60 protein-coding genes and 3 pseudogenes (2 of these 63 cut by a window edge) are annotated in these 54,148 nt (G+C 71.6%); 27 read left to right on the plus strand and 36 right to left on the minus strand.

All coding sequences use genetic code 11. From position 1 onward, the window contains the following. The 3 genes from ACFY6U_RS01500 to ACFY6U_RS01510 all read right to left on the minus strand — a co-directional run. On the minus strand, positions 1-118 hold the start of the coding sequence (locus ACFY6U_RS01500; protein ID WP_390034514.1) for a cytochrome P450. The gene continues 1,151 nt to the left of window position 1, outside the view; 118 of the gene's 1,269 nt are visible here — the first part of the coding sequence; it begins with the start codon at positions 116-118; its stop codon lies beyond the left edge, outside the window. Between the two features lie 62 nt (positions 119-180). Then, on the minus strand, positions 181-1,584 hold the full coding sequence (locus ACFY6U_RS01505; protein WP_390034515.1) for an NAD(P)/FAD-dependent oxidoreductase: 1,404 nt from the start codon (positions 1,582-1,584) through the stop codon (positions 181-183). Further along, positions 1,581-1,799: a ferredoxin gene (locus ACFY6U_RS01510; protein ID WP_390034516.1), complete on the minus strand. Its 219-nt coding sequence runs from the start codon at positions 1,797-1,799 to the stop codon at positions 1,581-1,583. Before ACFY6U_RS01510 ends, ACFY6U_RS01505 begins: the two co-directional genes overlap by 4 nt. 754 nt (positions 1,800-2,553) lie before the next feature. Between ACFY6U_RS01510 and ACFY6U_RS01515 the strand changes: the two genes are divergently transcribed. The 3 genes from ACFY6U_RS01515 to ACFY6U_RS01525 all read left to right on the plus strand — a co-directional run bounded on the left by ACFY6U_RS01515 (position 2,554) and on the right by ACFY6U_RS01525 (position 4,005). After that, entirely contained in the window at positions 2,554-2,964 is a 411-nt protein-coding gene (locus ACFY6U_RS01515) for a hypothetical protein (RefSeq protein ID WP_390034517.1), read from the plus strand. A 250-nt stretch (positions 2,965-3,214) separates the two neighbouring features. Then, complete coding sequence (locus ACFY6U_RS01520) at positions 3,215-3,637, plus strand: SsgA family sporulation/cell division regulator (RefSeq protein WP_390034518.1); 423 nt, start codon at positions 3,215-3,217, stop codon at positions 3,635-3,637. Positions 3,638-3,675: 38 nt separating this feature from the next. Further along, positions 3,676-4,005: an NIPSNAP family protein gene (locus tag ACFY6U_RS01525; protein ID WP_390034519.1), complete on the plus strand. Its 330-nt coding sequence runs from the start codon at positions 3,676-3,678 to the stop codon at positions 4,003-4,005. A gap of 170 nt (positions 4,006-4,175) precedes the next feature. On the opposite strand, the gene ACFY6U_RS01530 is transcribed toward ACFY6U_RS01525, so the two are convergent. Next, positions 4,176-4,382, minus strand: a complete 207-nt coding sequence (locus tag ACFY6U_RS01530; RefSeq protein WP_390034520.1) for a hypothetical protein — start codon at positions 4,380-4,382, stop codon at positions 4,176-4,178. Between the two features lie 336 nt (positions 4,383-4,718). Next, positions 4,719-5,354, minus strand: a complete 636-nt coding sequence (locus tag ACFY6U_RS01535) for a TetR/AcrR family transcriptional regulator (RefSeq protein ID WP_390034521.1) — start codon at positions 5,352-5,354, stop codon at positions 4,719-4,721. Between the two features lie 252 nt (positions 5,355-5,606). Between ACFY6U_RS01535 and ACFY6U_RS01540 the strand changes: the two genes are divergently transcribed. From ACFY6U_RS01540 to ACFY6U_RS01550, 3 genes are all read left to right on the plus strand, one after another. Next, positions 5,607-8,828 carry a bifunctional cytochrome P450/NADPH--P450 reductase gene (locus ACFY6U_RS01540; RefSeq protein WP_390034522.1) on the plus strand — a complete coding sequence of 1,074 codons (3,222 nt, stop codon included), beginning with the start codon at positions 5,607-5,609 and terminating at the stop codon, positions 8,826-8,828. Between the two features lie 161 nt (positions 8,829-8,989). Then, a complete protein-coding gene (locus tag ACFY6U_RS01545) occupies positions 8,990-10,036 on the plus strand; it encodes a zinc-binding dehydrogenase (protein WP_390034523.1) in 1,047 nt (348 codons plus the stop codon). Positions 10,037-10,152: 116 nt separating this feature from the next. Further along, entirely contained in the window at positions 10,153-10,818 is a 666-nt protein-coding gene (locus ACFY6U_RS01550) for a TetR/AcrR family transcriptional regulator (RefSeq protein WP_390034524.1), read from the plus strand. Here ACFY6U_RS01550 and ACFY6U_RS01555 read toward each other — a convergent pair. After that, the gene (locus tag ACFY6U_RS01555) at positions 10,787-11,422 is read right to left on the minus strand and encodes a TetR/AcrR family transcriptional regulator (protein ID WP_390034525.1); all 636 of its coding nucleotides are present in this window, start codon (positions 11,420-11,422) and stop codon (positions 10,787-10,789) included. The genes ACFY6U_RS01550 and ACFY6U_RS01555 overlap by 32 nt on opposite strands. A gap of 138 nt (positions 11,423-11,560) precedes the next feature. Between ACFY6U_RS01555 and ACFY6U_RS01560 the strand changes: the two genes are divergently transcribed. The 6 genes from ACFY6U_RS01560 (at position 11,561) to ACFY6U_RS01585 (ending at position 18,474) form a co-directional block, all read left to right on the plus strand. Next, entirely contained in the window at positions 11,561-12,706 is a 1,146-nt protein-coding gene (locus tag ACFY6U_RS01560; RefSeq protein WP_390034526.1) for a VOC family protein, read from the plus strand. Next, complete coding sequence (locus tag ACFY6U_RS01565; protein ID WP_390034527.1) at positions 12,703-13,641, plus strand: fumarylacetoacetate hydrolase family protein; 939 nt, start codon at positions 12,703-12,705, stop codon at positions 13,639-13,641. Before ACFY6U_RS01560 ends, ACFY6U_RS01565 begins: the two co-directional genes overlap by 4 nt. Beyond that, entirely contained in the window at positions 13,638-15,260 is a 1,623-nt protein-coding gene (locus tag ACFY6U_RS01570; protein ID WP_390034528.1) for a bifunctional 3-(3-hydroxy-phenyl)propionate/3-hydroxycinnamic acid hydroxylase, read from the plus strand. The genes ACFY6U_RS01565 and ACFY6U_RS01570 overlap by 4 nt, the downstream gene beginning before the upstream one ends. Further along, positions 15,257-17,290: an acetoacetate--CoA ligase gene (locus tag ACFY6U_RS01575; protein ID WP_390034529.1), complete on the plus strand. Its 2,034-nt coding sequence runs from the start codon at positions 15,257-15,259 to the stop codon at positions 17,288-17,290. Before ACFY6U_RS01570 ends, ACFY6U_RS01575 begins: the two co-directional genes overlap by 4 nt. Continuing rightward, positions 17,287-17,640 (plus strand): DoxX family protein, encoded by a 354-nt coding sequence (locus tag ACFY6U_RS01580; protein WP_390034530.1) that lies wholly within the window; start codon positions 17,287-17,289, stop codon positions 17,638-17,640. The genes ACFY6U_RS01575 and ACFY6U_RS01580 overlap by 4 nt, the downstream gene beginning before the upstream one ends. Positions 17,641-17,769: 129 nt before the next feature. Next, positions 17,770-18,474, plus strand: coding sequence for a hypothetical protein (locus ACFY6U_RS01585; protein ID WP_390034531.1), 705 nt, complete (start codon positions 17,770-17,772; stop codon positions 18,472-18,474). Between the two features lie 91 nt (positions 18,475-18,565). On the opposite strand, the gene ACFY6U_RS01590 is transcribed toward ACFY6U_RS01585, so the two are convergent. The 4 genes from ACFY6U_RS01590 to ACFY6U_RS01605 form a co-directional block, all read right to left on the minus strand. Beyond that, positions 18,566-19,078: a DUF5994 family protein gene (locus ACFY6U_RS01590; protein ID WP_390034532.1), complete on the minus strand. Its 513-nt coding sequence runs from the start codon at positions 19,076-19,078 to the stop codon at positions 18,566-18,568. Between the two features lie 205 nt (positions 19,079-19,283). Further along, complete coding sequence (locus ACFY6U_RS01595; RefSeq protein ID WP_390034533.1) at positions 19,284-19,649, minus strand: hypothetical protein; 366 nt, start codon at positions 19,647-19,649, stop codon at positions 19,284-19,286. Then, on the minus strand, positions 19,649-20,320 hold the full coding sequence (locus tag ACFY6U_RS01600; protein WP_390034534.1) for a hypothetical protein: 672 nt from the start codon (positions 20,318-20,320) through the stop codon (positions 19,649-19,651). Before ACFY6U_RS01600 ends, ACFY6U_RS01595 begins: the two co-directional genes overlap by 1 nt. Next, a complete protein-coding gene (locus ACFY6U_RS01605; RefSeq protein ID WP_390034535.1) occupies positions 20,311-20,901 on the minus strand; it encodes an RNA polymerase sigma factor in 591 nt (196 codons plus the stop codon). The genes ACFY6U_RS01600 and ACFY6U_RS01605 overlap by 10 nt, the downstream gene beginning before the upstream one ends. A 157-nt stretch (positions 20,902-21,058) precedes the next feature. Here ACFY6U_RS01605 and ACFY6U_RS01610 point away from each other — a divergent pair, with 157 nt between their 5' ends. The 7 genes from ACFY6U_RS01610 to ACFY6U_RS01640 all read left to right on the plus strand — a co-directional run bounded on the left by ACFY6U_RS01610 (position 21,059) and on the right by ACFY6U_RS01640 (position 25,368). Continuing rightward, the gene (locus tag ACFY6U_RS01610; protein ID WP_390035175.1) at positions 21,059-21,550 is read left to right on the plus strand and encodes an Asp23/Gls24 family envelope stress response protein; all 492 of its coding nucleotides are present in this window, start codon (positions 21,059-21,061) and stop codon (positions 21,548-21,550) included. An 84-nt stretch (positions 21,551-21,634) separates the two neighbouring features. Beyond that, positions 21,635-21,802 (plus strand): hypothetical protein, encoded by a 168-nt coding sequence (locus ACFY6U_RS01615; RefSeq protein ID WP_390034536.1) that lies wholly within the window; start codon positions 21,635-21,637, stop codon positions 21,800-21,802. Then, complete coding sequence (locus tag ACFY6U_RS01620; protein WP_390034537.1) at positions 21,799-22,206, plus strand: Asp23/Gls24 family envelope stress response protein; 408 nt, start codon at positions 21,799-21,801, stop codon at positions 22,204-22,206. The genes ACFY6U_RS01615 and ACFY6U_RS01620 overlap by 4 nt, the downstream gene beginning before the upstream one ends. A gap of 112 nt (positions 22,207-22,318) precedes the next feature. Then, on the plus strand, positions 22,319-22,945 hold the full coding sequence (locus ACFY6U_RS01625; protein ID WP_390034538.1) for a DUF6286 domain-containing protein: 627 nt from the start codon (positions 22,319-22,321) through the stop codon (positions 22,943-22,945). Between the two features lie 28 nt (positions 22,946-22,973). Continuing rightward, a complete protein-coding gene (locus ACFY6U_RS01630; protein ID WP_390034539.1) occupies positions 22,974-23,582 on the plus strand; it encodes an alkaline shock response membrane anchor protein AmaP in 609 nt (202 codons plus the stop codon). Between the two features lie 86 nt (positions 23,583-23,668). After that, the gene (locus ACFY6U_RS01635; protein ID WP_390034540.1) at positions 23,669-23,824 is read left to right on the plus strand and encodes a DUF6131 family protein; all 156 of its coding nucleotides are present in this window, start codon (positions 23,669-23,671) and stop codon (positions 23,822-23,824) included. Between the two features lie 260 nt (positions 23,825-24,084). Then, complete coding sequence (locus ACFY6U_RS01640; RefSeq protein WP_390034541.1) at positions 24,085-25,368, plus strand: PP2C family protein-serine/threonine phosphatase; 1,284 nt, start codon at positions 24,085-24,087, stop codon at positions 25,366-25,368. A gap of 73 nt (positions 25,369-25,441) precedes the next feature. Here ACFY6U_RS01640 and ACFY6U_RS01645 read toward each other — a convergent pair whose 3' ends face one another. Beyond that, positions 25,442-25,603, minus strand: coding sequence for a hypothetical protein (locus ACFY6U_RS01645; protein WP_366892773.1), 162 nt, complete (start codon positions 25,601-25,603; stop codon positions 25,442-25,444). A gap of 5 nt (positions 25,604-25,608) precedes the next feature. Next, positions 25,609-26,211 (minus strand): DUF5994 family protein, encoded by a 603-nt coding sequence (locus ACFY6U_RS01650; protein ID WP_390034542.1) that lies wholly within the window; start codon positions 26,209-26,211, stop codon positions 25,609-25,611. A 291-nt stretch (positions 26,212-26,502) separates the two neighbouring features. Here ACFY6U_RS01650 and ACFY6U_RS01655 point away from each other — a divergent pair, with 291 nt between their 5' ends. Next, on the plus strand, positions 26,503-27,771 hold the full coding sequence (locus ACFY6U_RS01655) for an ATP-binding protein (RefSeq protein WP_390034543.1): 1,269 nt from the start codon (positions 26,503-26,505) through the stop codon (positions 27,769-27,771). A gap of 38 nt (positions 27,772-27,809) precedes the next feature. Here ACFY6U_RS01655 and ACFY6U_RS01660 read toward each other — a convergent pair whose 3' ends face one another. The 13 genes from ACFY6U_RS01660 to ACFY6U_RS01720 form a co-directional block, all read right to left on the minus strand. Beyond that, positions 27,810-28,295 carry a DUF5994 family protein gene (locus ACFY6U_RS01660; protein ID WP_390034544.1) on the minus strand — a complete coding sequence of 162 codons (486 nt, stop codon included), beginning with the start codon at positions 28,293-28,295 and terminating at the stop codon, positions 27,810-27,812. 282 nt (positions 28,296-28,577) lie between these two features. After that, a complete protein-coding gene (locus tag ACFY6U_RS01665) occupies positions 28,578-28,850 on the minus strand; it encodes a hypothetical protein (RefSeq protein ID WP_031029805.1) in 273 nt (90 codons plus the stop codon). 262 nt (positions 28,851-29,112) lie between these two features. After that, entirely contained in the window at positions 29,113-29,541 is a 429-nt protein-coding gene (locus ACFY6U_RS01670) for a DUF5994 family protein (protein WP_390034545.1), read from the minus strand. 335 nt (positions 29,542-29,876) lie between these two features. Next, a complete protein-coding gene (locus ACFY6U_RS01675; protein WP_390034546.1) occupies positions 29,877-31,121 on the minus strand; it encodes an exo-alpha-sialidase in 1,245 nt (414 codons plus the stop codon). Positions 31,122-31,289: 168 nt separating this feature from the next. Next, positions 31,290-32,231: a lysylphosphatidylglycerol synthase domain-containing protein gene (locus ACFY6U_RS01680; protein WP_390035176.1), complete on the minus strand. Its 942-nt coding sequence runs from the start codon at positions 32,229-32,231 to the stop codon at positions 31,290-31,292. A 5-nt stretch (positions 32,232-32,236) separates the two neighbouring features. After that, positions 32,237-33,733 carry a hypothetical protein gene (locus tag ACFY6U_RS01685; RefSeq protein ID WP_390034547.1) on the minus strand — a complete coding sequence of 499 codons (1,497 nt, stop codon included), beginning with the start codon at positions 33,731-33,733 and terminating at the stop codon, positions 32,237-32,239. 161 nt (positions 33,734-33,894) lie between these two features. Then, the gene (locus ACFY6U_RS01690) at positions 33,895-34,563 is read right to left on the minus strand and encodes a response regulator transcription factor (RefSeq protein WP_351495660.1); all 669 of its coding nucleotides are present in this window, start codon (positions 34,561-34,563) and stop codon (positions 33,895-33,897) included. Then, positions 34,560-35,873: a histidine kinase gene (locus ACFY6U_RS01695; protein ID WP_390035177.1), complete on the minus strand. Its 1,314-nt coding sequence runs from the start codon at positions 35,871-35,873 to the stop codon at positions 34,560-34,562. Before ACFY6U_RS01695 ends, ACFY6U_RS01690 begins: the two co-directional genes overlap by 4 nt. Before the next feature lie 28 nt (positions 35,874-35,901). Then, on the minus strand, positions 35,902-36,741 hold the full coding sequence (locus ACFY6U_RS01700; RefSeq protein WP_390034548.1) for an ABC transporter permease: 840 nt from the start codon (positions 36,739-36,741) through the stop codon (positions 35,902-35,904). Continuing rightward, positions 36,738-37,685, minus strand: a complete 948-nt coding sequence (locus ACFY6U_RS01705) for an ABC transporter ATP-binding protein (RefSeq protein WP_390034549.1) — start codon at positions 37,683-37,685, stop codon at positions 36,738-36,740. The genes ACFY6U_RS01700 and ACFY6U_RS01705 overlap by 4 nt, the downstream gene beginning before the upstream one ends. Positions 37,686-37,946: 261 nt before the next feature. Further along, a complete protein-coding gene (locus ACFY6U_RS01710) occupies positions 37,947-38,972 on the minus strand; it encodes an iron-containing redox enzyme family protein (RefSeq protein WP_390034550.1) in 1,026 nt (341 codons plus the stop codon). Continuing rightward, on the minus strand, positions 38,972-39,184 hold the full coding sequence (locus ACFY6U_RS01715) for a CDGSH iron-sulfur domain-containing protein (RefSeq protein ID WP_390034551.1): 213 nt from the start codon (positions 39,182-39,184) through the stop codon (positions 38,972-38,974). Before ACFY6U_RS01715 ends, ACFY6U_RS01710 begins: the two co-directional genes overlap by 1 nt. Further along, the gene (locus ACFY6U_RS01720; protein ID WP_390035178.1) at positions 39,168-39,857 is read right to left on the minus strand and encodes a HemK2/MTQ2 family protein methyltransferase; all 690 of its coding nucleotides are present in this window, start codon (positions 39,855-39,857) and stop codon (positions 39,168-39,170) included. The genes ACFY6U_RS01715 and ACFY6U_RS01720 overlap by 17 nt, the downstream gene beginning before the upstream one ends. Positions 39,858-40,312: 455 nt before the next feature. Between ACFY6U_RS01720 and ACFY6U_RS01725 the strand changes: the two are divergent. After that, positions 40,313-40,846: pseudogene (locus ACFY6U_RS01725) on the plus strand (zinc-binding dehydrogenase); the annotation flags it as partial. Between the two features lie 66 nt (positions 40,847-40,912). After that, complete coding sequence (locus tag ACFY6U_RS01730) at positions 40,913-41,440, plus strand: hypothetical protein (protein ID WP_390034552.1); 528 nt, start codon at positions 40,913-40,915, stop codon at positions 41,438-41,440. A gap of 48 nt (positions 41,441-41,488) precedes the next feature. On the opposite strand, the gene ACFY6U_RS01735 is transcribed toward ACFY6U_RS01730, so the two are convergent. Next, positions 41,489-42,277, minus strand: a complete 789-nt coding sequence (locus ACFY6U_RS01735; RefSeq protein WP_390034553.1) for an ANTAR domain-containing protein — start codon at positions 42,275-42,277, stop codon at positions 41,489-41,491. 153 nt (positions 42,278-42,430) lie between these two features. Next, on the minus strand, positions 42,431-43,129 hold the full coding sequence (locus ACFY6U_RS01740; protein WP_390034554.1) for a TetR/AcrR family transcriptional regulator: 699 nt from the start codon (positions 43,127-43,129) through the stop codon (positions 42,431-42,433). Positions 43,130-43,274: 145 nt separating this feature from the next. Between ACFY6U_RS01740 and ACFY6U_RS01745 the strand changes: the two genes are divergently transcribed. Next, on the plus strand, positions 43,275-43,952 hold the full coding sequence (locus ACFY6U_RS01745) for an SDR family NAD(P)-dependent oxidoreductase (protein ID WP_390034555.1): 678 nt from the start codon (positions 43,275-43,277) through the stop codon (positions 43,950-43,952). 93 nt (positions 43,953-44,045) lie between these two features. Here ACFY6U_RS01745 and ACFY6U_RS01750 read toward each other — a convergent pair whose 3' ends face one another. The 3 genes from ACFY6U_RS01750 to ACFY6U_RS01760 all read right to left on the minus strand — a co-directional run bounded on the left by ACFY6U_RS01750 (position 44,046) and on the right by ACFY6U_RS01760 (position 45,749). Further along, on the minus strand, positions 44,046-44,567 hold the full coding sequence (locus ACFY6U_RS01750) for a hypothetical protein (RefSeq protein ID WP_390034556.1): 522 nt from the start codon (positions 44,565-44,567) through the stop codon (positions 44,046-44,048). A 215-nt stretch (positions 44,568-44,782) separates the two neighbouring features. Further along, a complete protein-coding gene (locus ACFY6U_RS01755; RefSeq protein ID WP_390034557.1) occupies positions 44,783-45,343 on the minus strand; it encodes a hemerythrin domain-containing protein in 561 nt (186 codons plus the stop codon). A gap of 208 nt (positions 45,344-45,551) precedes the next feature. After that, complete coding sequence (locus ACFY6U_RS01760) at positions 45,552-45,749, minus strand: DUF2945 domain-containing protein (RefSeq protein ID WP_390035179.1); 198 nt, start codon at positions 45,747-45,749, stop codon at positions 45,552-45,554. A 313-nt stretch (positions 45,750-46,062) separates the two neighbouring features. On the opposite strand from ACFY6U_RS01760, the gene ACFY6U_RS01765 reads away from it, so the two are divergent. Continuing rightward, the gene (locus tag ACFY6U_RS01765; RefSeq protein WP_390034558.1) at positions 46,063-47,079 is read left to right on the plus strand and encodes an SDR family NAD(P)-dependent oxidoreductase; all 1,017 of its coding nucleotides are present in this window, start codon (positions 46,063-46,065) and stop codon (positions 47,077-47,079) included. Between the two features lie 6 nt (positions 47,080-47,085). Here the strand turns inward: ACFY6U_RS01765 and ACFY6U_RS01770 are convergent, their stop codons facing one another. From ACFY6U_RS01770 to ACFY6U_RS01785, 4 genes and pseudogenes are all read right to left on the minus strand, one after another. Beyond that, complete coding sequence (locus ACFY6U_RS01770; protein WP_390034559.1) at positions 47,086-47,379, minus strand: CYTH domain-containing protein; 294 nt, start codon at positions 47,377-47,379, stop codon at positions 47,086-47,088. Positions 47,380-47,476: 97 nt separating this feature from the next. Continuing rightward, the gene (locus ACFY6U_RS01775; RefSeq protein ID WP_390034560.1) at positions 47,477-48,661 is read right to left on the minus strand and encodes a zinc-dependent alcohol dehydrogenase; all 1,185 of its coding nucleotides are present in this window, start codon (positions 48,659-48,661) and stop codon (positions 47,477-47,479) included. 133 nt (positions 48,662-48,794) lie between these two features. Beyond that, a pseudogene (locus ACFY6U_RS01780) lies at positions 48,795-49,012 on the minus strand (hypothetical protein); the annotation flags it as partial. Between the two features lie 67 nt (positions 49,013-49,079). Next, on the minus strand, positions 49,080-50,915 hold the full coding sequence (locus ACFY6U_RS01785; protein WP_390034561.1) for an FAD-dependent oxidoreductase: 1,836 nt from the start codon (positions 50,913-50,915) through the stop codon (positions 49,080-49,082). A gap of 253 nt (positions 50,916-51,168) precedes the next feature. Between ACFY6U_RS01785 and ACFY6U_RS01790 the strand changes: the two genes are divergently transcribed. Both ACFY6U_RS01790 and ACFY6U_RS01795 read left to right on the plus strand, forming a co-directional pair. Then, entirely contained in the window at positions 51,169-51,903 is a 735-nt protein-coding gene (locus ACFY6U_RS01790) for a hypothetical protein (RefSeq protein ID WP_390034562.1), read from the plus strand. Between the two features lie 45 nt (positions 51,904-51,948). Then, entirely contained in the window at positions 51,949-52,377 is a 429-nt protein-coding gene (locus ACFY6U_RS01795) for an OsmC family protein (RefSeq protein ID WP_390034563.1), read from the plus strand. 54 nt (positions 52,378-52,431) lie between these two features. Here the strand turns inward: ACFY6U_RS01795 and ACFY6U_RS01800 are convergent. Then, positions 52,432-53,257 (minus strand): annotated as a pseudogene (locus tag ACFY6U_RS01800) (carboxyl transferase domain-containing protein); the annotation flags it as partial. Between the two features lie 308 nt (positions 53,258-53,565). On the opposite strand from ACFY6U_RS01800, the gene ACFY6U_RS01805 reads away from it, so the two are divergent. Beyond that, positions 53,566-53,730 (plus strand): hypothetical protein, encoded by a 165-nt coding sequence (locus ACFY6U_RS01805; RefSeq protein ID WP_390034564.1) that lies wholly within the window; start codon positions 53,566-53,568, stop codon positions 53,728-53,730. A gap of 21 nt (positions 53,731-53,751) precedes the next feature. Here ACFY6U_RS01805 and ACFY6U_RS01810 read toward each other — a convergent pair whose 3' ends face one another. Beyond that, on the minus strand, positions 53,752-54,148 hold the 3' end of the coding sequence (locus ACFY6U_RS01810) for an SWIM zinc finger family protein (protein ID WP_390034565.1). 1,592 nt of this gene lie beyond the right edge of the window; the window shows 397 of its 1,989 coding nt (coding positions 1,593-1,989); its start codon lies beyond the right edge, outside the window; it ends in the stop codon at positions 53,752-53,754.

The following is a 54,148-nucleotide window of genomic DNA, read 5'->3' on the forward strand; positions in this document are numbered from 1 at the left end:
CATAGGTGCCGTCCGGCTGCCGCGCGACCGGTTCCTTGCGCAGTTCCTCGTAGAAGGGGTACGGATTGGCGCGGTTGGCATAACGGAGGGCCTGCTGCCAGGGGGTTTCCTCGACCACGAGGCTCCCCTCCTTCTTCCTGTCGGTGCTGTCCGCCGGCGCACGTGACCCGGCGGCCCGGGTCAGTGGTGCCGCGGCCGGAACTCGGCCGTGCGCTCGCTCGGGGCATGGCCGGTCAGGACGACGTCGGGTATCGCCGTCGGGACCCTCGGGTCCGGGAACTCCGCCGGCATCGGCTTGCTGTCGGGCGGCTGGTCCCAGCCGGGCGGCGGAGGCGGGAACGGGCCGGACCGCTCGATCAGCTTCCCGTAGTACTCCAGCCACTTGCCGTGATCGAAGGTCACGGCCGCGACGATGCGGCCCCGGTGACCGTAGGCCGCGGCGAAGCGGCGGTCGGCGACGGATCCCTGCGTGATGACGATCTCGTCACCGAAAGGCGGCACACCGACGGACTTGATGTTGACGCCGAACTGGCCGGACCAGAAGCCGGGCAGCAGCAGATGCGGGTGGTAGTGGGGCTCCAGGTTGACCATGTTGTGGGCCGCGACCTCGGCGCCCAGCACCGCGTTGTCCCAGTGCTCCATCGCCAGGAACTGGTACTCGTACAGCACATGCGGCGCGCGTGCCACGTCCCCGGCCACGTAGACGCTGTCGGTGACCACGCCGTTGATGTCGAAGGCACGGCCACCCGCGTCGCACCCGACGCCCCAGAAACCGGCCGCCAGCCCCGAACCCTCCAGCCATTCCACGTTGCGGATCGACCCGAGCGAGGCCACCACCACGTCGGCGTCGACGGCGGCGCCGTCCGACAGCCGCGCACGCCGCACATGCCCTGCGGCGTCGCCCTCCAGCGACGACACGCCCAGCCCGCAGCGCAGGTCCACGCCGTGATCGCGCTGCATCTGCGCGGCGATCTCCCCGATCACCCCGCCGAGCGCACCGACCAGCGGCGCCGCACCCCGCTCGACGACGGTCACCGGGATGCCCAGCTCGCGGCAGACGGAGGCCACTTCCGACCCGATGAACCCGGCGCCGATGACCAGGACCCGCGACGGCGACTCGGCCAGCGCCTTCTGCAGCCGGGCGGCATCATCACGGGAGCGAATCGTGCAGACGCCCTCCAGCGCGGCCTCGTCCGGGTCCGGCCACTGTCGCGCGCGGGTGCCCGTGGCGATCAACAACCGGTCGTACGGCACCTGCTCGCCGTCGGCCAGGCGCACCTGCTTGGTGACCCGGTCCAGCCCGACGGCGGCCACCCCGAGCCGCCAGTCGGCATCCACTTCCCGCATGCGGGGCAGCTTGGTGTGGTCGGCCGGCACCCAGCCTTTGAGCACCTGCTTGGACAGCGGGGGACGGTCGTAGGGCTCGTACGGCTCGTCCCCGATGATGGTCAGAGAACCGGTGAAGCCCTCCTCGCGCAGGGTCTCCGCGGCCCGCAGCCCGGCCAGGGAAGCACCCACGATGACGATCCGGCCGCTGGCCCGGAACTCGCGCACCAGTTCCGCGACCGTTGCCCGCAGCGTCATGACGTCTCGCCACCCTCTGCGCCGTCCACGCGGTCGATCACGATCGCCTGCACCGGGCACGCCGCAGCCGCCCGTTCGACCTGCAGGCGCCGCTCGTCGTCGGGGTTCGGCTCATAGGTCAGCGCCTCCTGACCGGTCAGCCTGAAGACCTCGTGCGCCAGATACACGCACTGCGCGTATCCCTGGCAGCGATTCAGGTCCACGACGATCCGCATGGGCAGACTCCTTCCGTTCTGCCTCCCGCCCCACGGCGACCATCGACCCGGTCATGAAGCCTCGGTCATGAAGCTGGGGGGTGGTTTCTCAAGCCTCCGTCAGGCGACCGGGCTGGATGTCCCACCCGTCGCCCCGGGCAGGCCGTTCGGTCCTGCTCGCTGCGCCGCAGACTTCCGGTGGCGCTTGCTCGGCCGTGCGCGGCACAGCTGGCAGAGGGCGTTACGGCGACGACGTCGGCATCCGGGTGTGCCCCGGTCGATACGGCCCTAAAAGAATGGTCGTCCCGCCTTCCGACGATCGCAAACCCGCCACTGCGGCAATCGAGCTGCCTCAGGGCAGATGCAGTGCGAGCAGCGGACGGAGCACAGAAGGCCTTCTGTCAGCTGCTGACGAAGAAGCCGGTCGCGACCGTCGCCCGGTGCAGGGCAATGCACGCATCGGCAGCCCCTGGTTGCTGCGGTCGTGCACGTGAGGGTCGCCCGCACCCGCAATCGCCCGAGCGGGCTCGGCACGGCAGTGGTGCCGTCGGCGGTCACCGCGCCCTGCTCCTGTCGCACGTGGTGCCGTTCGGCCAACCCGCTGGTCACCCTGGGTTGCCTTCACCACATCGACATTTCCATACAACGTATGGTACCAATGAGGCAGATGCTTCCATACAACGTATGGAACTGCTCGTTCGGATCATCTCAGGCGCCGCACGTCGCCTGACGACACAGCCGTCGTGGCGTCTCACGCCAGCGGGAAGGAAAGATCATGAAGAAGCTCACGAAGCGCATGGCCCTCACTGTGTCCTCCGTCGCGGTGGCCGGTGTCGCCGTTCTCGGTGCCGGTGGCACCGCTTCGGCCGCACCCCTCGCCTCCACGCACACCCAGCGCCCGACCGCAGGAGGCGTGGCCGCTGATGACAGCTGGGACCGCGGTGTCGGCTACCTGCTGGAGCAGGGCTACTCCTGCGACGAGGTTCACGGCTGGTACCAGGACCACAACACCGACTCGCCCCGGCACGACTGCGACGGTCTCTTCTACCGTCATGGGCACTTCTACCGCTGGGACGGCGAGGGACACGGCTGGAAGTCCGACAGGTCGTACCGCCACGACGGGAACCGCCTCGAGCAGGACGGCCGGGGCAGGGATCACCACGACCTGAGCCGCGACAACCGGTGAGACGGGTAACGATCCAAGCCGCGGGGCCGGTGCCGTTCCCCCCGGTCGATTCCCGCCAGCGGCAGGGACGAACGCGGCGATCGAGGTCCGGCGTCCCCGACCGCCGGCCGAGGGCCACTCGTCGTGCGATGCGCCGGTACCGTCCGGCGCCCACGGCCCGTTGTACCGCCCCCGCCCCGCCGCCCCTTTGCCGCAGGGCGGGTGTGGCGGGTGTGAAGCACCGCCGAGCCATGCCCAGGAGCGGAAATCGATGAAGAAGTCCTTGAAGACCGTAGAGCGGCAAATGGCTGTGCAACTGGTCGTCTCGCGCGACCGCTCGGTGCCCCTGAGCGTACGCCTGCGGTATGAGCCCACTGATCCCTACGTCGTCCACGCCGTCTTCTTCGTCGACTGTGTCGAGCCGGTCGAATGGGTTCTCGGGCGGGATCTTCTGGCTGACGGCCTGGAGGGTTCCGCAGGCTACGCGGACGTCCGGATCTGGTCGGCCGCGGGGCGGGGTGACCAGTCGATGTACATGGCCCTCGGGTCCTCCGCGGGCACCGCCCTGCTCGAGATCCCCGTGCCGGACCTCACGTCCTTCCTCAAGAACACGGAGGCCCTGGTGCCACGAGGTACCGAGTCCGGACACATCGATTGGGACGTCGAACTGGCGCACCTCCTCTCGCCAGGCTGACCGCCGACCATCCAAGCTCCGACGAAAGGGAACCTCCCATGTCCCAGTACCAACTCCGTGTCTACACCCTGCGCAGCCTCGATGCCCTCTCCGCCTACGAGAAGATCTGGGCCAGACACATTCCCGGTATGGCCAAGCACCGGATCACCACACACGGCGTCTGGACGGTGCCCGTGGCGCCCGAAAGCGAGGCCCCCAAGCTGTACGCCCTCGTTTCCTACAGGGACGCCGACGACGTGCGGGAGCGGCTGGAGACGTACCTGTCGAGTAGGGAATTCCGCGCGGACATGGCGGGCTTCGGCATCAGCCAGATCGTCGGCCTCGACGAGACCCTGCTGACGCCGACCGTGGACTCACCCTTGCGCTGACGGTCGGCCTGCGACGAGTGACGCGGCCAGAAGGGTTGGCATCCGGCGGCGCAGGCCACCTCTGCGGCTTGGCGCGGCTCGGCGGAGGCGCCCGCCAGGCGGCCGCGGGCATGCACGACGTCGGTGCGGTCGGCCCATCGGCCGAGCGGCGGCCGCCAGGGATTTGGTCACTACAGCCAGAGCGCTCTCGGCGCGGTGAAGGCTGGACGCACGGCGATCACGATGGCGATGAGAAGGGGCACCCGCTCAGCCGCAGCGCACCGCCGCTCCCGCGCATAGGTGATGAAGACCACCAGAGCCGACCGCACGGCCAGCGCGATGAGCTGCGCCACGTGGTTGGCCGTGGTCAACCCGCCGTGGAAGACCGAGATGATCACCAGGGCCGCCTACGCCGGAGCCCCGACCAGCGCGGTCAGCGGCGGACCGGCGAAGGAGGCGGTCAGAGTCGGCGCGACGACGGCAACGGGCCCATGCGTGCTCCGCGCGCGAACTCCTGTCGCGGTCGGTACGGCTCGCGCACCGGCTCGAGGCGGTGCCGCTCTCCGCACACCGCCCGAAGCGAGCGAGCCTGCCGGCCACCAGGTCCGACCAGCCCATCCCGCCGGCTCTCCCGCACCGAAGCGGCCTTCTCCGCGGATCGGCACCTCCCGCGCGCAGCGACCTGGGCTCGCCGGCCACGGACGAGCCAACGCCGTAGCGCTTCAGGGCCGGACTCAACGTCGGCCGACGCCCTGGCCGTCCCGGCCGGCGGTGAGCCGGCCCTCCAGGCCCGTGATGAGTGTGTCGATCACCAGCCGGAACATGTGGTCCTGATCAGGACCTGACTGGTGTGCGTCCGTGACCTCGTCCGCGTCGGCAGCGGCACCGGGGGGCTTGAGGCTCGCCCACTGCTGCAGCGAGCCGTTGAGTTCGGCGCCGAGGACGCCGATGACGACGGCGACCATGAGAGCGGCGGTCTTCGGAACCTCCGGCTGCGACACCCCGGCAGCGGCCACGATGGCGGTGAGCGCGGTCCAGAACGGGTCGTCGGGCTGGATGAAGTCCGGCTGGTGGCTGAACGAGTAGGCCATCAGCTCGGGATGACGGTGCGCCAGGGTCCGGAAGTCCGTGGCGAGCAGGCGGATGCGCTCCTGCCAGGGGGCGTTTTCGAGTGTCACGGTGCGGAACTGGGCTCCGACCATTCTCGTCACGCCGCGCAGCACGGCTTCCTTGTTCGGCACGTGGTGGTACAGCGACATCGGGTTCGCGTCGAGCTCTGTGGCGAGTTTGCGCATGGTGAGCGCCTCGACGCCGTCCGCGTCGATGAGCCGCAGGGCGGCGACATAGATCCCGGCCTCGGTCAGAGGCACGTCTCTCTTCCTCGTTCCCCTCGGGGGACGCCTCACCTTCTTTTCCATACCCCGTACGGTATCAGTTTCGTACGCCGTACGGAAATGAGCTGAATCACAGCACCGACCTGCACGTCATGGGGTTGCGTCCGTTTTCCATACGCCGTACGGTACTAGTTCCATACGGCGTATGTTTCCGTACGGCGCCACAGCATCGACCTGCGCAGCGCCCTTGCCCACCCCCTCCACCCCCTCCGTGCAGAGGAGCAAGTCATGACTACGCACCCCGCTACCGACCTTCGCCCCATCCGGTCCCCGCGCGGGATCCCCCTGCTCGGCCACACGCCGCAGATCCCCGACACCAACCCGGTGGAGTACTTCAACGAGCTGTCCAAGCAGTTCCCCGAGGGCATCTACGGCATGGATATCGCCGGCATCGAGCAGGTCTTCGTCTACGACCCGGACCTGGTGGCCGAGGTCTGCGACGAGACGCGGTTCTTCAAGCAGATCGAGAAGACGCCGCTGAGCCATGTCCGGGACTACACGGGGGCGGGCCTGTTCACGGCCCACCAGCACGAAGAGGAATGGGCCATGGCCCACCGGATCCTGCTGCCGGCCTTCAGCCAGCGGGCCATGAAGACCTACTTCGGTCAGATGCTGGAGATCGCCCAGAACCTGGTCGGCAAGTGGGAGAGCCGGGAGGGCCAGCCGGTCGCCGTCACCGACGACTACACCCGGCTCACCCTGGACACCATCGCCCTGTCCGGGTTCGGCTACCGCTTCCAGTCCTTCGACAAGGAGGAGCTGCACCCCTTCCTCAACTCACTGCTGGAGGCGCTGATCGAGTCTCTGCGGCGCTCCCAGGAGCTGCCGATGATGACCAAGCTCCGCAAGGCGGACGACAGGAAGTACCGCGCGAACATCCAGCTGATGCGCGACCTGGTCGAGAACGTGATCAGGGAGCGGCGCGAGGGGAAGGGCACCGGCGAGGAGGACCTGCTCGGCCTGATGCTGGAGGCAACCGACCCGGAGACCGGCAAGCTGCTGGCGGACGACAACGTCCGCGACCAGGTGGTGACCTTCCTGATCGCCGGTCACGAGACCACCAGTGGCCTGCTGTCGTTCGCCACGTACTCGCTGATGCGCAACCCGCACGTCCTGGCGCAGGCGTACGCCGAGGTCGACCGCCTGCTGCCCGGTGACACGGTCCCGGACTACGACACGATCATGCAGCTCGACGTCATCCCGCGGATCCTGGAGGAGACCCTGCGCCTGTGGGCGCCCATCCCCCTGATCGCCAAGGCGCCCATCGACGACACCGTCATCGGCGACCGGTACGAGCTGAAGAAGGGAACCAGGGCCAACATCCTCATGGGCGCGCTGCACTCCCACCCCAAGGCGTGGGACCGGCCGGAGGAGTTCGACATCGACCGGTGGCTGCCGCAGAACCGCGTGGAACAGCACCCGCACGCCTACAAACCGTTCGGCAACGGTGTGCGTGCCTGCATCGGCCGCCAGTTCGCGCTCACCGAGGCCCGCCTGGCGCTTGCGCTGGTACTGCAGAAGTTCAGGTTCTCCGACACCACCGACTACCAGATGGACGTCCGCGAGGCGCTGACGCGCAAGCCCGGCGACTTCCAGCTGGTCGTCCGCAAGCGGCAGGACCACCAGCGGACCGTCTTCGGCGCCGCCGACCTGCAGACCGACGACACGCAGGCGCAGACAGCGGTCAGCGGCGTCGGTGTGAACCTGACCGTCGCCTACGGCTCCAGCCTCGGCTCCTGCGAGGACCTGGCGCGCACCATCGCCGACCGCGGCGAGCGCTCCGGGTTCGGCACCACTCTCATCAGCCTGGACGAGCTGGGCGACAGCCTGCCCACCGAGGGGCTGCTCGTCGTCGCCGCCGCCAGCTACAACGGCAAGGCGCCCGACAACGCCCAGCGCTTCGACGACCTGCTCGCCGCCGGCCTGCCCGAGGGCTCGCTGTCGAACGTGCGGTTCGCGCTGCTGGGTGCGGGCAACACCCAGTGGGTGGCCACCTACCAGGCATTCCCCAAGCGGATCGAGGAAGGCCTGCTGGCCGCCGGCGCCACTTCGGTCGTCGAGCGCGGCATCGCGGACGCCGCCGGTGACTTCGACGGCATGGCCACGCGGTGGATGGACAACCTGTGGGCCACCCTGGCCGAGGAGTACGCCGCCGACACCTCCCAGGCGAGCGGCCCGCGTTACCAGGTCCAGCTGCTCACCGAGTCCGACGTGCGCCCCGCCATCGTCTCCGAGCAGGCGTACCCGCTCACCGTGGTCACCAACGAGGAACTCGTGGCCGACGCGACCGGCCTGTGGGACTTCCAGATCGAGCCACCGCGCCCGTCCGCGAAGTCCATCACCGTCGAGCTGCCCGAGGGTGTCACCTACGACACCGGCAACCACCTGGCCGTCTTCGCCAAGAACGAGCCCGCCCTGGTGAACCGCGCGCTGAGGCGGCTCGGCGTCGGCCATGGCCAGGTGCTCCGGCTGGAGCAGCCCGGCGGCGGTCGGACGCACCTGCCGGTCGGCACCCCGGTCACCGCCGGCATCCTGCTCACCGAGTTCCTGGAGCTGCAGGACGTGGCCACCCGCTCCCAGATCAAGACGCTGGCCGAGTACACCCAGTGCCCGTGGACACGGCCGCAGCTCCAGGCGTACGCGGCCGACACCGAGGAGGCCGAGGAGCACTACCAGAAGGAGATCCTCGGCAAGCGGGTCTCGATGCTGGGCCTGCTGGAGCGCTTCCCCGCGGTCGAGCTGCCGCTCGCGGTGTTCCTGGAGATGATGGGGCCGATCCGACCCCGCTTCTACTCCATCTCCTCCGCCCCGGCGGCCAACCCGCGCCATGTGCGCCTGACCGTCGGCCTGCTGGAGGGCCCGGCCCTGTCCGGCGAAGGCCAGTACCGCGGCACCTGCTCCTCCTACATCGCCGGTCTTGAGCCCGGTGACGTCGTGTACGGCTACGTACGCGTGCCCTCCCCGACGTTCGCCCCGCCCGCCGACCCCGCCACGCCCCTGATCCTCATCGGTCCCGGCACCGGGATCGCGCCGCTGCGCGGCTTCCTGGAGGAGCGGGCCCGGCAGCACGAGAACGGCACCGAGGTCGGCCTGTCGCAGGTCTTCGTCGGCTGCCGCCACCCGGAGCACGACTACTTCTACCAGCAGGAGATGCAGGGCTGGGAGCAGGCCGGGATCGCGCAGGTGCACACCGCCTTCTCCGCGGTGACCGGCCACCCGGCCCGGTTCGTGCAGAACGCCATAGCCAATGCCGCCGACACGGTGTGGCAGGCCGTCGAGGACGGCGCGTACATCTACGTCTGCGGTGACGGCCGCCGTATGGCACCCGCCGTCCGCGAGGCACTCGCCGCGATCCACCGCCAGAAGACCGGTAGCGACGACGAGGCCGCCCAGCAGTGGCTCGCCCAGCTGGAGGCGGACGAGCGCTACCAGCAGGACGTCTTCGCCTGACCGTCGCACGCCGTGACGGCGTGTGCCCCCAGCCGCCGGGAGGCGTGCGGCACCCCCCGCTGCCGGCCGTACGCCTCCCGGCCACCACAAGCCAGCCAGACACCCCATGGCACCCATCGGCCCGAACCGCCGGGCGGTGCGCACACAGAAAGCAGATCCTCATGGACACCATGCTCGCCGGACGCTTCCACCTGGACAGCAAGAAGTTCGCCGTGGAAGAGGTCCCCGTCCCCGTGCCCGGCCCGGGCGAGGTCCTCATCGAGGTCAAGGCCGCCGGTGTCTGCCTCTCCGACGTCCACCTTCTCGACGGCTCCCTCGTCCCCCTCTTCGCCACCTCCGACACGGTCACCGTCGGCCACGAGGTCTCCGGTGTGGTCCACACCCTCGGCCCCGACCTCAAGCGCGGCCTGGCTCCCGGTACCCGCGTCACCCTGGAGGCCGGCAAGACCTGCGGCCGGTGCGCCGGCTGCGTGCGCCGCCGTCCCTGCACCCGGATGCTCACCGCCGGCATCGACTACGACGGCGGCTGGGCCGAGTACGTGATCGCCCGCGAGGACACCCTCATTCCCATCCCCGACAGCCTCCCCTTCGACCAGGCCGCGATCATCCCCGACGCGGTCTCCACCCCCTACGCCGCCGTCGTCGCCACTGCGGGAGTCCGTGCCGCCCAGTCCGTCGGCGTCTGGGGCGTGGGCGGAGTCGGTGCGCATAACGTGCGCCTGGCCCGCCTGGTCGGTGCCGCCCCGATCATCGCCGTCGACCCGCTGCCCAGCGCTCGCGAGCGTGCCCTGGCCTTCGGCGCGGACCTCGCGCTCGATCCGGCAGCCCCCGACTTCGCCGACCAGGTACGCGCAGCCACCGGTGGGCGGGGCCTGGACTTCGCCTTCGACTGCGCCGGCGTACCCGCCGTCCGCGAGCAGGCCGCCTCCGCACTCGGCCTGGGCGGCTCCCTGATCCTGGTGGGCATCACCCCCAGGCCGCTCACCATCACCGAGGGCCTGACCTTCAACTACCTGCAGAAGCAGGTGCGCGGTCACTACGGCGGCTTCCCGGAGTCCGTCTCCGAGCTCGTGCGGCTGACCGCCGCCGGCCGCCTCGACCTGGCCCCCTCCATCACGGACCACATCCCCCTCATCGACGCGGCCGACGCGGTCAGCCGTCTGGAGAACAAGATCGGCGACCCGATCCGCCTCATCCTGGTCCCCTGACGCCCGTCAGCGGGACATCGAAGCCACCTCGGGCAGGGGTGAGTGGGCGCCGGTGTTTGAGGGAGCACCGGCGCCCACGGTTTTCCGGCAGCCAGAGCCCCCGGAGGGACGCAGCCATGCAGACGACCGACGCCCTGGGCCGCACTCCGCGGCGCAGCGATGCTCGCTCGAACCGCAGACGCATTCTCGCGATCGCCCGGCAGAGACTGCGGGACGACCCCGACGCGAGTCTCCACAGCGTCGCTCAGGCTGCGGGCGTCGCCCGGCGCACCGTCTACGGACACTTCTCCAGCCGGGAGGCGCTGATCGCCGAGCTGACGCAGGAAGCGGACCAAGCGCTCCGGCAGGCGTTCGCCACAGCCCGCACGCCGGGTGCCGATCCGCTCGAGGCGATGACGCGGATGGTCCTGTCGGGATGGGCGGTGCGCGACCAGTACCGCATGCTGATCTCCCTGGGGCGACGCCACCTCGGCGATGAGGCGATCCGCGCCACCCTGGCATCGGTCCGCGACGAGGCCGTCGCGACCCTACGACGCGGTCAGCGCCAAGGCGTGTTCGCGGACCATGTCCCCGCGCCCGTCCTCGCTCAGGCGCTGGAAGCACTGCTGCTGGCCCTCGCCGAGGAGAACGTCGCGAGCGCGTGGGCGGACCCCACGGTCGAGGCCGCGGCCACCGCGTTCCTCGTCGCCGCCGGCGTGGCACCGCAGGCGGCAGCGCTGCAGGTGCGGGACGTCGTGAGTGAGGCAGCTGTCAGTCGAGGCCGGGCAGCGGGCGCCGGGTGACCTCATGGGCGTCGTCCGGGGGGACGCCGAGCATGCGCAGGACCATCCCGGCCAGGTCGGAGGCGGCCTCGTCGCCGTCGAGGTCCGGGCGGTCCAGCCTGAGAGCCACGAGGGACAGCAGGGTGCCGCCCAGGGCGGACAGAGCGGTGGTCGCGTTGTCGCAGGTGAAGCGGCCCGACGCGATGCCGATCTCCAGGTCGCGCAGGGCGCGCGGCGAGAGACCGCTGTCCGAGTGGATGTGGGACAGGCCTCGGTCACGCAGGATCCGCAGGAGTTCCGGGTGGGAGTCCGCCATCCGGGCAGTGAGCCGGAAACCGGCCGCGACCAGCGCGGCCGGGTCGTCGATGCCTTCCACGCGCGCGTCGATGACCTGCCCGAACTCCTCCAGGGCGTCCGTCACCGCGGCGTCGAACAGCTCCGTTTTCGACTCGAAGTGGTTGTAGAAGGATCCGAAACCGACATCGGCGCGCTCGGCGATGGCCTGGATGCTGGCGCTGGTGTCCCCGGTCTCCGCGAGGATCTGCCGGGCCGCGCGGACGAGCGCCTGACGGGTCTCGGCGCGGCGCCGCTCGAAGCGGTTCTGGGGTGGGGCTGACGTCGGCATACAGCCCAGTGTAACCGCCACGACGATCAGTCTGCCATTACTGATGAGATCCTCAATTATTTGGGCTGGACCTATTGACGACGAGAAACAGCAGAGTTGATGATTTCCTCATTACGGCAATGTTGCTTGGAGGACACCATGTCCCACATCCCGGTTGACAAGGGCGGTCCTCTGACGCCCCACCAAGACCTCCACAGTGAGCAGGGCGCCCTGCGCGGAGAGCACCCCGGACGAGCCGGGAATCCCGTGATCAAAGTGGCGGACCTGGCCTGGCTGGAGTTCGAGAAGCCCGACCTGGACCGGGCCGAGGTGTTCGCCCGCGACTTCGGCTTCGCGATCGCCGCCCGCACCCAGCACGAGCTGTGGCTGCGGGGCACGTTCGAGGGCTCCCCCTGCATGGTCATCCGTCGTGGGAGTGCCTCCCGCTTCCTCGGGCCGGCGTTCCGAGCGGCCGAGCGGGCCGATGTGGACCGGCTGGCCGCGGCCGTCGGGCACACCGTCCGGGACATCGACGTACCGGGCGGCGGACGGTCGGTCACCCTGTTCGATCCTTCGGGCCTGCCGGTCCGGGTCGTGCACTGCGCCGAACCGCTGCCCGCGCTGCCCGAGCAGCCGCCGCTGACCCTCAACACCGGCACCGAACCCCGTCGCACGAACGCCACCCAGCGGCCGCCCCGGGAGCCGTCCCGCATCCAGCGCCTCGGCCATGTGGTGCTGGAGACACGGACGTTCGCCCGCACCCTGGACTGGTACCTGGACACCCTCGGGATGATCGTCTCCGACTTCCTGTTCCTGGACGGGCAGCGCCGGCGCGGGCCGACCATGGCGTTCATCCGCTGCGACCAGGGCAGCCTGGCCGTCGATCACCACACCCTCGCCCTGCACCTGGGGCCCGGAACCGGATACGTCCACTCGGCCTATCAGGTCACCGACCTCGACGCGATCGCCGTCGGCGGCGAGTACCTCGCCGAGCGCGGCTACCAGCGCAGCTGGGGAATCGGCCGGCACATCCAGGGCAGCCAGCTCTTCGACTACTGGCGCGACCCCGACCGCTTCATGCTGGAGCACTTCGCCGACGGCGATCTGTTCTCCTGCGACCTCGAACCCGGCTGGGCACCCATGTCGGCGAGCGGCCTGGCCCAGTGGGGTCCGCCCGTCACCCGCGACTTCCTGGGCACCAACCCCTCCCCCGCCAAGCTCCGCGAGGTCGTGACGGCCCTGCGCGACGACAACGAACTCGACCCCGCACGCCTGCTGGGCCTGATGAAAGCGATGAGCTCATGAGCACCAACGTTCTGCGCACCTCCGAGGGCTGGTGGGCCGTCCGGGACGAGCGCGCCGTCCGCATCGAGACCAAGGCCGTCACCACCGCCGAACTGCTCTCCGACCGGGCCGCCGTGCGGGAGGCCGCCGCCTCCGGCGAGAGCGGCACACCCGTCGCCGACCTGGTGGCACTTCCCCCGGTCACCACCCCCTGCCGGGTGGTCGCCCAGATGGTCAACTACCGCAGCCACGCCAAGGATTCCGGGTTCACCGGCGACATCCCGCCCACCTTCTTCCGCAAGGCATCCGGCTCGGTCAGCGGTCCGCACGAGGCGATCGTCCGCCCGGCGCACGTGAGGTTCCTCGACTACGAGGTGGAACTCGGCCTCGTCATGGGTGCGCCGCTGCCGGTGGGCACCGTCGTGGACGAGCGTGACCTGCCTTCGTATGTCGCCGGGCTCGTCCTCACCAACGACGTCAGCGCCCGCGACGTCCAGCTGACCAAGACGCAGTTCTACGAGAGCAAGTCCTACCCCACCTTCACCCCGACCGGGCCGTACCTGGCCCTGCTGGAGCCCGAGGACTTCGCCCGTCTGATCGACCTGCGGCTACGGCTGTCGGTCAACGGCGTACCGCGCCAGGACCGCACTCTCGCCGACATGATCGTGCGGCCCGCGCAGGCGCTCACCCTGCTGGCCCGCTTCCAGACCCTCGACCCGGGCGACCTGCTGCTCACCGGCACCCCCGGCGGCACCGCCCTGAAGGCCCCGCCCAAGCCGGTCGAGAAGATCGCCGCCCTGCTGCCGCCCGCGCTGAAGTGGAAGGCGTTCTTCAACGGCCAGGCCAAGAACCCCCGGTATCTGCGCAACGGTGACCTCGTCACGGCCACGATCTCCACCCCCGACGGGCACATCGACCTGGGCGAGCAGCGCAACGCCGTGGCGGACGCGACGTGAGCGCCACAGCCCGGAGACCCGTGGTGATCATCGGTGCGGGGCCGGTCGGAGTCACGGCCGCGCTCCTGCTCGCCCGGCACGGGGTGCGCAGCCTCCTCCTGGAACGCCACCGGGACGTCTACCCCCTGCCGCGCGCGGTCGTCGTGGACGACGAGGTGCGCCGGATCCTGCAGAGTGCCGGCGTCCACGAAGACTTCGCCGCCCTCGCCCGACCGGCGCGCGGGCTGCGGCTGCTGGACTCCCGGCACCGCGTGATCGCCGAATTCGCGCGGTCGCCGCACGGTCACCACGGCTTCCCCCAGACGAGCATGTTCGACCAGCCGGACCTGGAGCGCCTGCTGCGCGCCGCTCTCGCGCGCCGCCCGGAGTGCGAGCTGCGGGGCGGGGTGGAGGTCGTGTCCGTCAGCCAGGGCACCGAGGGGACGGCTCCGGTCCGGGTCACCTTCCGCCGCGACGGCAGCGACGAGGACGAGCACGTCTGGGCCGATGCCGTCCTCGGCTGCGACGGCGCGGGCAGTCTGACCCGTGACGCCGTCGGCGCCGTGTGGGAGGACCTGCACTTCGAGGAGAGCTGGCGGGTCATCGACGTGCGCACCAGCCGCCCGGTCCGCACCTGGGAAGGCGTCGACCAGATCTGCTGCCCCACCCAGCCCGCCACCTTCATGCGCCTCGGCGAGGATCGCTACCGCTGGGAGTTCCGGCTTGCCGACGACGAGGCCCTGGACGGCCCGGAAGGGCTGGAGCGCCTGCGCGAGCTGGTCGCCCCCTGGATGGACGTGCCCTCCGGTGTCTCGCGGGGCGACGACTTCGAGGTGATCCGGCAGGCGCAGTACACGTTCCGGGCCCGCCTCGCCGACCGGTGGCGCCGGGGACGCGTCTTCCTGCTCGGCGACGCCGCCCACCTCACCCCGCCCTTCATCGGGCAGGGGCTGTGCGCGGGCCTGCGCGACGCCCGCAACCTGACCTGGAAACTCGCCCGCGTTCTCCGGCAGGGCGCGGACGACAGGCTGCTGGACACCTACGAACGCGAGCGCAAACCGCACGCCCGCCACCTGATCCGGGTCGCGGTCGCCGTCGGCTGGGCCATGACCGGTGGACAGGACCAAGCCGCGGCGCTCCGCCGGACCGCCGTGGCCACGGCCTGCCGCGTTCCCGGCGTGACCTCGGCGGTGAGCCGTGACCTCAGCCCCGCGCTGACCGCCGGCCCGCTCGTCCGGCGCCGCCCCGGGCTCATCGGGCGCGGGCTGCCCGGCACCTTCTGTCCGCAGCCCTGGGTGATCGCCGACGGCAGGCGAGTCCGCCTGGACGACATCCTCGGAGACTCCTTCGCGGTCGTGACCGCTCTGCCGCCCACCCCGCGGATGACGGCCGTGGCCGCAGCGCTGGACGCACCCACGCTCCACGTCGGCGACCTGGGCGACGACGGCGCGCTGGCCGCCTGGCTGGCGCGCGGTCGGGCCGACGCCGTCCTGCTGCGCCCCGACCGTGTCGTGATGGACACCGTCCCTGCCGGCACCGGCCACTTCCCCGGCGCCACCGCCTGGGCCGCCCTGCTGTACTCGGCCCGCCGTACCGCGGATGCCCGGGCCGTTCCGCTGCCGAGGAGCACCGCACCATGACCAGCCCGCACGCCACGCCTTGTCCGGAACCGTTCCTGCCATCCGACCCGAAGACGGCCGCCCGCAGCCGGATCGCGGACTTCGCCCGCTGGGCCGCCCGGCACCAGGGCGCCGAAGGTATCCAGGACCCCACCGACTACCAGGCCCTGCACCGCTGGTCCGTCACCGACCTGGAAGGTTTCTGGGCCGCGGTATGGGCGTACTTCGCCGTCGACGCGACCACTCCCTACGAGCGGGTGCTGGCCGAGGAGACCATGCCCGGCGCCCGCTGGTTCCCCGGCGCGGCCCTCAACTACGCCCACCATGCCCTGCGCAACCTGCACCCGGACGCTCCCGCGATCACCGCGCTGGACGAGACCGGAGCAGGCTACGAGATCACGGGCCGGGAACTGCGCGCCCGGGTCGCCTCCATGACAGCCACCCTGCGCGACCTGGGCGTGGCACAGGGCGACCGGGTGGTCGGCTACCTGCCCAACACCCCCCACGCCGTCATCGCCTTCCTCGCCACCGCCAGCCTGGGCGCGGTGTGGTCGGTGTGCGGCCAGGACTACGCGCCCAGGGCCGCCGCCGACCGATTCGCCCAGCTCCAGCCGACGGTGCTCATCACGGCTGACGGCTACCTCTTCAACGGCGCCGCCCACGACCGCCGTGCCGCCTCGCTCGAACTGGCCGACGCCCTGTCCACGCTGAAGGCCACGGTGCTCGTGGACCACCTGGGCCTGACCTGGCCCGAGAGCCGACGCACCGGCCTGACGGTCCCCTGGGACGACGCCGCCACCCGCACCGAAGACCTCACCATCACCCCGGTGCCCTTCGACCACCCTCTGTGGGTCGTCTTCTCCTCCGGCACCACCGGCCTGCCCAAGGGCATCGTCCACGGGCACGGCGGCGTCCTGCTGGAGCACCTCAAGATCCTCGGCCTGCACTGCGACCTGGGCGTCGGTGACCGCCTGCTGTGGTACACCACCACCCACTGGATGATGTGGAACCTGGTCGTCTCCACCCTGCTGACCGGCGCCACCACCTGCACCTACGACGGCAGCCCGGCACCGGTGGCGCGCCCCGACGTCCTGTGGGAGCTGGCAGCCCGCCACAAGATCACCGTCTTCGGTACCAGCCCCCAGTACCTGCTGGCCATGGCCAAGCTGGGCATCGAACCCTCCGTGCACGACCTGTCCGCGGTACGCGCCGTCGGCTGCACCGGCTCCGCCCTGCCTGCCTCCGCCTACCCCTGGGTCCGCGACCACGTGGGCACCGACGTCCAGCTGGCCTCCACCAGCGGCGGCACCGACATCGTCTCCGCCTTCGCCGGCAGCGCCCCCACGACCCCCGTCTGGGCCGGCGAGCTGTCCGCCCCCAACCTCGGCGTGGCGCTGGCTGCTTACGACAGCGCGGGACGGCCGGTCGTCGGCCAGGTCGGCGAACTGGTCGTCACCCGCCCGATGCCCTCCATGCCGCTGTACTTCTGGAACGACCCCGACGGCAGCCGCTACCGCGACGCCTACTTCGGCGCCTACCCGGGCGTATGGCGGCACGGCGACTGGATCACCCTCACCTCCCACGGCTCGGTGATCGTCCACGGCCGCTCCGACGCCACCCTCAACCGCAACGGCGTACGCCTGGGCAGTGCCGACATCCACGACATCGTCGAACGCCTCCCCGAGATCACCGAGGCCCTCGTCATCGGCGCGGAGGAACCCGACGGCGGCTACTGGATGCCGCTGTTCGTCGTCCCTGCGCCTGGTGTCACGCTGGACGACGCCCTGCGCGAGACGATCCGCGGCGCCATCCGCACCGGCGCCTCCCCCCGCCACGTCCCCGACGAGATCCTCGCCGTGCCGGCCATCCCGCACACCAGGACCGGCAAGAAACTCGAAGTCCCGGTCAAACGCCTCCTCCAGGGCGCCCCCGCCGAGCAGGTCCTCAATCCCTCGGCGGTCGACGACCCGGACCTCGTCGCCTACTTCGCCGGCCTGGGAGCCGAACGCCGCCAGGCACGTCGCCCGCACACCGTCGAGGACGTCTCGTGAGCCTCTCCGCCGCACTGGCCGGTCTCATCGTGCTGGTCTTCGCCCTGCTGGGCGTGGCCAAGATCATGGCGCTCGGTCCGATGCCCCGGCTGGCCGCCCACGCCGGCTTCACCGTCACGGCCTACCGGGTGATCGGTGTGCTGGAGCTGGCAGGCGCCATCGGCGTGGCCCTCGGCCCGGTCCTGCCGTTGTCCGGAGGGCCGGCCGGCGTCGGGCTGCTGATGCTTCTCGCCGGTGCTGTGACCACCCACGTGCGCAAGGGAGACAGGCTGCCGAAACTCGTCCCCGCGGTGGTGTGCGCCGCACTGGTCGCCTGGTACCTCGTGCTCCTTGCCGGTGTCGACTCATGACGTGGGCCGAGCGGTGCAGCGGCCCCCTGTGACACGCGGGACCGTCCTGCCCATCGGTTGCTGCGCGCAGACGGCCGAGGCCCCTGAGTCCTGTTAGCCAGCCCGCACCTGGGCTGGCACACTGAATCTGTGGTTCCGCTGATGGTCGCGGCCGATCTGGCCGCGTCCTCATCACTCACAGGCGCCGGCGTGGTGTCGGCCTGCGCACTGCTCTTCACCGTCGCGTCGTTCTGGTGGCTCAACGCGAGACAAGGGCGCCTGAGGACGTGGGAGCCTCATGCCTTCGCAGCGATTGTCCACTCGTCCACTGCCCGCCTGCGGCTCCCGCTCGTCCTTCACAACACCGGTCCCAAGCCGATAGTCGTCCAGGACCTCATCCTGACCTTCCCTGACGAGCCCGCTTCCCACCTGCCGCTTCTGTGGGTGTCCTCACCGTCCCGCCTCCAGCCGGGGCCGGACGAGGATGCGAAGCTTCCGGCCGGTTTCGTCGTGCCCGGCAGAGAAGCGCAACAGCTCTTCATCGAGTTCGAGGCACCGTTCTCCGGGTTCATGCCGGAAGCCCGTGACTACAAGGTCCAGCTGCAAGCGCGAGTCGGTCACCGCAAGGGGTGGCGCCGCCTGCTGACATTCACCCTGCGGGCCGCCAACATCATGGATCCGAGTCGCTACACCGTCTACAACAATGCGCCGGTCGAGCTGACGAAGGAAGATCAAAAGAGGGCGGATGCCGCACTCCTTGAACTGTTGAAGGAGCAAGGGCACGACTCAGCTGCGGACGGCAGGAGACAGCGGAATTCTCCGAATGACGAGGGAGACATCGGCACGAGCCGCTAGTACGGCACCCGTCGGCCGAGCGCGTGCCTGCGGCGAGCAGGACATCACGGCCCTGCAGGTCCGCCCGGCCCGAGGACACAGCGGAAGGGACTCAGCAGCGGGCAGCGTCGCTTCCGGCCGCTGCCTCTGCCGCGACAAAAGCTTCGGCCTCATGGATCAGGCCGGTCGCCGTGAGGCTCCGCGACGGGTCGGTGGCCGCGGCCATCAGCCGGGCGGCGATGGCCGGCTCTGTCTCCGGTGGGATCACCAGCAGGTCCCAGCGGCCGACGGTATAGGAGAGCAGCAGCAATTTGTGCGGGTCCTGCTCGGCCTCGAACCAGCCGACGTGCACCACGTGCCCTTGGACGGGCACCTTTCGCGGGATGACGGGCCAGAACGTGGGGTTCACCGTTACTCGGGTGATCCGCCCCCACAGGGGATCGAGGACCTCGATGAGCGCCGGAAGCTCCGCCGTCAGGGAGCGGGAGCGGGGCCACCAGGCACCGTCGATCAGGGCCGGAGCGGTTCCGAGAGGTGCCAGGACGAGTCGGAGGGGCGACGAAGAAGGCGACGAAGAAGGAGTCCGGTCTTCGACCGCGGGCGTCAACAGAATGGTCGCGGTCATGACGCGGACCCAACCCCGGGCCGGTCGTGGCCGACCCGGTTGTCGTGAATCGCCGAGAACGACCCGACGTGGAAGCCGGTGTACGGAAAGCTCTCGGTAATCACCAGGGTACTCCTTGTCGGGCTCCGGCGGACCGATGCGGAGCGATGGGTTGAACGAGAGCACGTGGGAGCGACGGTTCGCGGGGCTTGGCCCGCGCCGCCGCTCATGCCGCGTCGTGCCAGGCGGCAATACCGGTCACCGTGACCGCGACGGTGACCGGCTCCGCGACACCGTGGGTGGCGAGGTGGGTGATGAGGGCGGCTGTCACCCGGTCATGGACGTTTCGGGCGATGTCCAGCGCCCGCCGGCCCTCGGTCAGGACGCAGCGCACCTCGATGTGCCATCCCGAACCGTCCGGCGCCCGGTCGGCGCGAATGCCGGCCTCGGGCGGCGTGGTGTCCACCCGGGTGGGCGCGGCGGCTGCCGCGAGGCGTCGGGCGAGGCGGGGTTGCAGGCCGGCCACGCCAGGAACCGCGAGGGCCGCCTCGGCCGCGACGCCGAGAAGCGCGGTGGTGTCGGTGGCGGTCATCACGTGCCACCGCCCGTCGGGAGGCGGGGGCCGAGGGTTGACCCCGGCTCCAGTACGTCGACCACGGCGATGTCGACGGCTGTCACCGTGAGCCCCAGGTCCTGTCCGGCCGCGTGGAGGACCGATCGGCGTACCTGGTGGACCCGGTCGGGCAGCGGGCGGTCGAGGGAGGCGGCCAGGGTCATGGTCACCCGCACGCCGGTGCCGTTGCCCTCGGGTACGAGTCGGCAGGTCGCGGCCCTGGCACCGGGGACCGTGTCCGCGGCCCGCCTCAGCACCTTCGCCGCGGCGCTCTCGGCGATCCGTAGGTCCAGGTGCGGGTCGGCCAGGGGCAGTATCCGCCCGAAGCGGACCTCTGCCCTGACGACGCCCATGACCCGGTCGGCGAGTGCGTGCAGGCCCGGAGGGTTCTCGTCGCGCAGCGCCCGGGCGGCCGCGTTCACCGTGGCCAGTCCCTCGACTGCCTCCCGGCAGTGCGGACAGGACGCCGGGTGCGGGCCCGCGGCCGGCGGTGCGTCCCGCCCCTGTTCCCAGACCCGGCTGAGCAGGCGGCCGCAGGGCAGTACCTCATCGCCTGCGAACGGGGGCACGTCGGCGGCGGCTGAGCCGTTGCGTGGCCCGCCGGCTCCGGGCGGTTCGGGAGGCCGCGTGTGCGGGTCGTCTAGCGCCATGGGCCCATCGCCTCCTGCAGGGATCGGCGCGCCCTGAACAGTCTGCCGCGTACCGTCTGCTCGCCGGTACGCGTCACGTGCGCTATCTCCTTGTAGGGCAGGCCCTGCACCTCCCTCAGGACCCAGCAGACCCGCTGTCCGGCGTCCAGTTCGGCGAGTGCTCGGCACAGGGCAGCCGTGGCCGCATCCTGCTCGGCGGTCCGGGCGGGCTGGCTCCACGCGTCGCCCGCCGCGGGTTCGGCGACGGTTTCCAGGGGGACGGGCGCCGGTCGGCGGTGTCGCATGGTCTGGCATCGGTTGACGGTGATCCGGTACATCCAGGTGTGGAACTCCGCGCCGTGCCGGTATTCCGGCAGGTGGCGCCAGGCGCTGATGAAGGCGTCCTGGACGGCCTCTTCAGCGTCCTGGGGGTTGCCCAGCATGCAGCGGGCCAGGGTCAGCAGGGACCGGCTGTGCCGCTGGACGAGAACGGCGAAGGAGTCCTCGTCCCCCTCGGCCGCCCGTACGGCCAGCAGTCGGTCCGGCAGGTCGCGTACCGACAGGTCGCGCTCCGGCGTTGGGGAAACATCGTTTTCGATCATGGCGCCCCCGCACAAGGTACCGGACCACCCGTGTACCCGAGAGGGTGGCATGTGACGCACACCACATCTCCCGGGTGTGAGGAATGTGGCGTCCGTGATGTCCAACGCTTCCAAGGGCGCCGCACCGGTGTCCGAGCGACCGATCGAGGCGACCGCCATGACGGACAACATCACCAGCGTCGGCGGGGGCGGCCGGTCCGAAACGGGCGTGAGCCCGCTCACGGGCCGCACCGGGTCGGGGGCTCCGGCCGAGACACGGGGCAAGACCACCATCGCGGACGGTGTGGTGGCCAAGATCGCGGGCATGGCCGCCCGCGAGGTACCGGGCATCCACAGCCTGGGCGCGGGGATGGCCCGCGCGTTCGGCGCCATGCGGGAACGCGTCCCCGGCACAGGCAGCGGCGGAGCGGTCACCCGCGGCGTCAAGGTCGAGGTCGGGGAACGGCAGGCCGCGGTCGACCTGGACGTCGTCGTCGAGTACGGCGTCTCCATCGTCGACGTCGCGGGCGGCGTACGCACCAATGTCATCAGCGCCGTGGAGCGGATGACGGGCCTGGAGGTCGTGGAGGTGAACATCGCCGTCGACGACGTTCACCTGCCCGACGACGAAGAGGAGCAGACCGAACCGGACGAGGGCCGCGTGCGGTGACCGCTGCCGGGACCACCGCCGTGTCCTCGGGCATGAGCGGAGGATCACGGCGAGAGGGACGCTCGCGAGACGGGTGAGTGCAAGATGAACACAGCAACGACCGGACTCGCGGCCGGTATGGCCCTCGGCTTCGCCGGCTACTTCGGCGGCTTCTGGGCATTTCTGCTGGTGCTGGTCCTGGGCGCGGCGGGGCTGATCGTCGGCCTCGTCGTACAGGGCGACATCGACCTCCGGACACGGAGGCAGCGGTGAAGACCCGGCCCGGTTCCCCCGGCGAGGGGTCGGGCCCGCCTACGCCGACCGCCGGGCTGCCGCCCCCGGCCGAGCGGGGCGCCACCGTCATCCCGGACAGGGTGGTCGCCCGTATCGCCACGCAGGCCGCGCGCGCGGCGCAGTCGCGGCGCGCCGCCGTACCGCCCGATCGGGGCGGACCTGCGGCGCCCCACGCCTCCGCCGCCGTCCGTACCGGATCGGTGCGCCTGCATCTGACCATGGACCTGCCCTACCCCACCGACATCCCCCGTGTCTGCGAGCGGATCCAGCAGGACGTCGCCGAACGGGTCGCCCAGCTGACCGGGCTGCGGGTGGGAGAGGTACTCCTCACCGTCCGGCGGCTGGTGACCGCCGCCGACCCGAGCCGGGGGCGGGTCCGGTGAGCGGCCACGCGGCCCGGGTCACCGGGCACGCCGTGGAGGAAAGGCGATCGCGATGACATCCGAGCCACATCCTCCGGGCAGCGGCTCCGCGTCGTCCACGCACCGTGCCGCAGTGCCGCTCACGAAAGAGCCCGACCCTCCCGAACGCGACGTGTCCACCTCGGACCTCACGGCCGGTGAGCGCGACGGCGGCCACCGGACCCGTCGCACGTGGTCCGGGCGCCGCATCACGGCGGCGTCGGTCGCGGCGGTGATCCTCGTGGCCGCGGTCGTGACGCTCGTCGACGTCATAGCCGTACGGGCGGGACGCCCGGCGGCGGCCTGGCGACGGCGCCTGGCCGACGAACTGGCCACCCGCCCGGTGGACGACGTGTGGATGCTGACGGGAGCCGCCGTGGCCGCCGCCGTCGGCGTCTGGCTGATCGTCCTGGCCCTCACCCCCGGTGAGCGCCGCTGGCTGCCCCTGCGCTCGCCCGCCGGCTGCCCGCGAATGCGGGCTTTTCTGGACCGCGACGGCGCCGCCGTCCTGCTGCGCGACGCCGCCATGCGGGTCCCCGGCGTCGGCGCGGCGCACGTCCTGGTGCGCCGCCACCGCATCAAAGCCCGCGCGGACGTCCGCTTCCGCGACCCCCGGCAGGTGAAGGACGACCTCACCGCCGTCCTCGGCGAGGAACGCGACCGGCTGGCCCTCGCCCGTCCTCCCCGTATCGCCGTACGGGTGCGGCGACGCACCCGCTGACGCGAGACCCGCAGCACCGGAGCCCGCCATGACGCCGCGATCCGCACTCAACCGCACTCTGCTGGCCCTCGTCGGACTGGTCCTCCTCGGCGGCGGACTGCTCATCCTCTTCGCCGGACTCGACCTCTATCGGCGGCACGATCTGGCCCCGCCCGCCGGCTGGCCCCTGACCCACCCGGCAGACGTCCTGCTCGGCTCCGCCGACCGGGTCCGCTGGAGCAGCCAGGGCTGGTGGTGGTGGCCCGCGGTCATCGCCGCCCTCGTCGTCGCGGCTCTGCTCGCCCTGTGGTGGCTGCTCGCCCAGCTGAGCCGGCGTCGCCCCGGCTCCCTGCCCGTCGGCGGCACACCCCCGCAGGAGGGCGTCGAACTGCGCGACCGCGCACTCAGTGACGCGATCGCGACCGAGGCCGGTGCCCTGCCGGGGGTCGGCCATGCGGCCGTACACATCACCGGCCGACCGGCCCGCCACCGCACCCGCGTCAAGCTCACCCTCACCCCCGAGGGCACGCCCGGCGCCACTCTCGGTGCCCTGTGTGAAGGCCCGCTCCACACCGCCCGGCGGTCCACCGGCCTTGCTGACATGCCCACCGAGGTCCACCTGCAGGTCGCCCGCCACAAACCACACCGGGTGGAGTAAGGAAGGCATCGACCGTTCCCACCCCAACGCGCTTTCAGTCCCTCGTAGTTCGCAGGGAATCAGCACTACTCCCCAAAGGAGAGATCATGATCATCCTGGGCGTCATTCTGCTCGTCGTCGGCTTCCTCACCGGGATATCCATCCTGTGGACCATCGGGATCATCCTGCTGGTCGTCGGAGCCATCCTGTGGATCCTCGGCGCGATGGGACACGCCGTCGCCGGTCGACGCCACTACTGGTAGTCGGGACCCTGCCCCGCGGGCAGTGAGCCGGGCCGCGGGCAGGGCGGCAGACGTCGCGGACCCCTCAAAACGTTCGCGGCGCCGGAGCGGCCGATCCGGCAGAGGTCGCCACCGGTGCCGACCAGCCGCCGCGGCTCGGACGCGGCGCGCACGAGCGCACGGCAAGTCCCACGCCGCGTCGGCCGGTGAGTCCCTGTCGGGAGTTGGTATGCACAGCGCCTTCGTGAAGATCCGCCAGAACGTCCCCCCGGGCCACGGCGATGGCGGGCGGTGAGCGGCGGGAACCCGGGGAAGGCTCCGCCCGGTCGGAGCACTTCGGGGAGGAGTTTCTGGGAGTCCTGCTCGACCAGGGGCACGAGTTGCCGCCGCACCAGCTCGGTCCGCTCGTCGCACGGCAGATCGGCAGGCTCGACGGCCGCGAGACCTCGCTCTTCCTGCAGGACTACGGCCAGGTGTGGCTGGTCCCCCTGCCGGGTGACGGGCTGGCGGCCGGGGAACCGCAGCCGATCGACGGCTCCGACGTCGGCCGAGCCTTCCGGGAAGCGCGTCCCGTGGAGGTGCCGCAGGCCGACGGTGTGCGGATCTACCTGCCTCTGCTCGACGGTGGCGACCAGGTGGGCGTCATGGCCGTCACCCTGGACCGCATCCACGACGACGAGCGACGGCTGCTGCGCCGACTCGCCTCGCTCGTGGCCGACATGCTGGTGACCAAGCACGGTTACACCGATCTGTTCTTCCGGCTGCGCCGCAGAGAACCGATGAGTGTGGCGGCGGAGATCCAGTGGTCGCTGCTGCCACCGCTGGCGATGTTCACGCCCCGGGTCGAGCTGGCCGGAATGCTGGAACCCGCCTACGACGTGGCCGGCGACAGCTTCGACTACGCCCTCAACGGCGATGTCCTGCAGGTGGCCATGGTCGACGCGATGGGCCATGGACTGGATGCCGCCACGATGGCCACGGTGGTCATCGGAGCCTACCGGCATGCCCGGCGCATCGGCGTCGGCCTGTCGGAGATCTATGCGTTCATGGATCGGGCCGTCGCCGTGCAGTTCGGCCCCGACCACTTCGTGACCGCACAGATGATGCGGCTCGACACAGTCACGGGCAGGCTTCAGTGGGTCAACGCCGGACATCCTGCTCCTCTGCTGATCCGTGGACACCGTGTCGTACGACGGCTGCGGGGCCCGACGACGCTGCCCGTCGGCTTCGGCGGTCACGAGCCCCGGATCAGTGAAGTGGCCCTCGAGCCCGGCGACCGGATCATGTGCTTCACCGACGGACTGATCGAGGAGCGCGATGTCGACGGTGAGGAATTCGGTGAGGAACAGCTCATCGACTGGGTGAACCGCCTTGGTCCCACGGCGCGGCAGATCCGGACGGTGGCGCGCAGCCTCTCCCACACGCTGCAACGGGCGCGGGGCGGGATCACGACGGACGACGCGACGCTCCTGCTGATCGAATGGCGCGGGGCGCCACCGACCGCCTCGCCCTCCTGGAGTGAGCCGGCAGCCGCACCACCAGGGACATGGCCGAAGACACGCTGACCGTTACACTCCCGCCGCTGTCTGCGAACGTCCTACCGGCGGAGCCGGCTCCGCGATCCTCCTCGGAGCGGGTTCACTTCTCCGTACGGTGCCATGGCGAGAACCGCCACCGCCGGGTACGGCCGGAGGCCAGGGTCTCCATGCGATCATCGTGGCTCGCGGTGAACAGCTGGATCACGATCACACCAAAGACGATCATCGCGAGGAGCACACTCACCGTCACCAGGGTGCCCATGTATCTCACACTCCTACTGCCGGGGTGGGCATGTGGCCGGTGACCGGTCCGTCAGGAGTACGCGACGTGGGGTGGCGGGCGTCATGCCCGCCCTCGGAGTCCCAGACCGCCTCCCGGAGCGAGTCCGAGTCTGCCGCTGCCTCTGCCGCGGCGAAGGCTTCGGCCTCATGGATCAGGCCGGTCGCCGTGAGGCTCCGCGACGGGTCGGTGGCCGTGGCCATGAGCCGGGCCGCGGTGGCCGGCCCTGTCTCCGGTGGGATCACCAGCAGGTTCCAGCAGCCGAACGTGTAGGACAGCAGCAACAGCTTGTGCGGGTCTTCCCCGGCGTTGGACCAGCCGACGCGCACCATGTGGCCGTGCGCGGGCACTTCTCCCGGAATGACCGGCCAGAACGTGCGGCTCACCGCTATCCGGGTGATCCGCCCCCACAGCGGGTCGAGACGTTCGACGAGCGCCGGGAGCTGCTCCGTCAGGTTGCGCGAACGGGGCCACCAGGCACCGTCGATCAGGGCCGGAGGGGCGACGGCCGGCGCCAGCGTGAGTCGGAGGGGTGACGAGGAAGGCGCCCGGGCTTCGACTGCGGGTATGAACGGAATGGTCGCGGTCATGGCGCGGACCCAACCCCGGGCCGGTCACGGCCGGCCCGGTTGTCATCAATCGCCGAGAACGACCCGGCGTGGAAGCCGGTGTACGAGATGCTCTCGGTAATCACCAGGATACTCCTCGCCGAGGCCCGGCGGACTGATGGGGAGCGACGGGCCGAACGGAACACGAGGCGTGACCCGACTACGGCCAGAGCGATCCGTGCCACCAGGGCGCACTCGTGGCCGACGCCTGTCGCGCGCGTCCTGCGGGCATCGGCTGATGATGGGAGTACGGCCGAACACGCGGAGCTGATCATGACGGGTTGGCGGGTCAGGGACTACACCCAGGACGATCTCGAAGCGCTGATCCGAGTCGACATGGAGAGCAGCACGACCGAGGAGCCGCCGCTCTTCCCGCTCTCGGACGCCGTGACGGCCCTCCAGACCCGCCACCCGGCTGTGGTGGCCACGGCCGACGACGTGCTGATCGGCGCCGCGGTGAGCAGGGTGGAGGGCGAACGGGCATGGATCCTGCGCATCTGCATGGCGCCCACCTGGCGGCAGCGCGGGCTGGGCAGTGCCCTGATCACCACCCTTGAGCAACGGCTCTTCGCCGCCGGCGTCCGAGCGGTGCACGCCGTCCTTCCCGAGGGCGAGACCGGTGCCATCGCCCTGCGCAACTGCGACTTCGGCGCCCGCCCCGGCCTGGTCTTCTTCGAAAAGCGCGGGCCGGTGAGCCCACAGTCGGCCGACACGCTGTCCTCGCTCGGAGCGGAGCTGCCGCCGGGGGGACTGTGGCAGAAGGTCGCGGGCATGCAACGGGAGAAGCAGCTCATCGAGCGGCGCCTGGTCCTGCCGCTGGCCCATCCCGAACTGGCCGCCCAGCACGGAGTGGAACTGCCCCGGGCGGTGATGCTGTTCGGCCCGCCCGGGACCGGCAAGAGCACGTTCGCGCACGCGATCGCCAGCCGCCTGGGATGGCCCTTCCTCGAACTGTTCCCCGCCCGTCTGGCCGCCGAGTACGGCCTGGCGACCGGGCTGAACCGGCGCTTCGACGAGATCGCCCGGCTGGACCACGTCCTCGCCTTCATCGACGAGGTCGAGGAGATCGCCGGCGAACGCGGCGGCGCGGACGCGACCGCTGTCGGCGTCGTCAACGAACTGCTCAAGGCGATCGTCCGGTTCCGAAGCCAGGACGGACGGCTGCTCGTGTGTGCCACGAACAACGTGACCACGCTCGACTCCGCGTTCCTGCGGCACGGCCGCTTCGACTACGTGCTGCCGATCGGCCCTCCCGACCACACCGCCAGGACCGCACTGTGGGAGAGCTACCTGGGCCGAGCGGGCGCGCGGGCCGACAGCGCGGTACTCGCGTCCGCCAGCGAGGGGTTCACCCCCGCCGACATCGCCCACGCGGCGCGCACCGTCTCCCAGGCCCAGTTCGAGCGCACCTTCGACACCGGAACCCGGACCACCCCCACCACCGACGACTACCTGGACACGATCCGCGACACCAAGCCCACGGTCAGCTCCGCCATGGCCCAGGAATTCGGCCAGCAGACGGAGAAGTTCGCCCGCATCTAGCGTCCAGGGCGATAAAGAGTCGATCTGCGACGGACGTGTCAGGACGGCGTGGGTGGCGTGTCGCCGCCCGTATCGATGAGGATCTGTCTGGCGTCGGTGACGTTGTCGGCCCGTATGGCCCTGGCCATCGCGGCGCGTGCCGCGGCGGGCGACGTGTCCGGAGGGACCAGCATCAGGGAGAAATGGTCCCGGTCGCCCCGGGTGACGAGGACGGTGTCGTCAGCGACCGGGAAGGAGTCGATGTGGACGATTCGGCCGTCGACCGTCACCCGGGTCGGCAGTTCGTCCCAGGCGCTGCCGTCCAGACCGACCCGGGTGACAGGCCCGAGGTACTCGGCCAACGCGGAGATCAACGAGGGGAGCTCGGCGCCGATGTCCCGGGACCGCGGCCACCATGCGCCGTCCAGGATCCCCTCGCGTGCGTGTGTCGTCTCCAGCCGCAGCAGGGCCGTTCCGGGTTTCACCGACCGGTGGACGGCATCCGGCAGGAGCCCGGGGAGGTCGGGGGTGTCTGAGTCGGCCATGGTGTCCGCCCGTCCGCAGAGAGCAGTGCGACCGCAGAGCGTGCGACCGCGATACGGCTCTGCTCCCTCACGGTACTCCGCACCATGCTCGCGCGAGCGCTTCGCCGCAGAGCGGTTACGGAAGCAGACAACGGCTCCGGCGTATACCCGCCGGAGCCGCCCTTCCGGGTCATTGCACGTGAGCGTGCGCCGACCCGGTTTCCACGTTACGCCAAAGGGATTGATCCGGCACAGGCAGTCCCTGCGAAGGTTCACTTCGGTCCGAGAAGCCGACACGGCTGCTCAGCCACGCCCTTCCTCTTCCGTCTCCATCTGCCGGATCCCCTGGTGCGTCAGCGTGATCATCGCGGGCGTGTTGCCCCTCCCCCAGTCCACGACGACCCAGCCTTCGCCCGCCAGGTACATACAGGCAGCGGCCATGTCCTGCTCAGGGATACCGAGGTCGGTGCGGAGCTTCGCCCCATCGACGCCCAGGAGGCGATTGCCCTCGGCGGCTTGGTACAGAGCCTGCATGATCCTCTCGCGGTACGTCTTCCGGTCTCGCAATATCGCCATGACGCGCCTTCCTCTACTGCCCACGGTCGGACCGAAGTCGATGTCATCCGCGGTCGCCGTCGCGGTGGGGCGCGTCGGAACGGTCGCATCCACCGCCGACCGACCGGGCCGCCGGGGCCGACGCCCGGTCCCCGGCAGAACACCGCCGTAGTGGAAGGCGGCGATCCGCGCGTCATGCTGAGCGTTGAGCCGGTGGATCAGAGCGACTCCGACGGCGATCAGAAGGAGCAGCACGGCCACGGCGATGACAGTCATGGCTCTCTCACCTCCGCCGACCGGCGGGCGAAGGCAGGGCCGGAGCCTTGATGCCGTCGCCCGCCATCAGCTGCGCGGCTGCCTCCGCACCGGTTTCCGGCGGAATCACCAGCACGTCTCGGCGACCATCGGGCAGGGACAGAGTAAGTCTGTGCGGATCCTGGGCCTCGGTGGACCAGCCCACCTGCACGGTACGCCCGGCGACGGACACCCAGTGCGGGATGACGGGCCAGTAGGCCGGATGCACGGTGACACCCGTGATGCGGCCCCAATGTTCGACCAGTGCGGCCGTCAGGGTGGGCAGCTCACGGGTGAGGGCACGGGACCGAGGCCACCACATGCCGTCCAGCCCGCCCGGCGCGGGCGACAGGGACAGCCGGGCCGACTGCGGGGGCGCGCGCCTGGTCGATGTCGTACGGTCGATGGTCACGGGCATGGCGCGGACCTGTCCCCGGGCTCGTGGGTGGGCCCGGCATTGTCGATCACCGGAAACGGCACCCGCAGCGGAGCCGGCACGCGAAGAACTCCCGGTTTCTTCACACTACTCCGCTCACCGGCCGGAAAAGCCGGGGGTGACCAGGTGCTTTCCCGCCTCCGGAGCCTGCGCGCCGGTGCCCGGCACCGGCGCGGTCAGAGGTTCTGGCCGCAGTATCCGGTGATCGCAGTGGGTACGGCGAGGGTCGCGGCCCAGCCCGTCACCTTCTTCGTGATCACTTTCACGCACGATCCGGTGCGGCGTCCGCGTCCCGGGTCCGGCCGGGCACGGGACTCCTACTGGGCGTCCGCCGACACATCCGTCACCGGAACCCGCCGGAACTCGATCGTCTCGTACGCCGTCCGAACGCCCGTTTCATACAGGATTCCCACGCTCCGGCCGTCAACCTGAACGAGGTCCGAGTACCCGGCCTTCCGCGCGGACAAGGTCAGCGCCTTGCCGAAGGACCGGCCCCCGTCCGTGCTGCTCCACAACGCCATGGCCGCGCGGTCGGTCGGCACGGAGGGTCCCGAGAACAGCAGGTTCCCCTCCTTCCCGGCCAGTTGCAGCACGCTTCCCTCCACCAAGGGCACGTCGTTCAGCGAACGCTGCTCCGCATAGCCCCGGTCCAGGCTGGCGCCCCCGTCACCGGAGTAGGCGTCCAGGCGGTTCCCCGAGCTCGTGCCCTTCTGGTTCCGGGCACTGAAGTACAGGCGTCCGTCCGGCAGTTGGGCCGCTGTCGACTCGTTGGCGTTGTACACACCCTCGTAGGAGTCGTCGACGAAGCCGAGGTGCCAGGTTTTCCCGCCGTCGTCGCTGTAGATGGCGTGCGCCCCGTAGTACTTGGGCTCCTGGCCGGTGTCCGGCGACCCCGGAGGCGGCGCGGAGGAGTGGTTCGCCGGGACCACCAGCCGCCCCGCGTGGTCACCCCGCGTCAGCGCGACGGCGTGGCCCGGCCCCGTGGCGTACCAGCGCCAGTCCGGCTTCTTCACCTCCGACGTGATCTCCCGCGGGGCGGAGAAGGAGCGCCCGTCGTCCTCGCTCGTCTGCACGAACACCCGCCGGCCCTGCTCACCCGTGGCCTCACCGCGCAGAATCTGCGCTTCGGTGACGTCACCGCTGTGGTAAGAGGTGACGAGCACGATGTTCCCGGTCCGGGGATCGACGACCGGGGACGGGTTGCCCCGGGTGTTCCCGTCGCCCTCAGCGACGACCTGCAGCCGCCCCCACGTGCATCCGCCGTCCTGCGACCTCCTGAGCACGACGTCGATGTCGCCGTGGTCCGCCCTGCCCCCGACCCGGCCTTCGGCGAAGGCGAGCAGGGTCCCGGCGCGCGTGCGGACGACGGCGGGAATGCGGTAACTGCCGTAGCCGCCCACGCCCGAGACATACGGAACGGAGGAGGTGCAGCTTCGTTCCGGCCCGGCATCCGCGTTGCCGGCCCGGTCCGCCCAGGGCCGGACGGAGACCACGAGTGCAGCGAGGCCGATCGCGACAGCACCGAGCACGGACGTACGACGGCTCGGGAAGGGACGGCTCATTGCTCTCCAGGTCAGCGGGACGACCCAGCCGAACCTAAAGGCGTGGCCGTGACGCGACAACACCCTTGAGGTGAAGGGGAAATGAAGGACGGGGTGGCCGGGCGGGCCGGCGAGGCGGTCCCCCGGGCAGCCCTGCCGGCCGAGATGCGGGACGAGAACCGGTTCGGCTCACAGGGCCGAGCGGCGGGCCAGCAGCGCCAGGACCAGCAGCCCGGGGGCCATCGGCAGCCATCCGGTCAGCAGGCGGTAGCCGAGGACCGCCGAGACCGCCGCCGGTCCGGGTGCGCCGGCCGCCGTGAGCGCCAGGGCCAGCGCGGCGTCCAGCGAACCCAGTCCGCCCGGCGTCGGCAGCAGCGCCGCGGCGCCGCTGGCGACCAGGTAGGCCATGACGACACGGCTCGTGGGAAGGCCGAGGCCGATCGCGTGGACCACGGCGACGACCACCCCGGCATGCAGCAGAGCGAACCCGACGGAGCCGCCCCACAGCGCCCAGGCCCGCGCCCGGCACCGGTGCACGGCCCGCACGTCGGCGAAGGCCCTGCTCACCGCTCGTCCGAGGCGGCCGTGGAGCGCGACCGTCAGCGCGGCGGCTCCGACCACCACCGGCACCAGCAGGACCAGTCCGTGCGGGACCCGCGCGGAGAGACGGACCGTGCCGGGCGAGGCGACCAGCAGGGCCACCCCGAGCACGCACCGGACCGTCCCGCCGACCGCCGCCTTCACCGCCAGTGCGGTCGCCGAGCGCCGGGTGGACAGCCCGCACCGCGTCAGGAACCGCAGGTTGACCACCGCCGCACCGGCACCCGCCGGAAGGAGGTGGTTGGCCGCGCCCGCCGCGAACTGCGCCGCCACCAGCCGCCCCCTGGGCAGCCGTTCGACCACCGCCCCCTGCTGTGCCACGGCCGCGCACACCCAGGTGCCCGCCGCGGCGAGGCAGGCGAGCACCAGCCACTCCCCGTCGGCGGCGGCCAGCCGGTCGGTACCGCTGTCCAGCGTGGCCCGGTGCGCGACGAGCATCCCGCCGGCGGCCACCAGCACCAGCAGGGTGATGCCCAGTCGGACGTACAGGCGCCGACCCGAGGTCACCGCCAGGCTCTCGGCCGCGGTCACGGCGGTCACCTCCCCTGCCGTACGACGGGATCCATGTACGCCCGGAGAGCGCCGACCCGCTGCTCGGCCCAGGTGCGCGCGTACGCGGGTGGACGGCTCCCCGGCCGAACGAGGACGGCGAAGGCCGTGCCGTGGGCGGCGCGTTTCAGCTCGGCCACGGTGGTGCTGGCGTCGTGCCCCGCCGTCTGGGCGGAGCCGCAGCCGGTGTAGAAGGCGATCGGCACGGCGTCGTAGCCGCTGAGCAGGCACGGCGGCCGTACGCCACGTGTGTGCAGGGCGGCGGCGGTGCGGGCCCAGTCGGCGCGGGAGGCGGCGGAGCTGTGCACGGTGTGTTCCAGGACGACGTACTGCACGGCCAGATGGCCTGCCAGGCCGACCGCCACCAGGCCGACGGCCAGGGCGCGCCCGGCCCGGTGGGACGGGGCGGTCACCAGGTGGACGAGGCCCAGGGCGACGGGGAGGGCGAGCAGGGCGTAGGCGGGCAGCAGGAAGCGGGGGGCCGCGTAACCGATGAGGAACAGGTAGGGGATCGCGGCCGTGGCGGCGCAGGCCCCCGGCAGCAGGACGGGCAGGGCCCGCCGGGCGCGGACGGCGACCACCGCGCCGAGGACGGCGAGGAGCGGCAGCGCGAACCACCACAGGGTCACCGCCGGGTTGGGGGCCGCTCCGGTGCAGGGGCGGCACAGGGTGCGACCGCCGAGGCTGCGCAGTTGGTCGACCACGGCGAGGTGCCGGCCGAGGCCGCCCTGGATGGCGGAGGCGGCGGACAGGCGCCGCGCCAGGCCTCCGTAGCTCGTGTACGCCTCGATCACCCACTCGCCGCCACCCGCCACCAGCCCCGCGGCCAGCACGGCGAGCAGACGGGGGCGGCGCGGGCGGCGCAGGGCGAGAGCGAGCAGGGGCAGCACGACGTAGACCGCGTCCATCGGGCGCATCCACGCCATCAGCGCCGCGCCCGCGAACACACCCCACCAGGCCGCCCGGTCCCGGGGGTTCGCGCGGGCGCGCAGGAAGCAGCCGACGCAGGCCAGGGCGCCGATGGCGACCCAGTAGTTGGGCATGGCCTCGGAGCCGTAGAACAACGTCACCCACAGCGAGGCGAACAGGGCGCCCGCCAGGGCCAGGACGCCGGGCCCGAGGTGGCCCCGCCAGACGCGCAGGGCGAGGTAGAGGGCGAGGCCGGAGAGGACGGCCAGGTAGATCCGTAGCAGGACCGTGGAGTCGGACCACGACGCGACCGGCGCGACGAGGAGCGAGATGCCGCGGGAGCGGGGCGCGCTGAAGTAGGCGGCGGGAACGTGACCGCTGACCTGGCTGACGTAGACGGTCTCGTCCCAGCCGAGACCGATGTCCGGCCGGACGAGGACGAGCTGGGCGAGCGTGAAGGCGGCCGCGACCGCCCCGAGCCGGGGCTCGGCCCGCGCACGCCGCGGCCGGACGGCCTCCGCCGGGAGGCCGGTGCCAGCGGCACCGGTCGTCGTGGCGTTCGGGCCGTCGGCCATCTCGCACCTCTCCTCGTCACACGCCCCGGAACCGGCCGGGAGCCGGAACCTCCTACAGCCCGTAGGAGGACATCCCACCCTACGGTTTGTAGGGTTAGAGGCGGGTGAGAAGACGTCCGTTCCCTTCAGCCGGTTCTTTTCCTTCGGTCGGCCCGTTCTTTTCAGCCGGCGCCGGGGAGGGCGATTCCCTGGTCGTAGGCGAAGATCACGGCCTGGACGCGGTCGCGGGCACCGATCTTGGCCAGGACGCGGCCCACGTGCGTCTTCACGGTGGACTCGGACACGACGAAGCGGGCGGCGATCTCGCCGTTGGTCCAGCCCTTGCCGATGGCGACGAGGATCTCGCGCTCGCGTTCGGTCAGGGAGGCCAGGCGCGGGTCCTCGGCAGGGTCGCCCCTTCTGGTGGGCACGTGCCGGGCGTACTCGTCCAGGATGCGGCGGGTGAGGGCCGGCGCGATCACCGCGTCGCCTCCGGCGACCGCGCGGATCCCGGCGAGGAGCTCGTCGGGGCGTGCGTCCTTGAGGAGGAAGCCGCTGGCTCCGGCCCGCAGGGCGGCATGCACGTACTCGTCGACGTCGAAGGTGGTCAGCACGAGGACCCGGGAACGCCCCCCGGCCTCGGCGATCCGGCGGGTCGCCTCGATGCCGTCCATACCGGGCATCCGCACGTCCATCAGCACGACGTCGGGACGGAGTTCGGCGGTCCTGCGGACGGCCTCGGCGCCGTTCGAGGCCTCGCCGACCACCTCCGTCTCGGGCATGGAGTCGAGCAGCACCCGGAAGCCGTAGCGCTGCAACTGCTGGTCGTCGACGACGAGCACCGTGGTCACCGGGTGCCTCCCTGCGGTGTCAGGTCGAGGGCGGCCTCCACGGCCCACCCCCCGTCGGCCGCGGGCCCGGCGCTCACGGTCCCTCCGTACAGCGCCGCTCGTTCGCGCATGCCCACCAGTCCGTGTCCTTCCTCGTTCCATGGTCCGGGTCCGGCGGGTCCGGCCGGGCCGTCGTCCCGGATCCGGATGACGAGCCGTTCGTCCTCGACGACGACCGCCAGGTTCACCTGGGTGCCGGCACCGGCGTGCTTCAGGGTGTTCGTCAGGGCCTCCTGGACGATGCGGTAGACCGTCAGCTGCATCCCGCGGTCCAGGGCGTCCACCTCGCCGACCGTCCGGTAGACGATCTCCAGTCCTGCGGTGCGTACGCCGTCACACAGCGTCTCGATGTCCGCGAGGCCGGGCTGGGGGCTGAGTTCGGGTGCCTGGCGGGCGCCGTCCGACGCCTCGCGCAGGACCCCGAGCACCCGGCGCAGCTCGCCGAGGGCGGTGCGGCCGGTGTCGCCGATGAGCTGGAGGGCCTCCTTGCCGCGTTCGGGAGCGGTGTCGGTGGCGTACGCGCCGGCGTCGGCGAGGGTGATGATGACGGACAGGTTGTGGCCGACGATGTCGTGCATCTCACGGGCCACCCGGGCGCGCTCCGTGGCGGTCGCGAGTCTGATGCGCTGGTCGCGTTCCGTCTCCAGCCGCGCCGCCCGCTCCCGCAGCCCCGCGAGCTGGGCCCGCCGGGTCCGCACCGTCAGGCCCACGGCCAGGGCCGCGGTCGCCGTGCTCAGCAGGAAGAACAGGGCGTCCCAGACCGACATGGCCGGCGAGACCCGCACCGCGACCAGCACCATCCCCGCCGCCATGACCGCGCAGGCCCACGGCAGGCGGCGCAGCTGCCCGTGCAGGGCCAGGCTGTACAGGGCGACGAACAGGGCGACGTCCGCGCGCAGCACGGCATCCAGCGACCACTGCAGGACGAAGACCGCGGCGATGGTGACGAAGGCCGCCATGGGCCGCCGCCGCCGCCACAGCAGCGGCAGCACCAAACCGGCCTGCAGGGCCAGCATGGCCGCGAGGGGGAGCTGGGTGAAGACGAACTGGAACCTGCGCCGGCCGTCCCCGTCTCCGTCCCCGTACCTCGCGCTGCCGTGGTGCAGGAGGTCCGGCAGGCAGAACATGAAGAAGACCAGCGCCGCGACCGCGGTGTCCAGCACCCACGGATGGGCGCGGTCCGCGTGCCGCAGCCGCTGGCCGGCCCGGGCGAGCCGGGCGGCCAGCGGTCCCGTTCCGCCGATGTCCCCGGCGGAGGCGGTCGTCGTCAAGGTGGTCACCTGCCCATGGTGCAGGCTGTCAGACGTCGCTGCGCACCAGCCGGTACGCCGCGCCCGCGAGCGCGAGCACCGTCCAGCCGAGGAAGACCAGCAGCCCGGCGCCCGGCGACAGGGTGGTGCTGTCGTGGGTCAGGGCGAACATCGACTCGCCCGCGTTGCTCGGCAGGTAGGGGCTGATGTCGTCCTGCCAGGAGCTGGGCAGCAGGGAGATCAGGCCCGGGACCAGCATCAGGGAGGCGACCAGGACCGAGATGCCGCCGGCCACCGACCGCAGCAGGGCGCCCAGGGCGGTGCCGATGACGCCGACCAGGCCGAGGTAGAGCCCGGCGCCCAGCAGGCTGCGCACGACACCCGCGTGCGAGAGGCCCATGGCCGCGGGCGTGCCCGACACGATCTGGCTGCCGAACAGGAAGGCGACGAAAGCGCCCAGCGTTGCCACCACCAGCGCGACCAGCCCGAACACGGCCGCCTTGGACCACAGCACGGGCAGCCGGCGCGGTACGGCGGTGAGCGTGGAGCGGATCATCCCGGTGGAGTACTCCCCCGCCGTGACCAGCACGCCGAGCACGCCGAGGGCGAGCTGGGCGAAGTTGGTGCCGAAGAGGGACAGGCTCACGGCGGTCGCGGTGGCGAAGTCGCGGTCCTGGTGCGGAGAGCCGACGCCCGACTTGTAGTGGTTCGCGGCGATGAGCCCGAAGGCGACGAGAAAGAGCAGGCCGAGGCCCAGGGTGATCCAGGTCGAGCGGAGCGACCACAGCTTGGCCCACTCCGAGGCGAGCACGCGCCGTCCGGTCACCCGGTAGGCGGGGCGGGTGGCGGTGGCCGGGGGCGCCTCGACGGGCGCGGCGAGGGTGCTCATGCCGCACTCCCCTCGGTCACGCGGGCCTCGATGCCGGTCGTCGAGCCGTGGTACTCCACGGCATCCCTCGTCAGGTTCATGAACGCCTCCTCCAACGACACCGTGCGCGCGGTCAGTTCGAACAGCGCGATCCCGTGCTCGGCCGCCTTGAGGCCGATGTCGCGGGCACTCAGCCCGGTCACCTGAAGCTCCTCGGAGCCGGCCCGCCCGGTGATGTCGACGCCGGGACCGGCCAGTGCCTCCCGCAGCCGGGCCGGCTCCTGGGTGGCCACCTGCACCGTGTCGCCGCCCGCCTCCCGGACGAGGTCCGCCACGGTCGTGTCGGCCAGCAGCCGCCCGCGCCCCACGATGATCAGATGGTCCGCGACCAGGGCCATCTCGCTCATCAGGTGGGACGACACGAACACGGTCCGCCCCTCCTCGGCGAGGGCCTTGAGCAGGTTGCGGATCCAGAGGACGCCCTCCGGGTCGAGCCCGTTGACCGGCTCGTCCAGCATCACCGTCTGCGGATCGCCCAGCAGCGCCGCCGCGATACCGAGCCGCTGCCCCATGCCGAGGGAGAACGCGCCGGCCCGCTTCTTCGCCACGCTGCCGAGGCCGGCCAGTTCGACGACCTCGTCGACCCGGCGGCGCGGAATGCCGTGGGTCAGCGCGAGCGCCAGCAGGTGGTTGTAGGCCGAGCGGCCCGGGTGGATCGACTTCGCCTCCAGGAGGGCACCGACCTCCTGGAGCGGTGCCTGGTGGCGGGCGTAGTGCCGTCCGTTGACGGTCACCGACCCGCCGGTCGGGGCGTCGAGTCCGACGATCATGCGCATGGTCGTGGACTTCCCCGCGCCGTTGGGCCCCAGGAAGCCGGTCACCGTGCCCGGCTGCACGGCGAAGTCCAGGCCGTCGACGGCCGTCTTCTCGCCGTACCTCTTGGTCAGCTGCTGTGCGTCGATCATGCGCGTCTCTTCCTATGGGAGCCGGCGCCCGTCTGTCGCCCCTCGACGCCTCACCGACAACGCTAGGAGTCGAAACGCCCCGATTCGGTGGTACCGGGGCATGATCCACGCCCGCCGGGTCGTACCGCGGTACTACGCACGCCTGCCCCCTCGGTCGCACCCTTCAGGTCGCCGTCGGGGCGCTGCCGCGTGCGGTCCGGAAGCGGGCCGCACGGGCGCAGTGGCCGTCCGGTCCGGCCGGTGCGGAGGCGTCCGGCGTGCTCACACCCGTGAGCCCTCAGGGCCCATGGCCAGCGGGGTGGTGCGGGGCGTGCGCAGCGCGGATCGGCCGTCCGACCAGGCCGTCAGCACGCGCGCGGCCAGGCGGTCCTCCAGGTGCCCGGTGGCACGGATCCCGAAGACCACGTCGGCGTCCAGCTGCGGCTCGTCCGCCAGCAGTCCGGCGACGACCTCGTGCCGTACGACCTGTTCGTGCACCGCGTCCGCCTCGACGTGCTCGGTGTAGAAGCGGACGGCCGCCGGGCCGGCGCCCATGCGGCGCAGGGCCTCGGACAGCCGCCGGGAGGCGGGAGACGAGGTGATCTCGACGGTCGCGAAGTGGCCGACGAGCGCTCCGCGCAGGGCCCGGTGCAGGCCGAACAGGGACATCATGTTGGCGGTGGCCAGTGCCTCGGCCGGTGCGGCGTCGACGTAGTGCCCGTACGAGGTGTCCAGGCCCAGGTCCGCCATCAGGTCGGCGAAGAGCCGGGCGTGGATCTCGTCGGCGCGGCCGGCGCCGAACTCGTCGAACTCCACGGCGACCATCGCCGCCTTGGCCCGTCCGCGCAGCCGGGGGATGACCCAGGCGTGCGGGTCGGCCTCCTTGAGGTGGTAGAGCGAGCGCAGCGCGGCGTACTGGCGGAAGTGGTCGAGAGTGCCGTGGTCACGCAGGAAGTGGGAGAGGCTGCCGTCGACCTCGCCGACCGGTTCGAGCTGGAGCTCGTCCAGGGCCCGCGCGGCGCTGTCGGACGCGTCGACCGGTACGTCCGCGCGCAGCGCGCCGAGGAAGCGGTCCTCCAACCCGGCGCGCAGGGCGAGGAGTCCGGGGTCCCACTCGCGGTCGTCGGGGACGCCGTCGAAGCCGAGGTAGTGGAGTTCGTAGAGGATGTACAGGGCGAGTTGGAGGTCGTCGCCGTAGGGGTCCGTTCCGGAGGGGACCGGTGGCAGCCCGGATCCGGGTCCGCTCAGTGCGGCGGTGAGCGCGGCGGAGAGCGGGCCGCGCGGCTCCGGCAGTCGTACGTTCGTCATCACGATGCCTCGTCCGGTTTCGCACGGCGGCGATGGCTGGTGTCGCACCAGGGCGGGGTCCGGGTACGGCGGCAGGTGCAGATGGCCACGGTGAAGCGCCGCGACACATGCACCTCGCCGTCCTCGCCCACGACTTCGACCGGTCCCTCCACCAGGAGCGGACCGTCGCGCTGGACGCGGATCCGGCGGGGGCGTTCAGATGTGTCCGGCACGGATCACCACCAGCTCCTCCGTCGTGCGGTCGGCGCTGTCGGCCAACAGGCCGCGTTCGCGCAGCCAGCCCGACCGGGAGCGCAGGATGCGGCCGAAGGGCAGCCGGGTGCGGTCGACGACCTGGGCGTGCAGCCCGGCCGCGTGGAGCCGGGCCAGGGTCTCCTCGACGCCGCTCAGGTGGGAGTGCACCATCAGCAGCCTCCCTGCGGGGCGCAGGACCGCCGGTGCCGCCGCGCAGATGCGGTCGATGAGCAGCCGGCCGTCGGGCCCGGCGTCCCAGGCCCGCGCGCGGCCCCGGGGCGGGCGGTCGGCGGGCGGGGCCGGGACGTACGGCGGGTTGGTGACCACGAGGTCGAAGCGGCGGCCCGGCACCGCGGACGCCAGGTCACCGTGGCGCACCCGCACCGTCTGGCCGTTCAGCAGGGCGTTGCACCAGGCGGCGGCGAGCGCGCGCCAGGAGATGTCCACCGCGGTCACCCGCGCGCCGAGCCGGGCCGCCTCCACCGCGAGGGCACCGCTGCCGGTGCCGAGGTCCAGGACCTCGGTCCGGCTGGTGATCCGCTCCCGGCGCAGCGCCCGGCCGAGCAGCCCGGTGTCGGTCTGCGGCCGGTAGACGCCCGGCGGGACCCAGCCGCGGAACCGGGGCGGGGAGACGAGGGATTCGGTCGCCATCATGGTGCCCCTGGTCGGCTCGACGCCTTCAACGGCCGCCCGGCGAGTGCGCGGGCGACTCCGCGGAGGCTCTGGCCAGGGCCTCCGTGTCCGAGGGCTGCGGGGATGTCCTGAGGGTGCGGTGGACGACGAGGGCTTTCACGGGTGCTCTCCACGCTGGTGAGAGGGGGGGCGGGCGGGCCGCATCCGGCCCGTCGTGTCACACGGGTACCCCCGGGCCGCTGTCGTAACGAGAGATCCCGGCGGGGACTGTCACGTCGACGGGGTCTCGCGCTGCTCCAGCGGCCGGACGGCGGGACCTCGGAGGATGCCGGATCCGCGGCATACGTGCAGGCCACCTGCATGCCGCGGTCGGCCTGGCGACCACCACACCCCCTTGGTCCGTTTCGCCGGAATCGTGCACGGGGACCCGGCACGGGCAGCACCAGCACACTCAGCCGCCCTCCGGCCGGCCGGACCACGTGATGCTCGCCGACGTCTTCCCGACGGGCTACCACGCCACCGAGATGGCCGGCGTGGGGCCCGGGGGACCAGACCGTCGTCTACGGCGCCGGACCCGTCGGGCTCATGGCCGCCCACTCGGCGATCCTCAGGGGCGCCGGCCGGGTGTGGGGCGCCGACCACCAGCGGGACCGGCTGCGCAAGGCCGAGAGACCGGCGCCATCCCGATCGGCACCAGCAGCCAGGACCCGGCCGAGGCAGTGCAGGAGGCCACGCTCGGGCTCGGCGCCGACAACGGCTGTGAATGCGTCGGTTACCAGGCTCACGATCCGAGCGGCCAGGAGGATGCCGCCCTCACGACCGGCCAGGCGCCGGTGAAGAGGTACAACCGGGCCCTGCGCGACCTGATCGCCGGAGGCAGGGCCGAGCCCGGCTTCATCGTTTCGCACGAACTCGGTCTCGACGAGGCACCGCCGGCCTACGAGCACTTCGACAACCGGGACGAAGGCTGGACCAAGGTGATCCCGCACCCCGACCGCCACGGCTGAGACGGGCTGGGCGGGTACTCGTGCAGAGCCGCCGCACGCGGGCGGAGGAAAGCGAGGGCACGAGCCATGACGACACCGATGCCGGGCACCCGCCCGCAGGTCCGCACGGTCCGTACGGACCTGCTCGGGATCTACCTCAACGACCATCTGGCAGGTTCGACGGTCGGAGTCGGACGCTCCCGGTTCATGGCCCGATCGCATCGCGACCCGCCCTTCGCGGAACCCCTGCGGCACCTCGCGGGCGAGGTCGCCGAGGACCGGGCGAGCCTGCTGCGCATCATGCGGAGCCTGGGCGTGCCGCAGCGCCGCTACAAGGTCGCCGCATCCGCCGCGGCCGAGCGACTGGGGCGTCTCAAGAGCAACGGGCGCCTCTTCAGGCGTTCACCGCTGACACTGGTCATCGAACTCGAGTTCCTCCGGCTGGGAGTGAAAGGCAAGGAACTCGGCTGGCGCACCCTGCGCGTCCTGGCCGAGGCGGACGGCCGCCTCGACGAACAGGAGCTCGACGACCTGATCGCACGGGCCGGGCGGCAGCTGAGCACGCTGGAGGACCTGCGCGTCAGAGCGGTCCGAGACGTGTTGCTGTGTGACTGACGGGGCGCTGAGGGCCCGAAGGCCGGGGCGAGAGGGCCGAGCCCGCGTTCATGCACATGCCCGTCCCTGGCACGCCTCCCGTGCCGCTTCCGTGGGGGTGGCGCCCGACGGCCGGCCGTCGGTCCTGCGGGCCGTGGCGACGGCTGCGGTGAGCTGCTTCCGGACGGCATCCGGCAGCGCTGCCCCATGGACCGTCGTCAGCACGTCCCTGGCGAGGTGGTGCAGTTTGGTATTGGTGTGCTGAGATGTCGTGACCAGCACCTCCCACGCTGCGTCCGGGCTCAGACCGAACGTGGCCATGAGGACTCCGCGCGCCAGGTCGATGTCCGGACGGGTGCGCATCGCACGGCGGAGCTGGACCACCTCCGTCCGCAGAACCCCGTCGTCCGCGTTCCCGCCCTGAGGCCCGGATTTCCCCACGGGCGGATCGGTGCCGTCGGATGCGACTGATCCGTCGGGTGCGGCGGAGAAGAGACCGTAGGTGTCCGTGAAGGTCAGCAGGCGTTCCACGGCGGGGCTGACGGCGGTGACGGTGATCGTCTTTCCCGCCGCGACCGCCCGGGCGCGGGCGGCCAGCAGTACGTTGAGCGCGCTGCAGTCCGCGAACGTCAACCGGCCGAGATCCAGGTCCACGCCCTCGGCGGAGCTCGCAAGGGCGTCGCGCAGGGTGTGCCGGAGCTCCTGGCTGTTGTCGAGACAGAACTCGCCGCTCACGGTGACGGTCACTCGACCGCCGTCCGGACGGGCCGATGTCATCAGACTCGCGGTCGTCGGCCGGGGCGGGCGGTCGCCGCCGCATTCGCCCGCGAACGGCACTTCGTCGGACGGTTCCAGCATGATCGCCTCCTCCGCACATGCCTCCTCAAGCGTCGTACGCTCCCCCTGGCCCGTCAAGGCGTACGTGAAATTTAGTTCGTGTTTCCGGGTGCGTGAAAACGCGGCCGTACGATTTGGGCCACGGCGGCAGTCGCCGGACCGGCAGTCACGAGGTCAGCTCTCGGCGTCCGGGGCGGGGGCCGCGGGGCCTGCCGGTGCGGCGCGGAGCATGGCCTTGTAGAGAGCCTCGTGCTCGGGCGAGGCGGGCAGCGGACCCCGGGCGGGGGCCTCGAAGGACTGGACGAACAGGGCCACGACGCGGCGCCAGGCGTCGGGCGCCGCGTCACCGGTGGCGTTGACGACGCCCGCGTTCGCCATGTGGAGCAGCACCAGGTCGGAGGGGTCGAAGTCCGCGCGCAACCGGCCTGCCTCCTGCGCGCGGCCGATCAGCCGGACCATGCCCTCGTACGCCTCGTTGCGACGCGTCTCCAGCTCCCTGGCCGTGGGGAAGGTCGTGGTCAGCACGTCGGCGAAGCCGTAGTCGGCGGCCTGCATCGCACACGCGGCCTCGATGTAGCCGACGAAGCCACGCCAGGGGTCGGGATCGTCCAGGGCGGCGGCGACCGCGTCGGCGTAGGCGTCCATACGGTCGGCGAAGACGGCCGCGACCAGGTCCTCCTTGGCCGGGAAGTGACGGAAGGCCGTGGCGATCCCGACACCCGCCTCACGGGCCACCGAGGCCATGGAGGCGTTCAGCCCGTCGCGCGCGAACATCCTGCGCGCCGCCGCGACGATCCTGCCCCGGTTGCGCTCGGCGTCGCTGCGCAGCGGCTGGGCGGCAGTGCCGTCGGGACGCCGGGAGCCAGGAGTCATGCCGGCAGTCTAGCAATCGGAAAGGCCTATCCATTTCCCGTGGTACGGTGAGCACACCGAACCGGCAAGCCCTATCCGGATCGCGAATCGGAAAGGGCTATCCACATTCCTGCCTCCCTTGCGGAGGCCTTGCGAAAGGATCGCTGTGAGCAGCATCGCCATCGTCGGGGCCGGCCCCCAGCTGGGCCTGGCCATCGCCCGCACCTTCGGCACCCAGGGCTACGACGTCGCCCTTGTCTCCCGGGACCCCGAGAAGCTGGACGGTCTCGTCGGCAAGCTGACCACCGAGGGCATCACCGCCGCCGCCTTCCCCGCCGACGTCCTCGACCGCGACGCCCTCACCCAGGCGCTCAAGGACGCCGCCGAGCGCTTCGGCGGCATCGACGTCCTGGAGTACTCCCCGCTGGGGGCGTTCGGCCAGGTCGTCCTGGCCACGCCGGCCGAGAGCGACTACTCACACATCCAGCACGAGATCGAGTTCCAGCTCTACGGGGCCATCGCCGCGACCAAGGCCGTCCTGCCCGCGATGCGCGAGGCCGGCACCGGCACCCTGCTCTACACCACCGGCGCCGGCTCCCTCGACCCCCTGCCGGTGGTCGGCAACGTCAACGCCGCCGCCGCGGCGCTGCGCAACTGGGCGGTCAACCTGCACAAGGAACTCGACGGCACCGGCATCCAGGCCGCCCACATCGGCATCGACGTGTCGATCGCCGTCTCCCTCATCCCCGGCCAGCCGGTGATCCAGCCCGAGGACATCTCCCCCGTCTACTGGGACCTGCACACCACCAGGCGCGATCAGGCCGAACTCGTCTTCAAGGGCTGACCACACCGGCTTCTCCCGCCGGCCCCGGTCCCTCGGTCTCGATCGAGACCGGCAAGCAGCCCGCCCGCCGTCGTGCCGGGGCCACTGCTGCGATCAGGGCAGTTCCGCGGTGTCGACACCGAGCAGTTCCACGAGCTGGAGCCGGTGGAGGCCGGCGATGTTCTCCACCAGGTCGGGGTGGCGCAGCAGAGCCGCAGCCTCCGTGTCCCACTTCCCGGGGGCGGTCAGCCTCCGCAGGCCGCCGCCGGCCTGGTGCTCGCTCATGGCGGCGGCCCGGTGGGCGGCGTGGGCGGCCAGGGCCGCGTCGGCCAGGAGGCAGGCGGCCCAGCTGACGACGGTTTCGTCGACCCAGGTCCGCCAGGCGGCGTCGCCGGTGCCGTCGGGCTGCGGCTCGCATCCGGTGAGCCAGTCCAGCCGCTGGGACCCGCTGGGTGCGAGCAGGTGGAGCAGCTGCACATCGAGGGTGGTGGGGTAGCGCAGGGCGGCGGCGAGCGTGACCGCCTGCCGGGCCTGCGCCTCGGCCAGCGCCCGGCTGAGCGCACCACCGGGGGCGGGGTAGGCGGCCAGGAGCCAGCGGGTGGAGGCGGCTATGACAGGTGTCAGATCGTCGGTCACGGCGGTCGGTCCCTCGGGAACGTGCTCGCCTGTGTCCGGCAGATCGGTCCCGCGAGCTGTTACGCGGGGCCGCGCTGCCCCGCTCGTGACCTACCAGCGTAGGCAGCCGGACCGGAGGAGGGAATGAGCAGCGTCACAGGAGTCCGGGCCGCCGCCCGGGTTCCCGACCGGGAATCCGGGCGGGCGCCGAACGGCCCGGTACTTCTCCCCGGGGGTCAGGACTTGCCGCGGCCTGTGATCAGGTCGCGGGCCCGGTCCACCAGACCCGTGCCCGGCGCGAGGAGCTTGTTGGCGGGCGGGGTGCTCGGCGCGGAGGGGTGGGGGCGGGTCGGGGCCATGGACTTGGCCCGGCGGATCTTGTCCCCGAGCTTGTTCAGAGCGTCGGCGGAGCAGGTCTGGCGCAGCATGGGGAAGAGGTTGTCCTCCTCGTCCCGGACGTGGGCGGAGACCTCGTCCATGAGCTGCTGCAGCAGCGGGCTCGTCTTGGGGTCGTCGGTGTCCGCCTTCTCCAGCTGCTTGAGGAGCTCCTCGACCCGACCGTGGTCCGCGATCTCCTTGTCCGCGATCCGGTCGCCGCCCTCGATGTACTCGCGTACCGCCGGGTAGAGGTACTCCTCCTCGGCGATCGAGTGCCGTACGAGTTCGATGGTGACCTCGTCCACGACGTCACGCAGTGCCTGCCCGCCGCCCGGCATCCCCTGGATCCGGGCGAACATCTCCTCGACCTCGCGGTGGTCGGTCATCAGCTCCGCGATCGCGTCTCCACCGTGTCCCATGGTCTCTCCGCCTTTCGCTGTTCATGCCCGGGGCCGGGCCGACGAAGCCGGCGCCGCCGCGGGCGAGGTCCACCCGCCGGGTGCCCGCCCCCTGCCGGGAGTAACTGCTTCTTCGTCATCGAGGAGCGGCCCTCGATGGTGCGCAGAAGCGTGAGCTCCACGTCGCCGTGTTCGCCGTGGATCAGGCATCCAGGCCGACCGCCCCGGCTCACTTCTTCTTCAGCGCGGACGGCTTGTGCACTGAGGACCGGCCGGACTTGCCGCTGCGCACCTGGTACTGCGGTTCGTCCGGGGACGCATCCACCGTGCGGCCCGCGGCCTCGGTGCGCTCGGTGATCTTCTTCTCGACCTCGCCCTCGGCCTGTCCGCCGTGACTCTCCCAGGCCACCTTGTCGCCCCTTTCCAGCTCCTTGCCCGCGCGCCTGTTCCGAGCCGTACCGGCACTCCTTCACCTGCGGTGGGCCGTTTCTCCCAGGGTGCGGGCATCGTGCCTGCACCGCAGCTGCTGGTCACGCTCTGGGGCCGAGTTCGGCGGGCATCGGACTGTCTGTCCGGAGGACGGGTACTCAGTGATCTCTGCGGCTTCTCGCGCACCAGGTCCCACCGATTGCTTCCAAACCACCGACATCCCGCCCTTCCCGGAGAAGCGCCTGGCAGCGGCCTGCCGTCCCACCAGGGACACCATCTCCCGCGGGCTTCGAAGACAGGGAGGCATCTCCATGCCGACACCACTGCCGTTCCGGGCGTCCGAATCCCTTCACGGCCTGTCCGCCGTGGTCACCGGCGGCTCCCGCGGTCTCGGTCTTCTCATCGCCGACGAGCTGATGGACCGCGGCTGCCGTGTCACGCTCGCCGCGCGAGACGCCGACGAACTCGAGCGGGCCGCCGGGCTGCTTCGGCAGCGGCATCCCGAAGGCTCCGCCCGCACCGCCGTGACCGACGTGCGGGACAGGCAGGCCCTCGCTGGTCTTTTCCACCGGACGGCCGAGGCCTGCGGCGGCGTGGACGTGGTCATCGCCAACGCCGGCATCATCCAGGTCGCACCTGCCGAGACCGTCGGCGCGGCCGGATTCGACGACGCGATGGGCACGATCTTCCACGGCGCGCTCCACACCAGCCTCGAAGCACTCCCCTACCTGCGCGAGAGCCCAGCCGGCGGAAGGCTGGCTCTGATCGGCTCCGTGGGCGGTCTGCTCGCCGTACCGCATCTGCTGCCGTACTCGTGCGCCAAAGCCGCCGTGGGGGCCCTGGCCGAAGGGCTGTACGCGGAGTCGGCGCGCGACGGCGTGTCCGTGACCGCCGTACATCCGGGTCTGATGCGCACCGGCTCGCATCTGCACGCCGTGTTCGGCGGTGACCGGCGACGCGAGTTCGCCTGGTTCTCCGCTCTCGCCGGCACTCCGCTGATATCGATGGACGCGCGCCGCGCTGCCGACCGCATCGTCACGGCCGTCCAGCGCCGCCGCCTCCGTCTCGTGCTCACCCCCGCCGCCCGCGTCGCCGACAAGGCCCACGGCCTCGCCCCCGCGCTCACCGCACGGCTCAGCCACGCGACGACCGCACTGCTGCCGACCGCGGAAGGCGAACCGGAGCTGCGCCCGGGCATCGACATCGAGCCGGCAGCCCCACGCACGCTCGGGGAACGCCTGCGCTCCGTGGGCAGCGCGCTGAACGACCGGGCTGCCCGTGCCTACAACGAACGCCACCGCACCGCTGCGGAGCGGCATCTGCCCTGACCGGGCTCACGGCCGGGTGCGGCGGGTCCAGCTGAGCGTCTTGCGCGGATCGCGCCGTGAGGCATCCGCTCCCCGGGTACGGGAAAGGGCCAGGTCGCGCAGTGTTTCCGGAAGACTGTCGGACAGCGGGGCCGGTACCTCTTCCCGGCTGTCCCCGGACAGCGGCAGTTTGAGATGCCAGCCCGCGTCGGTTCCGCCCGTCCTTCGCCTGAGGGCGGCCGAGGAACCGGCCGGGCGCAGGTAGTCCGTGTCGTAGTACACGGCGTCCAGGATCTCGGTGCCCTGATCCGCGACGGCCACGATGCCGCCCACCCCGGTGAGGTCGGGCAGCCATGTCGTGTCGGCAGCCGACGGTGATCCGACCGGCCGTCAAACCACTCGTCCGGGCTGAGGCGGCTCAGGGCTGCAGCAGGGTTTTGATCATGCCGTCACGCTTGGCCTGGAAGTCCGCGTACGCCCGTGGCGCCTCCTCCAGGGGCAGGTGGTGGGTGGCGAAGCCGTCCACGCCGAGGGGGTCGCCGTCGGAGAGCAGGGGCAGGATCTCCGGCACCCAGCGCCACACGTTCGCCTGCCCCATCCGGAACTGGAGTTGCTTGTCGAACATGCGCAGCAGCGGCAGGGGGTCCATGGCTCCGCCGTACACCCCGGACAGCGAGACGGTACCGCCGCGCCGTACGAGGTCGATCGCCGTGTACAGAGCGCCGAGCCGGTCCACACCCGCCTTCTCCATGAGCGGCTGGGCCAGCGCGTCGGGCAGCAGTCCCGTCGCCCACTGGGCGGCCTTGGTCACCGGGCTGCCGTGCGCCTCCATTCCGACCGCGTCGATCACCGCGTCGGTGCCGCGTCCGTCGGTCAGTTCGCGCACCGCGTCCCCGAGGTCCTTCTCGTGCCGGCGCAGGTCCAGGCAGGTCACCCCGTGCGCGGAGGCCCGGTCGAGGCGTTCGTCCACGAGGTCGACGCCGATGACCAGCCCGGCGCCCCGGTGCTGAGCGATCCGCGTGGCCATGTCGCCGATCGGGCCGAGGCCGAGCACGGTGACCGATCCGCCGGGCGGCACCGCCGCGTACTCGACGGCCTGCCAGGCGGTCGGCAGCACGTCGGAGAGATAGACGAAGCGGTCGTCGGGCGGTCCCTCGGGCACCTTGACCGGCAGAGTGCTGCCGAACGGCACCCGCAGGTACTGGGCCTGCCCGCCCGGCACCTGCCCGTACAGCCTGGTGTAGCCGAACAGGGCCGCACCGGAGCCGTACGCGTGCACCTGCGTGGTCTCGCACTGCGACTGCAGGCCCTGGGAGCACATGAAGCAGGTACCGCAGGAGATGTTGAAGGGGACGACGACCCGGTCCCCGCGAGCGAGGCCACGCACCTCGGGTCCGGCCTCCTCGACGACACCCATGGCCTCGTGTCCCAGGATGTCGCCCGGCTCCAGGAACGGCCCGAGGACCTCGTACAGGTGCAGGTCCGAACCGCAGATACCCGTGGAGGTGATCCGCACGATCACGTCGTCAGACTGTTCGATCACCGGATCGGGGACCGTCTCCACCCGGACGTCCCGCCGACCCTGCCAGGTCAGAGCGCGCATACCGTCCGCCTCCTCGCTCGTACACCGGTCAGTGGTCACGACCGGGTATCCGCAGCGAGCCCCCTCAGTCGCCGACGGCACCGTCACCGGCATGCGGGGGGGGACGACCGGGAGCAGTCGCTCCGGACCTGCCCTCGCTCACGGTGCGCAGCGTCCGCCGGGCGGTGTGCACGACCGCGGCCTCGGACAGCCCGGACAGCCGCTCCAGCAGCTCCGCCGAGGGCTGGAAACCCACGGATGCGAGCGCCGCGTCGACTGCCGTGCGGCGACAGCGCCTTCCCCGGCGGAGCCCTCGGGGGAGGGAAGGCGGTGCGTGTGCCGGATGACCGGCGATGCGGGACTGTGCGCCACTCGCGGATGATCGCAGAGGTGCGCGAGCCGGTGCACAGGAGTTTTCCGCTCCGCCGCCGGACAGCTCCTAGCCCAGGTCGAAGGTGTTGGGCAACCCCAGCCGGTAGCGCACCTCGTCGACCCGTTTCAGGGGCTCCAGCTCCGGTGGCCGGAACAGCTCCCAGACGTGGCACCGCTCCGCGTCCGAACCGTCCGCGTCCAGCAGTGCGTTGACGGCGCGTCGGGCGGATTCGTTGGCGCCCTCCATGGTCGCCAGGTCCACGTCGGTGCGGATGTAGTCGCCCGCGAGGAAGAAGTTCGGCACCGCCGTCCTCGCCGACGGGCGGTGGTAGAGCGTGCCGGTGGGGTGGATGAGGAGTTGTTCGCGGTTGTGCGGGTCGGGGCCGCCGAGGCCCGTCACCGCAGGGTCCATGAACCAGCCGAGCCGGTCCTCGTCCCTGAGCGTCGTCTTGCCCGAGTCGTTCAGCCCGTCCTTCAGCTGGGCCCACAGTTCGGCGACGATCTCGTCCTTGGTGCACTCACGGGCGGTCTTGCCGTACAGGATGCCGGGCTTGTCCCACTCGGAGATGATCGTGGACAGGCACTCGTGGGCCTGCCCGTCACCGTAGTCGCGCGAGAAGTCCCGTACGTCCCAGAACTGTGTCTGGCCGATTCCGGTGACCGCCCAGGGTGAGTCGAGGCAGTTGATGTGGCCGTGCACGACGGGGGTGGGGGTGCGCAGGTAGAACATCACGCCGGTCATCCAGTCCGTCTTCAGCTCGTCGCACCGCCCGAGCTGCGGGTCGGCGGCGCGCAGGGCCGGGCCCCAGGTCACGCGCGCGTGCTCGACCGGGAGGGCGGAGACGTAGTGGTCGGCGGTGACGGTGCGCGGCCGGCTGCCGTCGCGCGCCGCCACCCGTACGCCGGCCACCCGTACGCCGTCGTACACCACCTCACGGACCTCGGTGCCGAGCACGAACTCGACGCCCAGGGAGCGCAGATGTGTCTCCCAGGGGTCGATCCACGCCTCGCTGGTCGGGGCGTTCAGCACCCGGTCGACGTCCGCGTCGCCGTCCATGCCGCGGCCGAGCAGGCCCCACAGGATGAGGGCCTCGATGATGACGCGGCCGACGGTGCGGGTGGAGGCGACCTCGGCGCGGGTGGCGACGAGGTTGCGGGTCTGGCCGATGCCGAGGAGCACCTGGTACTCGCGGCTCATCTCGCCGGCCCGGATGAAGTCCCACCACGCGACCTTCTCCCACTGGTCCTCGCGGCGGGCGTCGCAGCTGGTGAGGTGGACCAGGAGGCGGTCGGCGAAGTAGGCGGCCTCGTGGGCGGGCAGGTGGGTGGCGAGGTCCAGCACCGACAGGACCTGGTCGCGGATCCAGGACGGGGTGAGGTCGCCGGGAGCGGGCGGCGTGGTGACCCGGCGGAGCGGGAAGTGCAGGTCCGGGCGGCCCGAGCCGCGCGCGAACAGCTCCTCCGTGCCGCCTCGGAGGTTGCCGTGGACGCCGTTCGTGTTGCCGGGGAAGGGGATGCGGCGCATGGTGTCCGGCAGGTTCCGGTAGAAGCCGGGGAAGAAGCGGAAGCCGTGCTCGCCGGGTAGCGGCTTGCGGCCGCCCGTTCCGGTCCCGGGGACGTCCATCGAGCGGGCCTTGCCGCCGAGGGCGTCGTAGTACTCGTAGACCGTGACCCGGTAGCCGCGTTCGGCGAGTTCGTGAGCGGCGCTGAGGCCGGAGACCCCGCCGCCGAGGACGGCGACACGCTTGCCGGAGCCGGCCGCGGCCGCACTGCCGGCCGCCCCTAAGACGCCGGCCGCTCCCCCGCCCACGGCGCCGGCGACCACTCCCCCGCCCGCCGCCAGGAAACGCCTGCGGCTGTGCCCGCCGTGCTCCCGAGCCTGCTGCGCGTGTTCTGTTGTCATGAGAACCGGAGATTAGGGAGGGGCTCGGGCAGCCGGAAGCACTCTTACGTGTCGCCTACAGCATCCTCACAAACACCCGGGGACAGCGGCACCGAGCGTGTCGGCGCAGGGCCGGTGCCGCCGGGTTGCCGCTCGCGTACCGACCAGGAGCACCCGGCCTCGCCTGCCGGCGGGCGGTTACCGCACCCGACGGTGGGGAGCAAGGGCCGAGCCGGTCGTGGATCGGCCGGGGGGGCTCGGGACAATCATGGCCATGAGCGACCGAATGTCCGACGCCGAGAACCGGCTGGCCAGGATCGAAGGGCTGCTGGAGAGCGGCGAGCACGACGTGGTGCCCGCGTGGCGCAGGGCGACACAGGGCGAGCCGCGGTGGGCGGTGACCGCCGTGATACTGGTGGCGATCGCCCTGCAGCTGATGCTGCCGCACCGGCTCGCCTTCCAGCCGTACTGGGCCCTGCCGGTCCTGGAGGTGGTGTTGCTGGCCGGCGTCATCGCCGGCAACCCCCGGCGGGTCGAGCCCCGCACCCGGTGGCTACGGGTCCTCGGACTGGTGCTGATGGGGGTGATCAGCGTGGCCAACGGCTGGTCGGCGGTCCGGCTGGTCGCGGGTCTCGTGAACGGCACGGAGGGCCGTGACGCCGGGCCGCTGCTGCTGAGCGGCGGGGGCATCTGGCTGACGAACGTCATCGTGTTCGCCCTCTGGTACTGGGAGTGGGACCGCGGCGGGCCGATGGCCCGGGTCCTCGGCCGGCACCAGTACGCGGACTTCCTCTTCGTGCAGATGCAGAGTCCGGAGACCGCGCCGCAGGACTGGGAGCCGGGCTTTCTCGACTACCTGTACCTGTCCTTCACCAACTCCACCGCGTTCAGCCCGACCGACGTGATGCCGTTGTCGCACTGGGCCAAGATGCTGATGATGCTGCAGTCCTCGGTCTCCCTGGTGACGGTGGTCCTGGTGGTGGCGCGGGCCGTCAACATCCTCCAGTGACGGCGGTGCCGGCACCGCCGGCCGGGCTGCCTTAGGTTCGTCTCCATGAGCGAAGACTCCTTGCGCCTCGTCACGGTCGAGCGCACCGGCACCGGCCGTTTCACCGCCACGAACGCCCGCGGCGGCACGATCGCCTTCGGCACCGGCGACGGCACCGAACTCACCCCGGTCGAACTGCTGCTCGCCGCGATCGGGGGCTGTACGGCCGCGGACGTCGACGTGTCCACGAGCCGTCACGCGGAGCCGACCGCGTTCACCGTCACCGTCAGCGGCCACAAGGTGAGCGACGAGGACGGCAACCGGATGACGGACCTCTCGGTCGCCTTCTCCGTCACCTTCCCGGAGGGCCCGGCCGGCGACCGCGCCCGCACCATCCTGCCCCGGGCGGTCGCCGTCTCCCACGACCGGCTGTGCACGGTCAGCCGCACGGTCGAGGCGGGAACGCCGGTCGCCGTGTCGGTCGAGAACGTCTGACGTCTGACGTCGGGGGCCGGGTCGGGTCCGGCTGTGTGGCTGTGTGGCTGTGTGGCTGCCTGACTGCACGGCGGCATGGTCGAGCGTCTCGTGGACGACCTCCAGCAGGATCCGCTGCTGGGGGTCGAGCACGGCGGCCTCGCGCGGTGCGATGCGGAAGAAGCCGGCGTCGAATCCCGCGATGTCGTCGAGATATCCGCCGTGCGCGGGCACGTCGGCGGGCGGGAAGGCGGTGCCATCGCGCCATCGGTCCGCCGGAACCCGGCCGATCGCGTCGATCCCGTCCACCAACAGCCGCCAGTAGTCGGCGGGCCCGCGCACCCCGCCGGGCAGCCGGCACCCGACGCCGATGACCGCGACCGGTTCGGCCGCCCCTCCGGACAGGGCCGGCGCGGGGGCGTGCGGCCCGCCCGGCGCTTCGTCGAGCGGGGTCCCGGCGGGCACGGTCCCGGGCGCGTACTCGGGGGGGCCGTTCCAGGTTGTTGCCGGGCAGGTACGACAGCAGGTCGCGTACGGTGGCGAGGGCGTCCTCCTCGTCGGCGGCGAGGAAGCGGGCGTTGCCGTTGACGGTGTTGCTGACGCGGGCGCCGCCCAGTTCCTCGGCGGTGGTGCGCTCTGCGGTGACCGTCTCGATGACGTCGGGGCCGGCGACGAACATGTGCGAGGTGCGGTCGACCATCACCGTGACGTCGGTGATCGCCGGTGAGTAGGCGGCGCCGCCCGCGCACGGGCCGAGGACGACGGAGATCTGCGGGATCACCCCGGACGCCTGGACGTTGCGCCGCACCAGTTCGGCGTAGAGGGCGAGGGAGGCGACGCCCTCCTGGATGCGGGCGCCCCCGGAGTCGTTGAGGCCGATGACGGGGCAGCCGGCTCGCACTCGCCCTGCGGCTCCACAAGGCCACCTACCAGGGCATCGCACGCACCTACACCTTCAACCAGTACAACCAGTTCGACGCCGAAGTTAAGGCCATGGCCGGTGTGACCTACGTCCACCAGGTCCACGACGGACGGTTCGAGCAGGTCGGGCCGATCCTGGCCGCGCAGACGAAGGGGTAGCGGAGGTGGAGCGGCTCCAGCCCGCCGCCCCCTCGTCCGTCGGCGGCCGAGGCGTACGACGCCGTCGGCTACGCCGCCCACGGCCTCGCGGCGCCCAGCAGCGACGAACGCGAGTCCCTGCGCGCGGAGTTGCTGCGCGGGCCCTGGCAGGGCATCACCCGCCGGTACAGCTACGAGAGCCAGAACCAGTACCTGGAGACCGGCCAGGACGGTGGGTGGTTCCTCTACCACGTCGAGAACGGCAGGGCCCGGTTCGTCGCGCGGCACGACGACATCGGGAAGAAGACGTCGTAGGCATCCGGTGGGGCGGGGGAACTACAGGTCGTCCGATGCGCCGAGGCCGGTCAGCGCGCCCACCGGGTCCAGGTCGGGGGTGCCTCTGGGCCACCAGTCGTCGTGGCCCGGCTCCGACTCGTAGGCGTACCACAGGCCGTCGCGGCCGAAGCGGAGCTGGAGATGGCCGCCGGGGTGGGTCAGGTGGTTGCGCCACGGCCGGAAGGCCGGGAGGTCGGCGGCGAGCAGCAGCGGCCGGGCCCGGTCGAAGCGGCCGGCCGGCGGGTCCCAGGGCTCTTCGAGGACGGCCAGCCCCTCCATGCCGCCCTGCCGCCAGGCGGCGACCGCGCGCGCCAGGTCGCCCGGGGTCCGGCCCACGGCGTCCGCGAGCGTGGCGTAGAGGGCCCGGGTGGACGCGGTCAGGCCGGAACCGGGGCGG

Source organism: Streptomyces sp. NPDC013157, assembly GCF_042899865.1.
Lineage (GTDB): Bacteria > Actinomycetota > Actinomycetes > Streptomycetales > Streptomycetaceae > Streptomyces.

Bases quoted from the DNA above. Each gene is read 5' to 3' on its own strand.
- ACFY6U_RS01505 (WP_390034515.1), bottom strand. From the start codon at position 1,584: ATGACGCTGCGGGCAACGGTCGCGGAACTGGTGCGCGAGTTCCGGGCC.
- ACFY6U_RS01510 (WP_390034516.1), bottom strand. From the start codon at position 1,799: ATGCGGATCGTCGTGGACCTGAATCGCTGCCAGGGATACGCGCAGTGC.
- ACFY6U_RS01515 (WP_390034517.1), top strand. From the start codon at position 2,554: ATGAAGAAGCTCACGAAGCGCATGGCCCTCACTGTGTCCTCCGTCGCG.
- ACFY6U_RS01520 (WP_390034518.1), top strand. From the start codon at position 3,215: ATGAAGAAGTCCTTGAAGACCGTAGAGCGGCAAATGGCTGTGCAACTG.
- ACFY6U_RS01525 (WP_390034519.1), top strand. From the start codon at position 3,676: ATGTCCCAGTACCAACTCCGTGTCTACACCCTGCGCAGCCTCGATGCC.
- ACFY6U_RS01540 (WP_390034522.1), top strand. From the start codon at position 5,607: ATGACTACGCACCCCGCTACCGACCTTCGCCCCATCCGGTCCCCGCGC.
- ACFY6U_RS01545 (WP_390034523.1), top strand. From the start codon at position 8,990: ATGGACACCATGCTCGCCGGACGCTTCCACCTGGACAGCAAGAAGTTC.
- ACFY6U_RS01550 (WP_390034524.1), top strand. From the start codon at position 10,153: ATGCAGACGACCGACGCCCTGGGCCGCACTCCGCGGCGCAGCGATGCT.
- ACFY6U_RS01555 (WP_390034525.1), bottom strand. From the start codon at position 11,422: ATGCCGACGTCAGCCCCACCCCAGAACCGCTTCGAGCGGCGCCGCGCC.
- ACFY6U_RS01560 (WP_390034526.1), top strand. From the start codon at position 11,561: ATGTCCCACATCCCGGTTGACAAGGGCGGTCCTCTGACGCCCCACCAA.
- ACFY6U_RS01565 (WP_390034527.1), top strand. From the start codon at position 12,703: ATGAGCACCAACGTTCTGCGCACCTCCGAGGGCTGGTGGGCCGTCCGG.
- ACFY6U_RS01575 (WP_390034529.1), top strand. From the start codon at position 15,257: ATGACCAGCCCGCACGCCACGCCTTGTCCGGAACCGTTCCTGCCATCC.
- ACFY6U_RS01590 (WP_390034532.1), bottom strand. From the start codon at position 19,078: ATGACCGCGACCATTCTGTTGACGCCCGCGGTCGAAGACCGGACTCCT.
- ACFY6U_RS01595 (WP_390034533.1), bottom strand. From the start codon at position 19,649: ATGACCGCCACCGACACCACCGCGCTTCTCGGCGTCGCGGCCGAGGCG.
- ACFY6U_RS01600 (WP_390034534.1), bottom strand. From the start codon at position 20,320: ATGGCGCTAGACGACCCGCACACGCGGCCTCCCGAACCGCCCGGAGCC.
- ACFY6U_RS01605 (WP_390034535.1), bottom strand. From the start codon at position 20,901: ATGATCGAAAACGATGTTTCCCCAACGCCGGAGCGCGACCTGTCGGTA.
- ACFY6U_RS01610 (WP_390035175.1), top strand. From the start codon at position 21,059: ATGACGGACAACATCACCAGCGTCGGCGGGGGCGGCCGGTCCGAAACG.
- ACFY6U_RS01615 (WP_390034536.1), top strand. From the start codon at position 21,635: ATGAACACAGCAACGACCGGACTCGCGGCCGGTATGGCCCTCGGCTTC.
- ACFY6U_RS01630 (WP_390034539.1), top strand. From the start codon at position 22,974: ATGACGCCGCGATCCGCACTCAACCGCACTCTGCTGGCCCTCGTCGGA.
- ACFY6U_RS01635 (WP_390034540.1), top strand. From the start codon at position 23,669: ATGATCATCCTGGGCGTCATTCTGCTCGTCGTCGGCTTCCTCACCGGG.
- ACFY6U_RS01640 (WP_390034541.1), top strand. From the start codon at position 24,085: ATGGCGGGCGGTGAGCGGCGGGAACCCGGGGAAGGCTCCGCCCGGTCG.
- ACFY6U_RS01645 (WP_366892773.1), bottom strand. From the start codon at position 25,603: ATGGGCACCCTGGTGACGGTGAGTGTGCTCCTCGCGATGATCGTCTTT.
- ACFY6U_RS01650 (WP_390034542.1), bottom strand. From the start codon at position 26,211: ATGACCGCGACCATTCCGTTCATACCCGCAGTCGAAGCCCGGGCGCCT.
- ACFY6U_RS01655 (WP_390034543.1), top strand. From the start codon at position 26,503: ATGACGGGTTGGCGGGTCAGGGACTACACCCAGGACGATCTCGAAGCG.
- ACFY6U_RS01660 (WP_390034544.1), bottom strand. From the start codon at position 28,295: ATGGCCGACTCAGACACCCCCGACCTCCCCGGGCTCCTGCCGGATGCC.
- ACFY6U_RS01665 (WP_031029805.1), bottom strand. From the start codon at position 28,850: ATGGCGATATTGCGAGACCGGAAGACGTACCGCGAGAGGATCATGCAG.
- ACFY6U_RS01670 (WP_390034545.1), bottom strand. From the start codon at position 29,541: ATGCCCGTGACCATCGACCGTACGACATCGACCAGGCGCGCGCCCCCG.
- ACFY6U_RS01675 (WP_390034546.1), bottom strand. From the start codon at position 31,121: ATGAGCCGTCCCTTCCCGAGCCGTCGTACGTCCGTGCTCGGTGCTGTC.
- ACFY6U_RS01685 (WP_390034547.1), bottom strand. From the start codon at position 33,733: ATGGCCGACGGCCCGAACGCCACGACGACCGGTGCCGCTGGCACCGGC.
- ACFY6U_RS01700 (WP_390034548.1), bottom strand. From the start codon at position 36,741: ATGAGCACCCTCGCCGCGCCCGTCGAGGCGCCCCCGGCCACCGCCACC.
- ACFY6U_RS01705 (WP_390034549.1), bottom strand. From the start codon at position 37,685: ATGATCGACGCACAGCAGCTGACCAAGAGGTACGGCGAGAAGACGGCC.
- ACFY6U_RS01710 (WP_390034550.1), bottom strand. From the start codon at position 38,972: ATGACGAACGTACGACTGCCGGAGCCGCGCGGCCCGCTCTCCGCCGCG.
- ACFY6U_RS01720 (WP_390035178.1), bottom strand. From the start codon at position 39,857: ATGGCGACCGAATCCCTCGTCTCCCCGCCCCGGTTCCGCGGCTGGGTC.
- ACFY6U_RS01730 (WP_390034552.1), top strand. From the start codon at position 40,913: ATGACGACACCGATGCCGGGCACCCGCCCGCAGGTCCGCACGGTCCGT.
- ACFY6U_RS01735 (WP_390034553.1), bottom strand. From the start codon at position 42,277: ATGCTGGAACCGTCCGACGAAGTGCCGTTCGCGGGCGAATGCGGCGGC.
- ACFY6U_RS01740 (WP_390034554.1), bottom strand. From the start codon at position 43,129: ATGACTCCTGGCTCCCGGCGTCCCGACGGCACTGCCGCCCAGCCGCTG.
- ACFY6U_RS01755 (WP_390034557.1), bottom strand. From the start codon at position 45,343: ATGGGACACGGTGGAGACGCGATCGCGGAGCTGATGACCGACCACCGC.
- ACFY6U_RS01765 (WP_390034558.1), top strand. From the start codon at position 46,063: ATGCCGACACCACTGCCGTTCCGGGCGTCCGAATCCCTTCACGGCCTG.
- ACFY6U_RS01775 (WP_390034560.1), bottom strand. From the start codon at position 48,661: ATGCGCGCTCTGACCTGGCAGGGTCGGCGGGACGTCCGGGTGGAGACG.
- ACFY6U_RS01785 (WP_390034561.1), bottom strand. From the start codon at position 50,915: ATGACAACAGAACACGCGCAGCAGGCTCGGGAGCACGGCGGGCACAGC.
- ACFY6U_RS01790 (WP_390034562.1), top strand. From the start codon at position 51,169: ATGAGCGACCGAATGTCCGACGCCGAGAACCGGCTGGCCAGGATCGAA.
- ACFY6U_RS01795 (WP_390034563.1), top strand. From the start codon at position 51,949: ATGAGCGAAGACTCCTTGCGCCTCGTCACGGTCGAGCGCACCGGCACC.